This is a genomic window from Ruegeria sp. BF7, assembly GCF_056538605.1.
The window spans coordinates 1-57,671 of the sequence record NZ_JBQFTM010000017.1; the positions used below are offsets into that span (position 1 = coordinate 1).

Genomic DNA, 57,671 nt, shown 5'->3' on the forward strand with positions numbered 1-57,671 from the left:
GCCTCCTGCGCCGCCTTCAGCGCTCCAACCTGCACACCCGTCGCATTCTTCGCCGCCAACTGCAAAACAGCTCCATACATCATCGGGGCCGCCAGAAAGAAATCCCGTAAGGTCACATGTGACATCTCGCTGACCCGCGCACCCCGGTTCTCTCGCAGATCGACATAGCCCTGACCCGCCAATTGACGCAAAACCTCGCGTAATGGTGTGCGCGATAGCTCAAACTCCTCTGAGAGTTTCGACTCGTCCAAGTCCGCGCCCGGGCGCAGCTCAAGCGTCATGATGGCCGTTTTCAGGTAGTCGAAAAGCTCCGTCTTTTTGCGCTTGGACGCATCCTTCATTCCAATCTCCATCGTTGCTTCTGAACCAGTCAGGTCAAGATGACGCTGTTATTCAAGTTGAGCAACCATATTGCGCAAATTGTGCTACAACAAAATACACATTGTGTACAAGAAAAAATTGTGCTGTATGCATGAAATGTTCTTGAAGGGGAGAGTCTGGTGGCCACACAATCGGAAGAGGCCGTGATCGATTGCCGCAACTTGTGGAAGATTTTTGGTTGCCGCGCTGATGAGGCGATGAAATCCGTTCAGGAACAAGGGCTTGGAAAGCTGGACGTTCGCGATCGCTTTGACTGCATCGTCGGAGTTCAGGACGCGAGTTTCACCGTCGGACGTGGTGAAATCTTCTGCATCATGGGGTTGTCGGGCTCGGGTAAATCGACCCTGATTCGCCATGTGAATCGGCTGATAGAACCCACATCGGGCCAATTGTTCATTGAAGGACAGGATGTCAACAAGCTGTCCGCGCGGGATCTGCGAGAAGTGAGAGCCGAGAAGATCGGCATGGTGTTCCAGAACATGGCGCTGATGCCTCATCGCACCGTGCTGGACAATGTTTCCTTCAGTCAGGAAGTTCGTGGCCACGACCTGAAAGAGCGTCGCGAAAACGCGATGCGCGCGATTGACGCGGTGGACTTGAATGGCTGGGATCAAAAATACCCTGATGAACTCTCTGGCGGGATGCAGCAGCGCGTAGGTCTGGCCCGGGCGATTGCAGCCGACCCCTCGATCCTGCTGATGGACGAGCCGTTCTCGGCCCTCGACCCTCTGATCCGCCGTCAGTTGCAGGACAAGTTCATGTCCCTGTCCGCGGAGATGAAGAAGACCACGCTGTTCATCACCCACGATCTGGACGAAGCGATCCGCATCGGGGACCGCATTGCCATCATGAAAGATGGTGCGCTTGTACAGGTCGGTACGCCCGAGGATATCGTCACCAATCCCGTCGACGATTATGTGGCCGACTTTGTGGCCGGCATCTCGAAGCTCGAACTGATTTCCGCTGGCAAGATCATGGAGCCGGTGGAAGCGTTCGAACAACGGCGCGGACCAGTTGATCCCGAGGCTTGGCCCGAAGCCCATCCGGACCATTCCCTTGACGACCTAGTCAACCTGTCCATTTCGACCCAACACCCGGTTGTGGTCAAGGCGGACGGCAAAGCGGTTGGGATCGTCACCAAGAACGCCCTGCTGCGTGGCATTCAGGGTGATGTCGACGACCCGGCAACAATGAAGCACTGAGAGGGCATCATGGCAGAGAAAGAATTCAGTATACTCGATCCCTTCTCGTCAGTGGATCTTGGTATCGCCGAAAGCGCGGATGGCGTCAAAGGTTGGGCCATCGCCAACAGGGGTATCATTCAGCCCATCAAAAACGTTTTCAACGAAATGATTGTCAGCATCGACACGGCTTTGAACGCGGTTCCGCCGCTGATCATGCTGATTATCATCACGCTGATCGCATGGCAGGCGGCAGGGCGGCGCACGGCCATTCTTGTTGCGACCGCGATGACCGTGCTGGGCTTTTTGTCACCCAATGCGTGGGGTCTGGCAATGACCACGCTGGCAATCGTCGTGTCAGCGGTAATCCTGTGTTTCTTCATCGGTCTTCCGTTGGGCATTCTTGCCGGAAAGAACGACCGTTTCGAAGCGGCCATTCGCCCCATTCTGGACACCATGCAAACCATCCCGGCCTTTGTGTATCTGGTACCGGTGGTCATGTTGATCGGCATCGGCAATGTCTCGGGCGTGGTGGTGACAATCATCTTTGCCTTGCCGCCCCTGATCCGTCTGACCTCGTTGGGCATCCGGGGCGTGAACCCGTCGGTGGTTGAAGCCGCCCGGGCTTTTGGCGCCAATCCGCGACAAGTTCTGTTCAAGGTCGAGTTGCCCTTGGCCACCCCGACCATTTTGGCAGGGGTGAACCAGACCATCATGCTGTCGCTGTCAATGGTTGTGATCGCTTCGATGATTTCGGTCAAAGGACTTGGCAACGAAGTGCTGCGGGCCATGGGCAGGCTGGATGCCGGCAAGGCTCTGGTTGGTGGTCTTGGGATCGTGATTCTGGCCATTGTTCTGGACCGGATCACGCAAGGCATGGGCCAGTCGGGTCGCGAGCGCGGCCATCGCCATTGGTATGAAGGCGGCCCCGTCGGCGCAGTCATGCGCCTGATCAAAAAACCACAACCCGAAGAAACACCTGAACCACAAAAAACGCACTAATCAACAGTGAGGATCCTAAAAATGGTCATCAAGTCCACGTTGGCTGCTTTTGCCGCCGCAAACATCCTGAGCACGGCTGCCTTTGCCGACGGTCACCTGCCCGGCGAAGGCGTCACCGTGCGTCCGATCATTCAGCCGATCACCGAAGAGCTATTCCAGCACCGAATCCTGTTCAAGGCTCTGACTGATCTGGGCTACGATGTTGCGGAACCGGAAGAGGTTCAGGCGCAAACGCTGCACCTGGCCCTGGGAACTGGCGACGCGGATTTCACCGCGGTCCATTGGAACGGTCTGCATGACACGTTTTTCAAGGAATCCGGTGGCGATGAGGTTCTTGAAAAGGTTGGCACCCTGATCGATGGCGCATTGCAGGGCTATCTGGTCAACAAATCCGCCTACGACGCTGGTGTGCAAAACCTTGGCGATCTGGCCGACCCCGAAAAAGCTGCGCTGTTCGATGCCGACGGTGACGGCAAGGCCGATCTGGCAGGCTGTGTTCCCGGTTGGGGTTGTGAACGCGTGATTGAGCATCAACTCGACGAGTTCGGGCTGCGAGACACGGTTAACCATAACCAGGGTGAGTATAACGCGATTATCGCCGACACGATTGCACGCAACGAAGGCGGCGAAAACGTGCTGTATTATACCTGGACCCCATATTGGGTGTCGGGCGTTCTGATCCCGGGCGAAAACGTCGAGTTTCTGGCCGTGCCTTATTCTTCACTGCCAGATGGCGCGAAAGCCGAGACCACCTTTGATGGCAAGGACCTAGGTTTTGCCGTCGACAGCATCCGTGTTGTGGCGACCGATGACTTCCTGGAGGCCAACCCTGCAGCCGCGAAGCTGTTCGAGGTTGCCAAAATTGACATCAACGATATTTCGGCGCAGAACAAGATGATCGCGGACGGCGAAGACAGCTCGGATGACATCGACCGCCATGTTGATGAGTGGATCGCGGCAAACAAAGCTGTGTATGACGGCTGGCTGAAGGCTGCCCGCGGCGCTGCGCACTAACCTCAGGGAATATCCCTGCTATCGAAACTGCGCGGTTCGTTCCGCGCAGTTTGCTTTTGAACCGATGACCACCATGTCCAATCCACAGCACTTTGTTTTTCTGCTCATCGAAGAGTTTTCGCACCTGGCGTTTTCCTGTGCGATTGAACCTCTTCGCATAGCAAACCTTGTGCAGGGTGAAGAGCTGTACAAATGGTCGATTTTGTCCGAAGACGGGGAATTCGTCACCTGTTCGAACGGCACTAAAACGGTTGTGGATGGCGGATTAACAAGTATTCCAAAATGTGATCGTTTGTTCGTTTTGTCAGGCATAAACATGCAGGCACATGCGTCGCGTTCACTGCTGGCCGCACTTAGACGCGAGCGTGCCGGGGGCACTCGGATCGGAGCGTTGTGTTCCGGAGCCTGGCTACTGGCAGAGGCAGGCTTTCTGGACGGCACTGATGCGGCTATTCACTGGGAGTACCACGACAGCTTCATGGAGGCCTTTCCTGAGGTCAATCTTGTGCGCAGTGTGTTTACCGTCGATAGCAAATTCATAACTGCATCCGGCGGCACGGCCACCGCGGACCTGATGCTATATCTGATTGAGAAGGATCACGGCCATGATCTGTCCGTCGCAGTGTCTGACCAGATGGTCTATAACGCCGTTCGCAATGCCACGGCAGAACAGCGTGTTTCGATCCAGTCTCGAAATGGAATGCGAAACGCCCATTTGGCCAAAGCGATCCAGATTATGGAAAAGTCGATCGAGGCACCGGTTTCGCCGTCTAAGATAGCGACGGAAATTGGGATATCGACGCGTCAGCTGGAACGTTTGTTTGGAAAGTACCTCAATGCGTCCCCCAAAAAGTACTTTATGGAGATGCGACTAGACCGAGCGCGTAAGCTGCTATTGCAAACAGAAGCCTCGGTTACGGAAGTTGCATTTGCCTGCGGCTTCGAAAACCCTGGCCATTTCGCGCGGGTGTACCGCGCCCATTTTGGGATTACCCCACATTTACAGAAGAACAAGATCGGATGAATTGCGATCTTATAGATAAAACAGCCAGCTAGCAGAGTTGCCGGGTACAAATCGACTACTCCGGCTTCTTATTGCCACAGGCCGCATCGCGTGGGTTTCTAACCCGAAAGCGCCGCGGACACGCATTTTCCACCCTATACATCCGGTTGTTCTCTCGGTAAGAGCTGCGCTTCGATTATGATCCGTGTGTTGGACGCTCTGAGGGTGACAGCATCACCCAAGAAAGCCGAGCCATGAAACAGACTCTCGCAGATGCGCTGAAGCGCAAAGGATATGACACACTGACCCCTGTCCAAGAGGCCGTGACTGCGCCAGAGCTGCAGGGCCGGGACATGTTGGTATCGGCGCAGACCGGATCGGGGAAAACCATCGGGTTCGGTCTGGCCATTGCGCCGACCATTCTGGGCGATGCGCAGATCTTCGATACCGCGGATGCGCCTTTGGCACTGGTCATCGCGCCGACGCGAGAGCTTGCCATGCAGGTCAAACGCGAATTGGGATGGCTTTACTTCGATGCGGAAGCTTTCATTGCCTCATGCGTTGGCGGCATGGACATGCGGGATGAACGCCGGGCGCTGGCCCGGGGGGCGCATATCGTTGTCGCAACGCCGGGGCGGTTGCGCGATCATATCATGCGCGACTCAATCGATCTGACCGCCGTGCGTGCGGTGGTTCTGGACGAGGCCGACGAAATGCTCGATCTCGGGTTCCGCGAGGATCTGGAGTTCATTCTCGAGCAAACGCCGACCGACCGCCAAACGCTGTTGTTCTCAGCCACGGTTCCCCGCGCCATTGTCAGCCTTGCCGCCGGGTATCAACGCGATGCCGAGCGGGTCAGCACTGTCAGTGAACGGACGCAGCACGCTGATATCGAATACCGCGCGATGTGCGTGGCCCCTCGTGATGGTGAAAACGCGATCATCAACGTGTTGCGGTTTTATGAAGCGCCAAACGCCATCGTGTTTTGCAACACGCGCGCCATGGTCAGCCGGCTGACGGCCCGACTGTCGAACCGCGGTTTCTCTGTCGTGGCGCTGTCCGGGGAGTTGACGCAAAGCGAACGATCCAACGCCCTGCAAGCCATGCGTGACGGGCGTGCCCGCGTCTGTGTGGCAACCGACGTTGCCGCCCGCGGGATTGACCTGCCAAACCTGGATCTGGTGGTCCATGCCGAGCTGCCAAATAGTCATGAAACCCTTCTTCACCGCTCGGGCCGAACAGGGCGCGCCGGGCGCAAAGGGGTCAGCGCTTTGATCGTTCCCCCTGCTTCGTTCAAAAAGGCTCAGCGTCTGCTGAAATTCGCCAAACTGACGGCCGAATGGGGGGCTGCCCCTTCTGCCGACGAGGTCAACGCGCAGGACTTGCAGCGGATGTTCGGTTCGGACGATTGGCTGACGGAAATAACTGAGACCGAACGCCCATCCGTTGATGAACTGGTGGCAAGGTTCTCGCCAGAACAACTCGCCGCGGCCTATGTCCGTCAATACCAGCGGCAGCATTCCGCACCAGAAGAGTTGAGCGACGTCAAGGACGCCAGTCCAAAGCCAAACGCGCCCTTTGGCCCGAGCGTCTGGTTCTCACTGTCGGAAGGGCGCAATGACAATGCGTCTCCGCGTTATCTGCTCCCCATGATTTGCAAGGCGGGGAACATTACCAAATCTGATGTCGGCGCGATCCGTATTGCTGACGATGTGACCTATGTCGAAATTCGCGAAAGCAGCGTTCCCGGGTTGTTGGACGCGATCGGACCCGAGATGAAGATCGAGGGCACAAAAGACATCGTGCAGCTGGATACGGCACCCGATTTCTCAAGCTCTGCCAAGGCAGGCCCCAAACGGGGCGCAAAAGGCAAAAGAGGTCCGGAGAAGACCTGGCAAAAACAGCCTCGCCTTACCGAACCGAAGCCTGCGAAGGCGCGAAAAAAGACGGAACCCAAGCCTTCTGACAAGGTGAAAGCTGAACCCAAGCCCAAACGCGACAACCTCAGCGGCCCTGGCAAAAAACCGAGCCGCCGCCCGAAAGGCCCGCCGCCACCCAAAGGTAAGCCAAGCAGCAAGAAAAACCGTGCTCGCGCGGCCGCCGCCAAAGGTGGTAATGCTATGCCAAGGCGCCCGAAATAGGCGAAACGTTTGCCAAAGTTCAATGGAGCATGCTTTGCTACACTGTTTTCGGAAAGCTGCTTGAAAAGAGAAATATTTCCAATCCGGCGGCTGATCTGGTCAATGCCACTATGCCGAGGATGGTCAGTGTTTTCTTCACAGGCAGATGCGACGCTTCCTCCGTAAGAATGAACTCAAGCTTCCGTGAGGCTGCCCTCTCATCGTTGCAAGTAGCGACTGCCGTGCAACAGGTATCTCATTCGCCATCGTCCCCATTTATTTGAGAATGTTGGCGAAGAGCCCTTTTCGGGCGTTGGTGGCATTTCTTTTTGGTTCGCACGGCAAGATGCAAGTTAGTAAGTGTTGACCAATTTTCGAGTTTGAACAACCAACAGGTCGGAAAAAACTTGGCTTGTCGGGGACGGTCAACTGTCGCGATTATTCAACATTGCCCAAGGCGTTACCTGAGCCTATCCAACTGAACTGGTCCACCACTATGTTTAGGAAACGGAGGACCGATTATGGCAAACACGCTACCGCGCTAATCAGCTATTTCCTTAATCAATCGTGTCTCAAGCAATTGGCCATTCCGGTACAGAACTGGGTACGCAACAGACGCGATGTGACTGTTGAATTCACGAAACGCTCGTAACGTTTCCAGATGAATATCGCTGGTCTCAAAGCTTTCCGTTGTCCCGTGTTGCAACCGGCGTAGATGTCGTTTCCGGCTCTCGCGCTCCACCCGCTTTATTTCGGTTTTCTCTAAGCTGAGAAGCCGCGCGCTTTCCAGATCGTCTGAGATAAGTACGTTCGATGCCAGCTTCATATTAGCCAGAATACCCTCGTGCATCTGAACCAGTTCCGACCAGCCTTCCTGCGAGAAACTCGAGCCCTTGGCACGTAGTTCACTTGCCAACACGGTTAGGCGCTTTGCCACAACGTCACCCGCCGTTTCAAGCCGGATCGCAAGTTCCATAAGATCGCGCGCGGTTTTTGCATCCTGTTTTTCATAAAGTTCCGCCGGCATTGCGGCAACGAATGTCCGAATACCTGACAGGCACTGGTTTACGTCTTCGTCAATGGCCCGAACAGACCGGATCTGTTCTTTGTCTCCGCTGCGGTACAGTTCAAGGACGGGGCGGAACATGGTCTCGACAAGATCGCTCATCCGCAGCAGTTCTCGTTTGAGGCTTGGTATGGCCTGACTGGGAATCGCGGTACTTTCCATGTCCAACGCACTAACCGGTCTTGTGGGTTGAGCACGCGGTTCTTTCTTCTGATTTGGCAAGAGCGTTTCTAACAGTTTCTGCAAACGGCCACAAAACGGAAGAGCCAGAACCAGAAGTGACAGATTGAAGGCAAGATGGGTGTTAACGAGCATCTGGCCCCCTTGCGGGTTGCCCAAAAACCCGGTGCGTAAGGCCAGGTTTGCAGCAAACAGGGTAATCAAAGCCCAACTGCCCCGCAGCGCGAGATTGGCATAGGGTATCCGCCTGGCCGTCGCAGGCATCCCACGTGTCAACCAGACCGGAATGAAAGCCGAACCGAAATTCGCGCCAAAAACTAGCGACATGCCCGCGGCAAACGGGATCGCGCCAATCTGTACAAGCGTCACGCACATAAGAATGGCCGCTACCGATGAGTGCATCACAAATGCCAATGCTCCGCCGACGAGGAAGGCGGTGACATAGTCCCGGGCCAGATAATCGGCCACGGCAGGCAGAAACGCGCTATCGCGGATAGGATCCATCGCCTCTCGCAGGAACCTAAGTGAGATCAAGATAAAGGCAACACCCATCAGGATACGCCCCAGCTGTCGGGCTTTTTTAGCTTCGGTCTTGACGAACAGATAGCCGCCGACGGCGAGCAGCAACGGAACAAGCCAGTCCAGTTTGAACGAAAGGATCTGAATGATTAGAGCCGAGCCCAGATCGCCACCCAGCACAATGGCCAGCCCAACCGGAAAGCTAAGCATTCCGCTTGCGGCAAATCCCGAGCTTAACAGGGCTACCGCAGCCGAGCTTTGCAGCACCATTGCCATCACCACGCCCACCAGCGAAGCTTGCAAGTAACTGCGTTGCTGCGTCATCACCCGCTGGAACGACGCGCCATAGCTGCGTTCGATCCCGGTACGCACCATGCGCACCGCATAAAGCAGCAGCATGATTGCCCCGGCCAGACTGATCAGAAAGGTGACAATTGCCATACTTCACTCCGTCTGCAAACTCGGCTCAGGTCATCGCAGTTTTCATTCGAGACCCTGTAAATAGTGTTTCTTCCGACACGGCATAGCGCGCGGGCGTTCCAGTCGATTCTTTAGTGCTGCTTTCATTTAGGCACTGATCCGTATGGCTGCCGCTTTTTCGTTTAATCCTACAATGTGCGGCGGATGTGGCTCAGCGGGTCAAATCTCGTCTTCGATTGCAGCAACAACGATGTCGATCGCCCGGTCCAACTCCGCTTGGGAAATTATCAGCGGCGGCGACAGGGTCAGTACGCATCCCTGGCTGATCTTGTAGCTTAGCCCCGCCTCAAGGCAGGCATAATAGATCCGTTCCGCGCGGGCGTTTCCCGGCGCCTTCGTGGTGCGGTCTTCGACGATCTCGATCCCGAACATAAGGCCACGGCCCCGGATATCTCCGACGATGGGAACATTCTGCAGTGCGTCAATAAGGCGGGTCATTGCGTGTTTGCCCAACTTTGCTGCGCGTTCGACCAATCCCTCATCCTCGATGATCTGCAGCGTGGTCAAGGCGGCGCGGGCGGTAACGGGGTTCTTTTCGTGAGTGTAATGCCCGATGGCAAAATCCCCGCACACATCCAGGTTCTTGCGTGCAATGCAGGCGGCGATGGGCAGGATACCTCCGCCCAATGATTTTCCGATGGTGACAATGTCGGGAACGATCTCGTCATGCTCGAACGAGAACAACTGCCCGGTCTTGCCCAGCCCGGTCGGAATCTCGTCCAGGATCAGCAACGCGCCATGGCGGTCGCAGATTTCGCGCACTCGTTTCCAGAAATCCGGAGGCGGCACTATAGGGACGGCACGCATCGCTTCGGCCACCACGGCGCAGATGTCGCCTTCGCGTTCCAATACATAGTCGATCATGTTGGCACAGGCCTCGGCGCTGGCCTCAAGCGTTGTGTGCCCATAGGGGCAACGGGTAGGGTGGAATGGGGCCACGTGCTCGGTTCCCGGCAATAGTGGACCTGCGATGTGGCTGCGGAACGTGGCCTCTCCACCAATGCTTGCCGCGCCAAAACCTGCGCCATGGAATGCGTCCCAGAAGCTGAGCGTTTTGAACCGGCCTGTTGCGGCACGGGCGATTTTCAGGGCCACTTCATTGGCGTCCGAGCCGCCAGTGGTGAACAACACCTTGCCCAGATCACCTGGGGTAATGGCAACCAGCTTTTCGGCCAGTTCCACCGCCGGGTCATTGGTGAAGCGGCGTGGGGCAAAGGGCAGGTCGTCCAGCTGATCCTTGATCGCCTGCACCAATCGAGGATGGCCATAACCGATGTGATGCACCGAATTGCCATGGAAATCCATGTATCGGCGGCCATCGAGGTCCTCGATCCAGATGCCTTTTGCCTGGGCAATCGTGCTGACGCAGGGGCTGGACAAGGATTGATGCAGAAAAACATCCGCGTCACGCTTTAGCAAAGGTGATGATTTGGGCCCAATGGACATCTTCAGCCATGCTTTGCGGGCTTCCGAAGTATTTGATTCCCCTTCGGTGTGGACAATCTGTGGCATTTCCGCTCCTCGCTGTCGCTTTGGAAAAGATGCGGACCCAGAAAGGTCCGCAAGTTCCAGGGAGAAATTTTGAGACCCCTTCCGAGAACGGAAAGGGTAGGAGTGTCAGCCTGGCCATGGCAGGGAGTATGTTTTGACGTTTGTGAAGAATTTCATCGCTTCGATGACACCTTCCTTAACGCCGTTGCCGCTGTCCTTGATGCCGCCAAAGGGGGACATTTCGATCCGGTACCCCGGTTGTTCCCAGATATTGCAGGTGCCGACGTCGAGCCCGTTGATGTAGGCAATCGCCCGGTTCAGATCATTGGTACATACACCCGAGGACAGGCCAAATTCGGTCGAGTTCGAGATTGCCATCACCTCTGCGTCATCGTCCGGCACGCGCACGATGGGGACGATGGGGCCAAAGGTCTCTTCCATCACCAATTCGCTGTCATGGGGAACCTTGTCGACCACGATGGGCGGCAGCAGCGCGCCCTGACGACCGGGGTGATAGAGGATTTCCGCGCCTTCTTCCTCGGCCATGTAGACGCGTTTCTCGAACAGCTCTGCCGCCTTGTCGTGGATCACACAGCCCAGTTCGGTTTCAGGGTCCTGCGGGTCGCCGAACTTGATCTTCTTGGCCTTCTCCAGCACCAGCGGCACGAACTTGTCCGCCACGCTTTCCTGCACCAAAATGCGCTTGACCGCGGTGCAACGCTGGCCGGAATTGCCGGTGGCACCTGCAACTGCAATCGTGGCGGCTTTGTCCAGATCAGCGTCGCTGAGGTCGTTGAGGACGATCAGAGGATCATTTCCACCAAGTTCCAGCGCCTGGCGTTTGTAGACGCCTTTTTCGGCAATCATCTTGCCCACAGGCACGCCGCCGGTGAAAGTGATGATGTCGATATTTTCGTTAGTGATCATCTCATCCCCGATGTCAGCGGGCCAGCCGGTGACAACCTGGAACATCTCGGGCGGTAAACCCGCCTCATACAGAATATCCGCCAGCGTCAGACAGGTCAGCGGGGTCAGTTCCGTCGGCTTGCAGACCATGCAATTGTTGGTAGCAATCGACGGCGCGATCTTGTGGCTGACCATATTCAGGGGATGGTTGAATGGCGTGATCGCACTGATCGCCTTCACCGGCTCACGCGTGGTGAAGATTTTGCGGGCCTTGCCATTATGGGTCAGGTCGCACGAAAAAATCTCACCATCATCTTTCAGCGCCTCCGCTGCCGCGAATTGATACACATCCTGCGCCCGCTTGGTTTCGTAGATCGCATGCTGGTGGCAGATGCCCAGTTCAAGCGTCAGCCATTTGGCCAGATATTCACGCTTTTCGCCGATCAGTTCCCCCGCGCGCTGCAGAATCTGGCTGCGTTCATACCGGGTGAGTTTCGGCTTGTAGTTTGCCGCAATCTCGAAGGCTTTGCGCGCGTGCTCGGCGGTGCCGGCCGGGACATGACCCACCACCTCGTTGGTGTAGGGGTAGAGTACCGGAACCGTTTCGTCGGTAAAGACAATCTCACCGCCGATCCGCATCCCTTCGTTTCGTGTTTCGATGTTCGACATGGTCTGATCTTTCATGACTTACTGTGCCGCCGCTGTGGTTGCGTAGAAAAAGGCGTCGAAGTTGCGCAAAACCGGTTGGTTCGGAAGGTCGATGACGCGGTTCACGATGAACGGAACCTCTTGTTCGGTCAAACCGCCATGGCTGCGAAGTGGTTCCTTAAGGGCCGCCAGATCATGACGGTGCTCGGACGTGCCAATGCAGATGTTCTCGCCCGAAACCATCACGATGTCGCCAATCCGGTCGCCCGGCAGCTCGAACTGCTCGATGGCTTCGGCCTTGGTCAGCACGTGGGTTATACCCTCGGTCGCCCTGAGTTTGGCAATGATGTCATCCTGATCTGCGCCTTCGGGAAGATAGGCAGTCGCGAAAGATCCCAAAGCGCCGTGATGCACGACGTAAGGATCGGTAATGGGCAGGATGACCCGCGCGGCGTCCTTGCCCAGCCATTCGTCCATCAGATCCTGTGCATAGACAACGGCGGGTGATCCGTCAGGCAAGTGTTTTGGCTTCATGCCGTGATCGGCGGTCACCACGATAGCTGCACCCAGCGCGTCCAGTTCGCCCAGATAGCGATCGAACATCGCGTAGAAATCCAGCGCGCCTTGCTGTTCGGGCGCGAATTTGTGCTGAATATAGTCGGTAGTCGACAAATACATCACGTCGGGCTTGAACTCTTTCAACAGCTTGACGCCCGCAGCAAAGACAAACTCAGACAGTTCGGCCGAATAGACCTCGGGCACGCACATGCCCAGCCATTTGCTTGCATTGTCAATACCGTGCTCGGCCATCGTCGTCTCGCCCGAGCGTTCCGAAGAAAAGGCGACGGCCCGACCTTCGTCGAATTTCAACCCCGCACCAAGCAAGGCGCGGAGTTTGTCCTTGGCGGTGACCATGGCAATGCGGAACCCTGCATCGTAGAATTGCGAGAAAATGGTCGGCGCGCGCAGAAAACGCACGTCATTCATCATCACCTCTTCTCCGCTGTCTGGGTCAATCAAGTAGTTGCCGCAAATACCATGCACGATGGGAGGGCGCCCGGTCGCGATTGACAGATTATTCGGATTGGTAAAGGACGGGATCACGGAATGAGCCAGCCGGTCCGTGCCTTCTTCTCTCATCCTCTTGAGATTGGGCATCAGCCCCTTGGCTATTGCGACTTCCAGATATTCTGGTTCGCACCCATCCAGGCAGATCGCGATTGCGGGCACTTTCGGCGTCGGATAGACGCGCTCGTTGGCTACGACAGGGGTTTGGATAGTCATCTCGATACGTTCCTTGATAGTTATGCGGCCAGTTTGGCGCGTTCTTCCAATGCCCGGAGGGGCGGTGCGGCGTTTTTCACACCCATCTCCTCCAATGATTCTTTTGCAGCTGTCACAACTTTGCGCATGACCTCTTCATTCATTTGGCCAATACATCCGACTCGGAAGCTGTCAACGACCGTCAGTTTTCCCGGATAAATGATGAAACCCTTTGATTTCATAAGGTTATAAAATTGATCGAACACGAAGTTTTCGTCCGCCGGACAGAAAAAAGTGACGATGATTGGGCTGAGCCAGCGACTGTCGAGTAAGGTCTCAAAGCCCAACTCGCGCATTCCCGCGACCATGACATCACGGTTGCGGGTATATCGCTCGCCGCGGCCAGGAACGCCCCCTTCGGCGGTATGCGCCCTAAGTGCCTCGATGAACGCCGCAACTACATGGGTGGGAGGGGTGAACCGCCACTGACCGGTCTTGTTCATATGTGCCCATTGCGCATGCACGTCCAGGCTCAACGAATGGCTGTTGCCCTCAGCGGCCTCAAGCTCGGATTTTCGGGCAACTATGAAACCAAATCCGGGCACGCCTTCGATACATTTGTTGGCCGAGGACACCATTGCCTCATACCTGATCTCGCTTGGTTTCAACTCGATCGCACCGAAAGCAGACATCGAATCAACCAGAAGCTTGCGCCCGGCGGCATAGGTGGCCTCGGAAATCTCTTCGACGGGATTCAGAATGCCCGAACTGGTTTCACAGTGTATCGCAACCACGTGCGTGATATCGGAATCCTTGGCAAGAATGCGGGCAACTTCGTCGCCGCGGGGCGGCAGATAATCGCCCTTGTCCAAAACCACATGTGCGCGGTTCAGATACTCCAGGGTCTTCGCGGAGCGTTGACCGTAGGCACCATTTGCTAGTACCAGCGCCTTACCATCGCGCGGAATGAATGATGCAAGCATCGCTTCGACTGAAAACGAACCACTGCCCTGCATTGGGACGCAGTCGAAGTCATCAGCGCCCTTGCCAAGCAACGCCAGCAGACTGGACCGGACCTCGCGCGTCATGGCGCGAAAGTCATCATCCCAACTGCCCCAATCCTTTAACATAGCTGCCTTCACGGCATAGGACGTCGTCAATGGACCGGGCGTCAGAAGGTAAGGTTCACCGAGGCGCGGTTGTTCGATTTTGGGGTTGGAAGGCGTCATAACCAGGCTCCAGAAAGGTATTTTTAAGAACACAATTGCAGCAAACGTTTCTATATGTGAAATTGCAAATATCAATCTTATTATAAGCACAGCCTATGAGCTGGCATTGGAGGACCGCTATGCGACACAGCCAGCTCAAAGCCTTTCATTTTGTAGCCAAGCATGGTGGGTTTTCGCGTGCGGCAGAGGCTCTTTTTCTGACGCAGCCGGCAATTTCGGAGCAGGTGCGCAAGTTGGAGCTGGACCACGATCTGTTGTTGTTCCAGCGCGAACGCAAACGTGTAACCCTAACCCCCGACGGTGAGCAGCTTTATCGATTTACGAAGCAATACTTCGAGATCGAAAGTCAGATCGAAGATTACCTTTCTGAGACCAAGGCTTTGATCGATGGAGAGTTACGAATCATCGCCGACTCAGCGCACCACCTGACCGCGTTTCTGGGTCCCTTTCAGAAGAAAAATCCGAATGTCACGATCAGCGTGCGCTCGGGGAATAGTGAGGAGATTCTGGAAGAACTCAGGGCTTACAACGCGGAAATTGGCGTAGTGGGCAGCCTGTCTCCAGGCAAGGATTTGGATGTCTTGAGCCTTGGTTCCACCGAGATCGTGGCCTTTGCCGCACAGGGTGTTCTTTTGGCGTCGAAACCCACTCTGTCCCTGGAAGAGCTGTCAAATCTGCCGCTTATTTTCCGTGAAACAGGTTCGAAAACGCGCCAGAAACTGGAAGACGAGGCTAAAAAACACGGGATTACGTTGAAACCGGCGATTGTGGCAGAAGGACGTGAGGCGATACGGGAACTTGTGGCCTCGGGCGCAGGTATAGGCTTCGTCTCGCAGGCGGAGTACGGTCATGATGACCGCCTCCGACAGATCAAGCTTAAAGGCATCAACCTGCAGATGGGTGAGAGCATCATATCGCTGTCGCAGAGGCGAGAAGTGAAGATCATCCGCGCCTTCACAGAGTTTGCGCAGCGTACCTTGGAAGAAAACCCCGCCAACGCCTGATTGGCGGGGCAGGGTACCAAGAATGGCAGCTAGCGACTGCGCCAGGCCTGGGTGCGTTTCAGAATTCCCTTGGACGCTGTCAGGTGAATGATCCGGGCGAGAGCATTTGTATAAAAGATCATCATCCCCATCGCCGCAGCCGGTGCGATGTCCCCGGCATCATCCATGTTCAACACCGCGATGGACGCAAGCGTGGTCTTGGGCGAGTAGAGGAATACCACAGCCGATACTGTCGTCATTGCGTTCACGAACAGGTAAATGGATATGTCCAGAACCGCAGGCAGACATACAGGCACCGTAACCCGCGCAAAAAGTTTCATCGTCGGCTGTTTTAGCGAGGCCGAGACGGACTCAAATTCGCGGTCCATTTGTTTGAGTGCGGTCACCGCCGTCAGGTGCGAAACTGTGTAAAAGTGCGTCACCGTACAGATCACCAATATCGCCATAGTGCCGTAGATGCCGTTCAGCGGGTTCGAGGGGTTGTTGAAGAAGAAGATGTAGGACAGCCCCAGCACCATTCCCGGAATTGCCATTGGCAGCATCGCGAACATCTGAAAGACCGACCTGCCAGTGCGGAACCCTTTCGATTTTTCCACGAGGTAAGCGCCGAAGAACACAACAGTGGTTCCGATCATTGCGGTCAGCAGGGCTAACCGGATCGAATTGAAATATGATCCCCATCCGCCGCCATCCATCTTGTCGAACTGATAGTTTCGCAGGCTAAGGCTTAAATCGTAGGGCCAGAATTTGATCAGCGCCGCGAACTGGCACACGGCCAGAAGGCCGACGATGAATACCCCAATAAGGCTGCAATAGACGAGGAATAGGCGGTCAGCTTTCGGGTTAGGGGTTGCTTGATACGGCACTGACCGCGCCGACAACAGTGCCACTTGTTTGGACTGGACCATGCGGTCGATGGCAAAGGCGAGGATTGCCGGGATCACCAGAACCACGGATACAACAGCGCCCATCTCAAAGTTTTGCTGGCCGATCACCTGTTTGTAGATATCCACCGCAAGCACGTTGAACTGCCCGCCGATGACTTTGGGCAGGCCAAAATCGGTAATTACCAGATTGAACACCACGAAGGCGGCTGAAATCAGGCCATAGCGGGCACCCGGAACCGTGACCGTCCAGAACGTGCGCCATGGTGTTGACCGCAGACTTGCCGCAGCCTCATAAAGCCGCGCATCCGAGATTGCCAGCGCTGTTGAAATAATCAGGAAGGCGTGTGGGAAGGTGAAAAAGACTGATCCGATCACGATGCCGATTGGGCCGTATATACTTGCGCCAAACAGCAATTCCTTGATCATGCCCTGATTGCCGAACAGGTATACCAACGCAATACCTGGTAACAGTGAAGGGACCAAAATCGGCGCCATCGCGATCAGGCGAAAGACGCCCTTGAACCGCATACAACTGCGATTGAGCGCATAGGCGAACCAAAAGGCCAGCGTCACCGTCACAATAGTGCTGACAATGGAAATCCAAAGCGAGTTTTTGATCGAATTGAAAAGCGCAGGTGTCGAGAAGTAGTTTACAAAGTTATCCAGACCCCGCGATTGAACTGGCCGCAACTGAACCCGGCGGAAGGTGTTGGAATCAAGCTCGACCCAGTCAGTGCCGTCATGTAGCTTTGATCCGACCAGAAAGCGTCCGGTGTCGCTTGCATTACGGATCTGGTACATGACCGGGCTGCGGAAGCTGAAATCCGGAAACAGACCCGTCACCGGCAAACGCCCGTCCGAGCCAGTCACAAGATCGGTGTCTGCAAACGTCTCGGTCTGACGGTTCAGAGCATCTCCAGACAGGATCGTCCCGTCATAAACGCCCGCCTCATCGCTGACCTGGAATTCGTATTGCGACAATTCCACCCGATAGGTGGAAAATGACTTGGACAGCATTGTGTAAAGCGGCAACGCCAGGGTCACGATCAGATAAAGAACGATGACCATCATGCTGCCGCGCATGAGGATGTCATCGCGGCTGAGCTTGGGCTTGATGTTGGCGCCAGGTGGCATGGTATCGCTGTTGGTAAAGATCGAGCTCATGCCTCGGTCTCCGGAACATCAAAGGCCATCAGGCGGTTTTCAGGAAGCTCAATCACCATACTGCGTCCCTCTTCCAGTTCAAGACGACGCACAGCATTGATCGAGAAATCGGCAATCAGTTCCGATGATCCGAACCGCTCGTTGCTTAGACGGCAGCGCCAGAATGAGCCCAGAAACTCCATCTCATCAAGTGTGACTTCGATGCAGTTTCGGTTGCCACCTGTATCCAGATACCCAGCTTCATGGGGTATCACATCTTCTGGCCTGATTGCCGCCACAACCGGCGTTCCGTCGTTGAATTGATGGCCTAGGCAGGCAAAAGTTTTTTCGCCCACGCTCAGCCGCCCGCCCTTTGTCACTTGAGACTGAACCTGGTTCATTTCACCAATAAAATCAGCCACAAACAGGTTGGACGGTTCCCTGTAGATTTCTGTGGGAGGACCTACCTGCTCAATAACCCCGTGATTCATGACCACGATGCGATCAGCCATGGCCAGCGCCTCTTCCTGATCATGGGTCACCATCACGGTGGTCACGCCCAGCTTGCGCTGCAATTCCTTGATTTCGTGCCGCAAATGGACGCGCACCTTGGCATCCAGCGCCGACAGGGGTTCGTCCAGCAGCAACAAGCCGGGCTTAGACGCGATCGCGCGCGCAAGTGCAATCCTTTGCTGTTGCCCGCCCGACAGCTGCGCCGGGTATTTCTTTCCCTGATCGGGAAGTCCGACCAGATGCAACAATTCGTTTACACGGATCGCAATTTCAGACTTGCTGCGACCCGAGTTTTCCAGACCAAAGGCGATGTTCTTTTCAATTGTGAGGTTGGGAAACAGCGCATAGGACTGAAACACAATCCCGAAATCACGTTCGGACGGGGGCAGGTTGGACACGTCCTTGCCATCCTGCATGACCGTGCCTTTGGTTTGCAGGTCCAAGCCTGCAATGGCCCGCAGCAGAGTAGTTTTTCCGCAACCCGACGGACCCAGAAAGCAGACAAACTCACCTTCGTTGATTTCCAGCGATATGTCCTTGAGTGCGAGAAAGCTGCCGAAGGCTTTCCACAAATTTTGGATACTGAGATACAGTTCACCGGGTGGCGTTTTCTGAAGCACGGGAGAGGCCCTCATATCTGCACCTCGGGCACGGCCTTACCTGGCCGGTCTGAACCGGGTGAGTAGGTTGTATTTGGGGGAACAAGACTGTGGTGCGCAGGAGGAGTGCAAACGCCCCTCCTGCCAATAGGATTACTTCGCTTCCGACTTTCCGTCATAGCGAGACTGCCATTCCTTCAGGATTGCCGCGCGATTGTTGGCGGCAAACTCAAAATCATTGTCAATCATTGCATCCAGAAGGCCCTCTGGGAAGTGTTCGACCGGTTTTGCGACGCCGGGATAGGCCACAACCGCATAACCGCTGTTGTACATCTCGTTGGCTTCTTTGGTGACCGAGAAATCAACCAGTTTCTGAGCGGCTTCCAGATTTGCCGTACCGGCAACAATTGCGGTTGCCTCCATGTCCCAGCCTACGCCTTCAGACGGAACAATGATTTCAAGCGGGGCGCCGTCCGCCTTTGATTTAGCACCGCGGAAGGCAAACGAGATACCGATCGGGATTTCGCCAGCAGCCGCCAGTTTGCAGGGCTTCGAACCCGAATGGGTATATCGCGCGATGTTTTCGTGCAGCGCATCCATGTATTCCCAGCCGCCGTCTTCACCAAACATCTGCAGCCAGCTCGAAACATCAAGGAAACCAGTGCCTGATGAATTTGGATTCGGCATGATGACCTGATCCTTGTACATTGGATCGGTGAGATCCTTCCAAGATGTCGGAGGTGTCAGCCCGGCCTTTTCAGCCTCGACCGTGTTGTAGCAGACGGATGCAACCCAGGCATCCATGCCTACCCAAGCCGGCGGGTTGTCATTGTCAACAAATTTTAGATCCAGGCTATCGACCCCGACCGGAGCGTAGGGCTCCAGCATGCCTTCAGATTTCAGTAACAGCAGTGACGTGGCCGCTAGCCCCCAGACAACGTCCGCTTGCGGGTTATCCCGCTCAGCCAGCAGCTTTGCGGTGATGATGCCGGTCGAGTCACGAACCCAGTTGATCTTGATATCAGGATTGCTTTCGTTGAATGTCTCAGCATACCGGGCCAGATCTTCTGCCTCAACGGCAGTGTAAACTGTCAATTCCGTTTCTGATGCCGCTACTGTCGCGGTCAGTGTGCCGATGGCCAGAGCGGTAAGAAGTGATGTTGTGTGTTTCATTGTTGTCCTCTGTCGGAAATTTTTAAAGGGTTCGCCATTCTCATGCGGCGTTGTCATTCAGATTAGTGCCGACAGTTTGACAGATATTATCTTCAAGAAAAATCGATTATACCTTCAACGTCATAAGCCAGTCCTATGGATAAAGCTTCTGCTCAACGCTAAGTGTTGCGATCAGTTTTGGGTTCGCAGCAGGATTCTAGACGTTTGAAATAAGGGTCTTGCTTGATTTGGCATCACCCGTTCTTATCTACTCCGGCACGCACAATTGTCTGCGCAAAGGTCGGATCGGCATTTCATATGCGTTGATTTAGCATCTTACGGGTCAAGTGAAGGAACATTGGTGTGTTTTCGTGTGTAACATGCTCAACCCAACCTGCCGTGAGCATGGCCGAACACACGTGGAATGTACCCCACTTGTTGCATAGCGCGCGCCAGTTTCGGGGTATCGTGCCGTTGTGGGGTGCCATTTTGAACCACCAGAAAATCGAAAGAAAATTGTTCGCAATACAACGAAGTCCGGTTGGATCCGCAGGGAACGGTGACGTTAAAGTGGGCGACCATGCTGACGGCGCTTTACTGAAAACGTCGCCGCTTGAGTGGTTGCACCACCCGTCCGACACCACTCTGAACCAGAAGGTCGCAGCCGGTAGCCTGTTGGAATTCGGCCTTCGCCAAACCACATGACGCCAAAAATCGACGCAAAACAACGAAACTTTCCCTGAGCGCGCACACCGTACTCAATGGCGCGATTGTCCTCACGTAACGTACAAAACCATAGGCCAAGCAACAAGAAGCACCATTTTCAACGATGGGCTGAAACTATACGATCTATGTCCTACTCGCTTTCGGTGTGATTGGCGCCGAGAATTCCCAGCGCGTTGTCAGGCTCATAGAAAAATCAGAAATTGGTTCTGACGGTTCTCGTTCTTTTAAGTGCCAGTATTAGCTACCATTGCGATAACGTCTTAGGGTCGGGACTCATAACCAGTAAATGACAAGGGCCGCCAGCGCGAATGCGGACAGGAAAACCTTTGGGCTTTGAGATATGCTGCTTCGATCATGACCGTCTTCTCTTCACCACGACCAGCGGTCCAGCATCTCGGCGAAAATGCCTTTGCCTCTCTACCGTTTCCAACGATTGCAGAGCGTCTTGCGCGGATCGTATTCCATGGGCGCATCGCGCCATTGTAAGCCACGGCGATTGATGAAGATAATCCCACTCAGGACACGCCGGTCATCCGCCCGAGGTTTGCCACGGGACTTCGGAAAGAAGGGGGCCAGACGAACAGTTTGCTCGTCACTCAGCCAGAAAAGGTCAGACATGTTCACCGCTTGTTTTGGGCACGGTGAATCACGCAGTACGCCAGAAATAAAAGGGTGCTGAGCCTAATGGGCTGCTCGACTGGTCCCGCTGAGACTGCTTGGAATTTGTCTGGCAGCACCTTTGGGTCAACAATTTACACTTATAGCGATTTGGGGCGATTTCGAGTATACTAAGCTATTGGTATACGGAGATTCATGTTTTGACATATACCAAGTTTATATCGTTTTGTTCTAGTCTTGCACCAATTCTATTTGTTGCGACATTGTCGGGTGCTCAGAACGCTGCAGGCCCTTGCAGCGATCTTAGGCCTGTATCCAACGCGCTGGGTTATAAAGTTCGAGAAGCCAATACGCGCTGTGAAGGACTATATGAATCTACCGTACGTGCTATCGGCCTCGAACTCGTCGGAGTGATGTTAAATCGGTCCTTTGATTTTTCAACCGATACAGTACAGATCGTTGGACCGGAAACGGCGAGCTTACCGCCACACATGAATAGGCAGATAAGGGTTCGCGCCGTCGCTCTTCCACTCAAGACCTATTACCAGATGGATGGGGTCCTTGATGGCAGCTCGCGATTGCACTGGCCAATCGGGGACGTTGTAAAAGCAGCGGGTTTGAAACCGAGAAACCTCGGTCTTTACGGATGGGTCGAAACTGGGGGAGAAAAAACTTTCGTTCCTGTTCAGATCGTTGCCAGCGATTCGCATAACACGACGTCCGACGTGATCACGCTCATGTTTCGTGTGTCAATGAATGCAGAGGAAATCTACTGGCGTAGGAACGAAGGTGGCGTTGAGACAGAGTGGCTAAGCGTCATCGATAGTCCCGTCAGTTCTGGCAAAACTGTCTTTGTTAGCCTTCCCAACGGGCCACCGTCCGAAATTCGTATAGATGTCGCGGCAAAGAGAGAAAACAGCGACAAATGGGCAAGAATTCAGTTCAACGTTCTGCGGGTCAACCAATGAAAGCCTCGGAACGACGCCGGATCGTCCAACAACGGGAAGCCGAGTTAAGCGCAGCTACAGCCGCTGTTTTGTCAAACCCAGATGCGAATATAGCGGCCGAGTTGAGACGAATACGCGAATATGATCGATTGTTGGCTTCTGACACAGAAGGACCCGGGCGCGAGCGTTTATTAGCCGTCGTGATTGGCATTCTTTGCGTTACTATCGTCGGTCTTGGGCAAGTTATTCGAATGCCTGTTAGTCGCCTCAAACTGTTTGTGGAAAGTGAAAGTACCAAATTCGAGGTCTCAAGTGACTGGTCATGGAACGCCTCGATCGGTGAAATCGACCGTCTGCGCTTGGTTGGGTTCGAAAGCGTCGAGCTTCCGACCGCAATTTCTGCAGGGGATTTGGAAGAGCAACCAGAGAGCATTGGACTGAAAGGTGGGCAGCTAACGTTTGAGGCACTCATGGTTGGTGAGGGCGGTCGCGTTACAATAGACACTGACACTGTCTCAACTGATCTATTCGCAGAGGCTGCTGCTGTGAGCGGGCAACTGACTATGAACAGCGCGACAAGTGTGGACGTTGGTTCAAGCTATGTTGCGGCAGACCCTCAGTTGGACGGGCCAATTTCCAGCATTCCTGACATCCCTGAGATTGTTACGTTTGCCGCTGAACCAAGTTTGGCTGTGCCTGTTCACATTCGCATTGAGGGTGGAAGTAGAAGCGGAATTGATAACGTTCAAATTTCGGAACTGTCTTTTGCGCGGAAAATTTCGTCTAGCCCCGGAAATTTCGAGTTTGAGTCCACGATAGTCTCTGGTCATCTGTCGTTTCCACAAGCGCGAAAAGAAGTCGTCCTCCACCGCGGTGATCACATTGAAATACGCGAGGCCACCGAAGCACGACTGGTCAGCATCTCGTTGGACGAGCGATTGATGATCACCTTCGAGGGCAAGGCAAAAGTCATCAGGATGGTTCAGGCTGGAGAGCCCATCGACCTCCGGCCGACCGTATTGGAGTATATCTTTTACAATAACAGAATGACGTTTTTGTGGAGTGCCCTTGGGATCGTTTGGGGCTTTGCCTGGAGTATTCGCAGAACCGTATTCGGATGAGGAGGGGAAGACGATGCTAAGACCTGTTCTGTCATTGTTGGTCAGTGCTTTTTGCGCGTTTGTTTTTGTCTTTGGGGACAACGAAGCGAAAGCGCAGCAATTCTCTGGTGAATCTTTCGCCCGTGACTTCAGAAGTCTCGTGGTGAAAGTCAAAACCACATGGGAGTCCGGTCTGCAACAAGACGGGTTTGGCTTTGTCGTAGGTCACAATTCAACAGGCGCGTACATCGTCACGGCTAACCACGTTGTTCGAGGTAGGGGACCAGGCGAAGTCGCGAAATCGGTCGAGGTCACTTGGTTTCACCGTCGGGGTGAGCAATTCCCCGCAACGCTGATCGGGACGGCTGACGCAAAGCGCGACATTGCGGTGCTGCGGACGGAACTACCAGTAGGTGTGACCATCTCGCCAGACTTACTGATCAGCCCGGCCGCGCCGATTCAGCGAGGAACAAAGGTTTGGTTCATTGGCAGGGCAGGAGAATGGTACGTTCCGTTCCAGTCAGGGATTGTAAACAGTGTCGATCTGGACGATCAAATCCTGATCGATGGACTGAATGTTCAGGTAGGTACATCTGGTGCACCGCTCACGACGGCTGAGGGTGTGGCAGGGATCATAATTGAGGACGCCGGTGGTGTTACTAGGGCAACGTCAATCGGGTTCATCGCCCGCGCATTTCAGGCCTGGGCCCATCCCTGGGATATCAAAACAATCACCCCCACCGACGATCCCCCACCGACGCCAGAGCCTGAACCTGCGCCCGCACCTGCAGGCGCACGCTCGGAGTGGTTTGTTTTTCTCGGCTCGTTCCCTCACAGCGGTCTGAGCGATGCGCGAAAGCTCAAAAACCGGGCAGAGCAGTTTTTCCCCGGTGAGGCTATCATCATTGATACGGATTTGTACTCGAACCTGACCAACGGTCTGTATTCGGTCGTAATCGGCGCAGGCAGCCGTAGTGAAGCTCAAGAGATTAGAAAGCAAGCTCAACGTCTGGTGAGTGATGCGTATTTTAAGCAGGCTGGAGCCTATAGCGGTCCGTAATGCTGGGACCGAAAGTGTTCGCCTGATGAACTAAGGGAATGGAGGAAACAACATTGCATTCTCCGCGTCGTAATTTCTGTGTATCGTTTTTGCTCTCTTGTGTTGCATTCCTGTCTGCGCGAGCTGTCAAGGCTCTGGAGATCGTGTCCAGGTCTGACTGGCGTGCGAAGGACCCCGCTGGTCAGATGAAGCGCCACAATCCAATGCGAATTACCATTCATCATAGTGCGACAAAGCGGCGGCCAAGTGTCCCGCTCGATCAGAAACTGAGATCCTTGCAGGCGTTCTCGCAAAGCGAAGGTTTGTTGGCAGACGGAAGGCAAAAAAAACCTTGGGCCGATGTGCCTTACCACTTTTACATCGATGCGAATGGCGTCGTCGCTGAGGGTCGGCCGGTTGCCTTTGCCGGGGATACAAACACCAACTACGATCCAACGGGCCATATCGGAATTGCGGTGGAAGGAAACTTCGAGAACGAAGTGCCATCGACATCTCAGTTAGACGCCCTTGTCGAACTAATTCAACTACTTCTCGATGAATACGATTTGGAACCCGACGCCATTGATCATCACGGTTCGTTTGCAGCTACTGCGTGTCCTGGCCGCAATCTTGCAACCTACTTACCAGAATTAAAATCACGTGTGTCGGGTTATAATGGAAAACCTGAACGCGGATTAAAACTCCCGAAACCCGAGAAAAGACCAACTTCGCAAGACAGTCGGTAACCGTGACGATACTGTCGGCACTGCCAACTTGTTTACGCGTTCTGAACTGGTTCCGCGTCAGGCATGAACTTCCAACCGCATAGCTCAGGATGAGCAATCTGTCGAACACGAACAAACGCTGGTGCATCTATCTTGTGCGGCTGTGGCAATTGCATTGAGCATCTCAGTTGAACTCATTTTTTGGTCAACTTGTCCGAATTTCAGGGGGCGCAAAGCTTCGTCGCCAAGGTCTGGATTGGGCTGTGAGCAGCCGATCATGGCCACCGCGGAGAACGGCGATACTGAACCCAAATCACCGGATGCTGCGACAAGCACGAGACGCAGTGAAGCTCAGTAAGCGCGCATTGCGTATCTGCTGAGTATTGACCGGGTCGTTTGAGAGCTAGATGAGGCATCATCAAGAGAAGAGTTCCGATTCAGCCATCCCAATTATGTCAGTTCTGAGGGGCTTGAACTAACCCAACACCAATAGAGTCTGCGTCAGAGGCAACCAACGACGATTTGACTGCTAACGGTACCAGGAACGAGGATTGAACCATCTTCGCGCAGCTTCTGGGTCCACAAAGCGGCTGAACCGGCGACGTGTGGCGTTGCCACACTGGTGCCACTCATAGCCGTCCAACCGCCACCAACTTCAGCAGAAAGAACAACTACGCCTGACGCTGCCACCTGAGCCCGGCCATTCGAGAACGGGGCGACATCCCAATTATTACCCACTAACCCCGCGGCACCAAACGAGAATAACTCAGCGGCAGGCAATCCTGCGTCCAACACAAAACCCGGGCGACTGCCTTCATTTCCTGTCGCGACAACCATGGCTAAGTTGGGGGACTGAGATTCCAAGAAAGCGCGCAGCGTCGCGATACCTTTGATAATGTCCGCCTGTTGCCGCATCGCCGCCGTGGCAGCAAGTGCAGGATCATCGTCCTTGGCAATCAAACGATTGGTATTTCCGGCGAGATCGTAACCAAGTGGCATAGACACTTTGCTGACCTTTTGCTCCATAAGGCAGCGTCCAGCGCGGGGCGGTCTTCGAAGGTGCCGATGGCAGGTTCCATACCGTGACTGGCGACCAGATTTGCTTTCTCGGTGTCTCCGACCAAAGCCCGCATTCCTGACGCACTCCTTTGCCCGAGAATGCGAAGTGTCTCCATTCTGGTGCTGCCCGTACCACCGGTGATGAGAATGCTCATTCCGCTACCGCTGCCCAGATCGCCAGTTCGTTGCCGTTGGGATCGATAAAATGGAACCGCCTCCCACCGGGGAATGAATAGATGTCTCGAATGATGGTGGCGCCGGCCTCTTTGACTTTGGCCAAAGATGCTTTGAGATCATTGGAAAAGAGTATCACCAAGACGCCTGGTTTTTGCACTGGCGTCTTGTCCTCGCCATTAAAGCCCCCGTCAATGCCTGCACCGCTAAAGCTCAGATAGTTTGGACCCCATTCCTGAAAGTCCCAACCAAAGACTGAAGCATAAAATTGCTTTGTGGCTGACGGGTCCGTGAGTGGAAATTCGATGTAGTTGATTGTGTTGTGTCCATGCGCCATCAGGCCAACCTCTTTTACCTTGTTGGCAGGACAATAACATTTTCCTATTGTGAAGAGATCAGAAATATCGGGATTGCCCTTCCAAATATGGAAATATGATGGCCAGCTACGACGCGATTGCTATCTTTGCTCAAGTTGCAAAGTCTCTCAGCTTCACTGAAGCCGCTAGGGTATTGGGAATGTCGTTGTCATCGGTGAGCCGCAAAGTATCCGAGCTGGAGGCTGATTTGAACACCCGCCTGATCGACCGGAACAAGCGTCAAATCCGCCTAACCGAGGCGGGCCAGACTTATCTTGAACTCTGCCGCAAGGGGCTCGAAACGATCAGCTATGCCAATCGGGTAATGACCGACAGGCATAGCGACACGGCTGGAACGGTCACAATCACGGTGCCGCCGAATTTAGTGGAGGTGCTGTTTCTGGAGGCCGTCGAAATCTTCCAACTGCACTATCCAAACGCGCGGCTGCGCATTCTAGTATCGGAACGATTGCTCGATTTTGTCGATGATGGAGTGGACCTTTCTTTTCGCGTTGCTCCACCAGAAGAGCCTGACCTGGTAGTCAAGACATTGCTTAGATACCGACACCGGTTGCTCGCCTCGCCAGGTTACGTTGCCGCTAATCCGTCACTTCGCCAGGCAACGGATCTGCAAGATCACAAAATCATAGGTTTCGGGTTCCACTCATCCCGCGATGTGAACTGGATGCTTTCCAGGCGGGGGCAGGTTGAAAACATCCGCTTTGAACCCGACCTTTCCATAAATGACTACGCCGCTATCAGGGCGGCGGTTCTGGCGGGCCACGGCATCGGCGAATTGCCGGAGCCGCTGTGCCAAGAGGAGTTGCTGACGGGGCAATTTATCGAAGTGCTTCCGGAGTGGTCTTTTCCAGAAATCAAACTCTTCGCTGTTCATGCAGGAAATGCGTCTTTGTCGAAACTTGCACGGCTGTTTCTAGATACAGTGATTGTAAGCCTGAAGAGATGAGTTGAGTACAACACGTTACTCAACTGCACTTTCTTCTCCGAAAACGCTGAACGAACACAAGCCGGTTCGACTTCTGCGAACGGCTTACCCGCAACTCGAAAACTGCAAAGTCGAGTTGTGAATGTCCGTTTTGGGCTGCGACCTGTCGAATGCCACTGCATCATGTTGGTGGAACGGCATTTGTGGCTCAGGGCTCTTAAGACCGCTTAGTGGACGTCGCAGAGAAAGTCGGCTGCGAGCCCAAACTGACCCCTTAGCGGCGCAAGACACCCGGTCGTTTTACGTTTCAGTAGTCGGCAAAAGCCTATGTCGAGAGACGCCGCGTTATCTGAATCGGGAACAAGATATGAAATCGCAATCTACATTGTCCTTGACCGAAAATGGACAGTTCGAATTGTGGGTCAACGAAGCGGGCCGAGACAAGTTTCTTGAACTTCTCCAATCGCTTGACCGAGATGACGAGCACTTTCACATAGCGCCAGAAGGTTATGATGGGGACTGCGCTGTTTCAGAAATCCCTTATCGCAATACAGACCTTGTTCTTTCTTGGGGAAAGGCGTTGTTTCGCCCAGATGAATGGGATCGACAGTATTTTCCACATGTAATGGGGAAAGAAACCTGAATAACTGTTTCGCCTGAAGAGCTTTCATAAACCATTGCAAATAGGGGGCCGCAGCGCCGAGAGTTCGCTCTGAGCCCTATGCGCCGTGCCTGAGGTGATTGCAAGTTTGGCAACCCAAAATGCCCTCAGCCTGAAGATACATCTAAGCCGTCGAGTCGGTGACGATAGAACGCGCAACTAACTGTCGCCTCAAGGTGACTGGATGGTTGCGTTCGGATTCGAGTTTTTGTTCAAGATATTTAGTATAACAGGTCATGCAAAAACAAATGGACCAGTAAAGCAATCCAACAAACAAAAACAACTCCCAAACAACGCCATTCCAAACTACTTCGGTCCTGATTGCCTCCAATATTCCGAGTGGGTCAAAGAAACCCATCGCCGCAACAAGTGTCGTGTCCCGAAACACCCCAACAGCGGCTAGAACCATCCATGGCGACAGCGCCCTGAGTACTTCGGGAAGAACGACTAACCAGATAGTCTTCCTTTGGCTAAATCCCAAAGCACTCGCCACCTCCCATTGCCCTTCAGGGATTGCTATCAGCCGCTCGTGGATTGCCCCCGCTATCCGAGCGCCAGTGTGAAATGCAATCACGGCTACTCCTCGAAGTATCTGGTCAACGTAAGCTCCAGGGGGCAGGAGGAGGTTGGTCAATAGAAAAACCCCAAACAGCAATACAATGAGCGGAACGCCTCGAGCAAACGCGATGATAGACGCGAAAGCGGCTCTACAGGGTCGAATGAGAAACCGTCGTCCCAATGCCAGTGCGATACCGGTCGGGATTGCTAGAGTGATCCCAGAAACCGCGAGAATGAATGTGAGCAACAGGCCACCAAACTGGCGAGAATCAACAACTTCAATCCCGAGGCCGCCACAAATGAGGTAGTAAGCTATGACAGGATACAGGGCGGAAAAATATAGCATCTGACGTGGCAATGACTTGAAAACAAACGGAGCGAGCGCTGCGAACAGCAGGACCAGTGCTGTGATTGGCCGCCAGTAAAGCTCGGATGGATAGAAGCCGAACAGAATTGCGCCAACTCTTCCCTTGAGAACCCCCCAACATGCACCATGCGCCTCCGGACCATGGGCAACCTCGACAATCTCTTTACATTCGGCAAGAGACTCTGCGTTCCAGACACCATTGAGTCCCGCCCAAACAAAAAAATTCCACAATAGGGTCACTATGAGAGCGATTAGACTTAGCGACAGCAAACTGTTGGTTACACCGTCAAACAAGTTTTGTCGTAGCCAATAGCGAACGAAGGTGATTGAAAGAAATTTTTTAGATGGTGATTTTTGCGCAGCAGTGATGCTTGTCCTGTTGGGTTTGTAAATCATGACGGAACATTCTCCGCAAAAGGCGATGTCCGCAAGGTTCGTTTTGTCAGCTCACCTGCAATTTGACATCTGGTTCTGAATGTCCGGAATGCGCGACAAAGCAGACCTTCAACATGGATTGGGAGCTCGCTCACTTGCCTGCGAAAGAGCACCCCAAAGATTTCTTTTGAACGCGCTTTGCAGCGTGCGCTGTGATCCGCTGAAAGCCTTTTCGTCATTGCCGGTTGGAAAACAACTCAGCCGGAAGCGAGCTTACCTATGTGGATTCCTTGAACCATCTAATCGAAAGCCTGACCAAGATGCGTAGAGCACAGACGGTTTTTTACACCTCTGTCAAGTTGACCATGCGTCCAGGTTTCGCTGAACGAATTGATCGATGGAAGTTGGCACCGAGCCGGTCAATTTGAGCACGTTATTGGTGACGCGATCCTCCGATCCGCCCGCGATTGCACCGTCCATAGTGGCCAGCGTTTTTGCATACTCTTCGGGTAGCCCGTGCTTCTGATGACGTTCCGCCAGTTCGTCGACGGTTAGGCGATGGTGGATAATCCGCCGTCGCAATTGACTACTTAGCGTCTTAGCAACCACATCATAGGAAATCGCTTCGGGACCGGTAAGTATATAGTCTTTGTATTTTATAGCCGGAGTGACCAGCAAAGCCGTTGCGCAGGCTGCAATATCGCCCGCATCGATAAAGCCAACTCGACCGTCACCTGTCGCTGTGTAAATGGTAGACTCTTCGCGAATGTGATCGCGGTGTTGAAGTTCCGAGAAGTTCTGCATGAACCATGTTGGCCTCAAAACTGCCCATTCTGGTGCGTTGGAGCGCAGCCAGGCGTGCACTGCTCCCATCATGGGTCCGCCTTCATCCAGCGACGAAGCACTCAGCAACACAAAGCGCGTGACGCCTGAAGCTAGTGCTGCCTCCAGCCCCGCCTGCATTGCTCCCAATGAATCCACAGTGTCCGTGGGTGCTACGAGATAAACGGTACCGACACCTTCGAAAGCATCGTCGAACGTCGAAGGGTCTTTCCAATCGAAGCGTACCTCATCTTTGTTTTGAGGATTGCGCGTTCCGGCGCGAGGGGAGAGCTCCATTGCGCGCAGCTGCTTGACAACGCGGCTGCCAGTCTTTCCTGTGCCGCCGGTGACAAGAATGGGCTTAGTCATCGATAAAGTCCTCCAGCTTCGATTTCAGAGTTTCGATCCCTCCAACGGCATTCAGCAGAACCAGAGGGTTCCAGTAGTCGCGGTATCGCACGATGCGTCCGTTCCTGACCTCAATGACCGAGAGGTAATTCTGGTCATAGCGCCCGGCCTCGCCTTTACCTTTGCAAGAGAACTCCAAAACGTAGGTTTCACCGTCTTTGCAAACGTGAGTGATTGCAGGGCTCATGGACTCAAAGCTGATGAGGCTGCCAGCCTTCGGTAGATAGGCCGCCATTATGTCTCGCCCTTGTAGCTTTCGCACAGATCCTTCTGGTGAAAACGGGAACTCGAACACAATCTCTTCGTCACACATGTCCAGGAAGTTCTCGTCAGCGTCTGCGACGATTGCATCCCCGAGGGCATTGCGCAGCATCGCTCCAAAGCTTGGTATCGTGTTTGTCTCAGACATGTTCTCTCCTAACCTTGTGTTGATCCCGTATTGGAAGGGTTTCGATGTGAGTGGTGACTGGGGTCATGACTCTTTTCCAAGCTGCATGATGAGAACACCTGCAATTGACAGCATTGCACCTGTGATGCGGAAGAAATCTGCGGGTCTAGAGTCGTTCCCCAATAGACCGTTCTGATCGAGGATAAGCGCCATCGTCATTTGTCCGGCGACAACAGCTGCAATAAAAGCGGCAGCCCCAAAGCGTGGGATCAGAACCATGGTCGCCATCACGTAAACGACACCGATCACGCCTCCGACCCACGCCCAGGGAGGAGCCGCATAAAGAGAAGATAAGCTTGGCAATGTCGGGCGAAGACAGGCAATACCGACAACCAGACAAACGAATGATATTCCAAACGACAACAGAGTTGCCCAAAGGGGGTGGCCGGCAGCACGGCTAAGCTCAGCATTCATTCCGGCATGAATGGGTATCAAGGCGCCGCAAAGCAGAGGCGCAAACCACAGAAGAGCGATTTTCGGATCCATCTTCGCGTCCTTTCTGCAAATGCCACAAACGGGTTGCAGTATCGCTCGGATTGCTTCAATCTGCGACGGAACGATACCGTTTCGTCCTATATAAGGGAGAATCACGATGGAACGCAAGTGTTCCGACGTAAAAAATGTTGATCGCCCACGTCGGAAGCCCGCCGGGGCCGCCGTTTTGCAAGACACGGTAACGGAAGCCATCCAACGCGCCTTGTTCGAGGAGTGGGCGGAAACGGGGTATTCCGCTCTTCGTATGGAGCGCATCGCGGCCCGCGCAGGTGTCGGGAAGGCGGCGCTCTATCGACGGAGCAAATCCAAGTTTGATCTTGTGACCGAAGCGGTGAAATCAACGGCGACGCGCATCACCCCAATTCCGGACACCGGGTCCTTTGAGGGTGACGTCGCCATGCTGTTACGCCGGATGGCTGCAACTCTGCGGCATCCACTTGTGCGCCGCATTCTGCCAGACCTGCATGCAGAGCACGCACGTTCTGATGAGCTTGCCGAGTTGCTTGAGAGTGTGACGCGTGATCGAAGGGCCCAAGCCATGATCATGCTGGACAGGGCATTTGAGCGCGGTGAGCTTTCCCAAGACACGGATCGGCAGATGGTTCTCGATATGCTTATCGCGCCGCTCTACTGGCACGTCATTGTCCAGCACCGTTCAACCGCTCCGTCTGATTTAAAAAGGTTCGCAGGTATCGTTCTTGGCGTTTCGAAGTGAACACCCGAATTGGATTGAGCGCTACTCAGCACTCCAAGCAAAATCATTTGTGTATTATGGAACCAAGTTTTGGTGGGCGATCGCATAATTGAGCGCTTCCAGATCCTCAGCCAATTGGCTGAATGAGATTGGCCCGCCAAGGCAAACCCTGACCGCTTCTTCAGGTGAGCCTGTCACGGTAAAGGCGTTGCTTGGCATAATCCCCACTTGTCGATTGGCCATGACGCTCATCACATCTGCACGAGTGGAACCTTGGGGCAGTTTCAGCCAGATATTGAATGCCTCATTGCTGCTGTTGAAGCTCTGATTGCGCATGATCTCAGCAGCAAGATTTTGTCGGCGCTTCGCTTCAACTCGAATGAATTTTTGAACGGCTGTCGCGGTTCCATCCTCTATCCATCGGCACATCAGTGCCGTCGTGATAGGCGAAGCCATCACATTTGATGCTTGCAGCACCCGTGAGAAGTGGCCTTTCGTTACACCCGACGGGGCCACGGTGAGTGCCAGCCTCAAACCTGCGCCCAGGCATTTGGAAAGACCGGCGATGTACCATCCCAATTCTGGTATATGTTGCGAAATTGGTGGAGGTGCATCTGAGGACACAAATCGATTGGCGTCATCTTCGACCAATGGCAAACTGTGTTTCTGCAAAATGGACGCGATTTGCTCACGTCGACCTTTTGGTATCGTAAGTGTGAGGGGGTTTTGCAGGGTCGGGTTCAGGTACAGCGCCGAGGGTGCATGTTCCTGAATGGACGCATCCAGCTCTTCCGGGAGTATTCCGCTGTCATCTGATCTCACTCCTACAAGCCGGATGCCGAACTGGCCCGCGATTGCACGAATGCCCGGGTAGGTCACGCATTCGCACAGCACTGTCTGTCCGGGTTTGGTGAGCAATGTCAGGATCGAAAGAAGGCTGGAATGTGCTCCAGGCGTGATAGCCAATTGATCCGCCGCCACGTCTATACCATTGATACTCATCCATCGGGCAGCAGTTTCCCGGTCCTGTCGGCTGCCAATGACGGATTGGTAGCGGAGTAGGGGGACAAGGTTCGCCGCAACATGCGCAAGACCCTTTTCCATTCGAGCCACCAGAGCTGGATCATCTGGCTCTGGTGGCATGTTCATATTCGGGTCTTCTTCAAGCGCACGTCGGGGATCCGCTTGTTCTGTTGTCTTTTCTGGTTGCCGGACAAACGAACCGCGACCGACAAACGTGTCGATATACCCTCGCTTTGCCGCCTCTGAATAACCGCGCGAAACGGTTGTAAAATCCAAACCGACAGTTTTTGCGACACTGCGCTGGGGCGGAAGCCTGTCGCCTGCTTCAAGAACGCCTGTCTCGACATCGTGCCTGATCGCCTCAGCGATCCGAATATAGAGCGGTTTCCCGTTGTCGCTGAGATTCGGTGTCCAGGTCTTCAAAGATGCATTCCAATCATTGCAGCAGATTGATGCAGACACCTTCGCACAAAAATCAGATATATTTCAACGAAATATCGATTGCGGAGCATTATTGATTGCATAATGATTGCATTTTGATTGAGCATGGGTTATCTGGAGCGCCAATGAAGGAGATCAAAGATGTCCGAACTTACATGCGACGGCCACGGTGACAGCGAAGATCGTCCGATCAAGCCTGCGATCATCAATGGTATGAAGTTGAAGTGCCCCAAGTGCGGGGAAGGCAAGCTGCTGCACAGCTACATCAAAGTGAATGATGAATGTTCGAGTTGCGGCTTGGATTTGAGTTATCAGCGGGCAGATGATGGGCCGGCATATCTTACGATCCTGATCATCGGTCATATCATGGGGTTCGCACTGCACATAGCTTGGGTGACATGGCGGCCGGAACCGTGGGTGCTGGCACTCAGCATGTCGGTGATCGCAGTCGCCGGCGCCCTGGCTCTTCTGCCGGTAATGAAGGGTTTGATTGTTGGCTATCAATGGGCCAAGCGCATGCATGGGTTTTAAGAAAGTTGGGCACCATCTGGTGCAGCAACCCAATGCATTGAAATGGCCGCTCCAGGTGGGAGCGGCCATTCCCTTTGTCGAGTTAATTCAAGTTGTTTGAAATGGTACTTTAGGCTGCCAGCGCGACCGAGTCCTTTCCTGCGTGGACTCTTAGTGGGCAGGTGCTGTCCGTCACCGCTCTCCAGATTGCCTGAACGACATCTTCTGCAAGAGTGAATTCCTTCCCCTCAGCGTTCATGAATGCACCCATAATATGCTCGACGAATGGTTTGTAGTCTTCGGGCGTGTCATTTGATTCAGCCATCAGCGCCATCGCGTTCTTGCCGAAATTCGTTGTTGGCGCCTGACCGGGCAGAACGATATGGGCGCGAATACCCAAAGCGGCCAATTCAAGCGCCAGACATTCGGTGAAGGCGTTTACCGCGGCTTTACTGGCTGTATAGACCGGAGCCAGCGGCAACGGTTTGAGAGTGACGCTGGACGAAACGTTGACAATCGCGCCAGAGCCTTTGGCACGCAATTGTGGCAGTACGGCACGAATCATTTCTATAGTGCCGAACGTATTGGTCTCAAATATCCGGCGCAGGTTTTCTTGGGATGTTCCTTCGAAGGGGGATAGCCAGCCAACACCTGCATTGTTCACCAGGGCGTCGATGGGGCCGGCAGCTTTCACGGCCTTTTCAATACTTTCGCTGTCCGAAATATCCAGTCGCAGGATTCTCAAACGATCCGAGGTCGGCAAAAGTGTTTCGTCAGGTTTGCGCATTGTAGCAATAACGGACCATCCCTGTTCGAGGAAGTAGCGCGCGGTTTCAAGTCCAAAACCCGAAGAACATCCTGTGATCATTACAGTATTCATGGCAGCATCTCCTTTTCGCCAATGGTACTAAGGTAGACAGCCAGATCAGTACTTTATATAATCCAAAATCCAAAAAAGGTTACATTTAGTCCAAAATGGCAGATCCGTTCTCCGAAATCATCTCCCTCCTTCAGCCAAAGGCGTCGTACTCAAAACTTGTGCATGCGTCTGGACCGTTCCGGGTGCCCCGGGACGATGTGAATGAAGCTTTTTACTGCTCACTTCTTACAGGTCGAGCTTGCTTGGAAGTCGAGGGAAAAGAGCCTTTAGTATTGAATGCCGGAGATTTTGCCCTGATCCCCGCGGTCAAGTCATTCACCTTCTCCAGTTTGGACCCACTTCCGGCGACTGACCTACTGAGCCGTCCGGTGGAGGGTGAAGACGGAGTCTTCAAGCTTGGACCGCCCGACGCCGAACCAGTGGTTCAGCTACTCATTGGACACTGTACCTTTGCCAGCCCGGATGCAGAGCTTCTGGTCGCACTATTGCCAGACCTGATTTTTGCGCGAGGTGAGGGACGACTGGCGACTCTCACAGAACTTGTCCGAGATGAAGCACGCGCGAACAGGCCGGCGCGAGATGTGATCGTCGAGAACTTGTTGCAAGTCTTACTGATTGAAGCCTTTCGTTCTGTCGCTGAACCGGGGCCGACGGCAAACCTTTTATGCGGTCTAGCGGATTTGCGAATTGGTCCCAGCTTGCGCGCAATGCATTCGGCACCGGCTCACGGTTGGACCGTTCAAGCGCTTGCGAAGGAAGCAGGGTTGTCTCGCTCCGCATATTTCACCCGGTTTGAAAAACTAATGGGGCATCCCCCGATGACTTACTTGCAGAATTGGCGAATGACGCTGGCAAAGCATATGCTCCGCACGGGCGAACTCAGCATTGCAGAAATCTCCGCCGAAACGGGATATGGGTCTTCCAGTGCGTTCAGTACTGCATTTTCCCGTCGCGTTGGGTGTCCTCCCGCTCGCTATTCAAAAACCTCTGCAGAGTAGCTTTTCTTACCGCTCCTGAGAGTGATGCAGGCAGCGCCTCGTGTCGCGACCTGCCTATTGGTTTGACTCAATCCTTGGCGCGATACGCATCCGGTATCACAAACACTTCGTCTGCGCGGCCGTATCCACCGTCTTTCACCTCTTCGATCAGGACCATCGTGGTCGGGCGCACAATCTCTCCAAAGAAGCTGACCATCAGGACTGTTGTTTTATGGATAAGGTCCTCTTTTTGATCTTCTGTCAGCGACGCCTGCGGTAGTTTGTAGTTGGCAAATGGCATTGGATTATCCTTTCAGGGAGGTTTCAGATGACGCCGCCATTGGCGCGAAGTGTTTGACCACTGATCCAACGGCCATCAGGCCCGGCCAGAAGTGAAACAACGGCAGCGATATCATCGGGCGTTCCAAGTCGACCAAACGGATGCGTTTTCTTGATGTTTTCGATCATCGCTTCGGGTTTTCCTGTGATGAATAGGTCAGTCTCAACCGGCCCCGGCGCGACGGCATTCACGGTGATGCCGCGCGGGCCCAATTCTTTGGCCAGCACATGAGTCATTGCTTCCACCGCGGCTTTTGTCGCTGCGTAGATACCGTATTCCGGTTGATAGAGACCAACTACGCTGGAGGAAAGGCTGACAATCGCGCCACCTTCGTTCATGCGGTTGGCTGCCTCTCGCATACCACGAAACACACCCCCAATATTGATGGCGCAATGCGCTTCCAAGTCGGCATCAGATGTGGATCCAATCGCATCGATGCGCATAATGCCCGCGTTGTTAACCAGAACATCGACAGAGCCGAATTCTTGTTCTGCAACATCGAACAACCGCGGCATGCAGGAAGTTTCGGAAATGTCACCTTGGACAGCGATTGCTTGGCCGCCCGTGTGTTTGATTGTGTCTACGACCTGGGTCGCACCGGTTTCATCGCTTGCGAAATTGATGACGATTGCATGGCCATCTTGAGCCAAGCGGAGTGCGATCGATGCGCCAATCCCCTTGCTGGAACCGGTCACAATTGCGGTTTTCTGTCTATGTGTCATGTCAATCTCCTTTCTGTTCCCAGCGAAGATAGACGTGAAGATTGACCAGATAATCAGTCTTGATTGGAAATGACAGTTCGATAAAAGCGAACAATGATTGACAGACTTGATACCATGCGCCTGTTTGTTCGCGTGCTGGAACGCAGGAGCTTCACAAGGGCAGCAGCCGATCTCAGTGTTCCCCGGTCCACCGCAAGTGAAGCTATCCAGCGGTTGGAACGCGACTTGGGGAGCCGATTGCTGGATCGCACAACCCGCCATGTGGCGCCAACGCCGGATGGGCAGGCGTACTACGAAAGATGTGCATCTATTTTGGCAGACCTTGAAGATGCCGAGGGCGCTTTGCGCGGGCACGAACCTTCCGGCCTGTTGCGCGTAGACGCTCCTGGTACTCTGACACGGGTTTTCTTGTTACCGCACCTCGCCGACTTCCTGACCAGGCACCCGAAGATCACGCTTCAACTCGGACAGACCGAGCGACTGGTTGATCTGGTCCGCGAAGGAGTCGACTGCGTTATCCGTGCAGGAAACCCCGATGACAGCGGCATGATCATGCGGCACCTCGCAGATCTCCCGGAAATCACCTGTGCCAGTCCTGGCTATCTAGAGAAATTCGGCGTTCCCGAGTCGGTGGGCGATCTGGTAGGTCACCAGATGGTTGGCTTCCTGTCTTCGCGCACTGGATCCGCAATGCCACTGGAGTTCAAAGTCGAAGAGCGGTTTGAAGAAATTTCGTTGCCGGTATTGGTGACCGCAAATGACGCCGACACTGTACACCATTTGACCCGAGAGGGGTTTGGGATTGCGCAAGCACCTAAGTATCGATTTTTGGAAGACTTGGAAGATGGGCGACTCGTCGAAGTCTTGCCGAATGCACCACCGGCGCCGACTCCGTTGGCCGCCTATTATCCGCAAAACCGGCAACTCTCACCGCGTGTCCGAGCATTTCTGGATTGGATCATTGGCATTTTCGACGAAGCCGCACTTTGACCTAGGTTTCAGACTCCTTGATTTGACAATGGCTGCGGGCGCGATGGCCGAGAGGACGACTTTCGGGCATAGATCACAGCGAGTGGCAACACGATGCCCGCCCTTCAGGCGTCCGAACAAAATCCCGATCTTGTTGCGGCGTTCGTAGCGGCGCTTGTCGTACCGGACAGGCTTGTCGCGTGATTTTCGGCCTGAAGTGCAGGGCTTTTTTCCCTTGTCTATAAGGGCTTCACGGAACCTGCCCGCATTATAACCACGATCACCCAATTACCATTCAGCCGATGGCAAGTCGTTCACCAAAGCCCTGGCCCCAGCACAATCGCCAACTTGGCCGGCAGAGATGAAGAACCGAATTGGGCGACCAACACCGTCGGTAATGGCGTGAAGCTTTGTGTTCATTCCACCCTTGGTCCTACCGATCAGACTGCCACACCCCACCTTTTAAAGCGCAGGCTTGAGGCAGTGCGGTGTGCATTGAGGTATGTTGCGTCAATCATGATCGTCTAGTGATCCGTATCTTCAGCAGCCAGTCCTTCCATGATACGAGCGAACACACCCATGTTGCTCCACCGTTTCCATCGGATGTACAGCGTCTTTGGCGACCCATATTCGCGAGATGCATCGGACACCGCAACCCATTGCGGTTTATAAAGATAATCCCGCTCAAAGCACGCTGGTCGTTAACCCTTGGCTTGCATGGCTCTTCGGAAAGTAAGGCTGAAGACGCCCCATTTGTTCGTCAGTCAGACAGAATAGATGGCTCAGTGCACACCCCTGAAATCCAAGGGCGTGATCCACGCAGTCGAGATCACGGCAACCAATTTAGTGGGTCCAGAACCCAACTAAACTATAGCTATTCAGACAGAAGTCTTTTTAGCGTTCATGCTTATTGTCTCTTGGTTTTAAAGAAGGGCTACCGGCCGCTTTGGCGATCAATTCCACAAATAATTTCGCGACAGATACACAAGTTTGGTTTTCTTGCACCGCTAACCAGTATCAGTGAGATATTCTCACAGGGCTTGCGAATGACCGGTTTGGTGAGTCTGAGCAGCAGGGATTGATTTGGCTGTGAAGGCTCGGAAAGGGCCGCTTGCGGACAAAAACGATGAGCAGATGAACTAGCAGATTATATTTTCTCTTGAAGGAAATTAGCGTTCCGATTGTTGACAGTTAACGCTTCAATGATCAGGATCAGACCCATGAGAGCATCCACATCCACCCAGTCCGCAACCCAAGCGATCAATCAACGTAAGGCGAACACTATTACGTCAATTGCTGTCGATGCGATAGAAGAAATGATCGTATCAGGAGAGCTGGTTGCGGGCGACAGGATCAACGAAAGTACATTGGCCGAGCGACTGGGAATTAGTCGTGGACCTATTCGCGAAGCTTGCAGAAGTCTCGAACAGGCCGGGCTTTTGACCAGCAAGGTTAACCGGGGCATGTATGTGCGTGAGGTATCTCTGGATGAAGCGCGAGATTTGTATGAGCTTCGAGGAGCCATTGCCGGGCTTGCGGGGGAGTTGATCGTAAAGCGTGCAGATGATGCCCAAATTGCCGATTTAAGTGCTCTTGTGGACAGGATGCAGATGGCTGCGGATAAGAGCGACACAGCGGGTTACTACAAACTGAACTTGCAGTTTCACGACGCGCTGGTCCTGGCGGCCCGAAACAGCGCGCTCGAGGACACTTATCGAAAAATTGTTAATCAACTTCACTTGCTGCGAAGACGCGGGCTTGTCCAGGAAGGGAACCTTCAGGTTTCAAATTCCGAGCATAAAGAAATTGTCGACGCGCTTAAGAAACGAGATGCCGCTGCAGCAAATAATGCGCTACGCGAACACGTTTCCAACGGCCTCACCCGTCTGATTGCATCTCTTTAAAGCCGTCTGAAAACGGGGAGCGGACTTCTTAAATTGACAACTGTTGACAGTTTACAGTTTGTAATGATACCCATCGAAGTCAACGGCCGTAACCGGCTGGGCGAAAATCTATGGGAGGAAACCATGAAAACACTTTCGCGTATCGCTGCTGGTGCGATGATCGTGGCGGCGCTGGCCACATCGTCGGCTGCAGAAGAATACCCGTCGCAGCCTATCGAGGTTGTAACCCACGCGTCTGCTGGCGGCGGCACCGACACAACCGCACGCACAATGCTGATCCGTGCGCGTAAGGAACTTGGTGTGGATGCCTTTGTTCAGATCAAGAAGGGGGGTGGAGGCGCCGTGGCCATGAGCTATGCCTCGGGTAAACCGGCCGACGGTCACACCCTGATGGCAATTACCCCCACGCATCTGATCACGATGGCCCGAGGTCGCGCGCCAATTGGAATTGATGATGTCAAAGGGATTGCCCGGTCGACAGATGACCCGATTATTGTCGTCGTGAACAAAACCTCTGGAATAGAAAACCTTGAGCAGTTGATCGAAGCGTCCAAAACTTCTCCGATCAAATGGGGCGGCACGCAGGCAGGCGGAATAGACCACATCGCGGCAATGACATTTGCCAACAAGTCCGGAGCCAAAGTGGCCTACGTCCCCTTTGATGGTGGCGGTGCCATGATTACGAACCTGATGGGAAAGAACATTCAGGCCGCTGGCTTGAACTATGGTGAGGCCGTGGATGGGATCGAATCCGGTGACTTCGTGCCGCTGGCCATCATGGCGAAAGAACGATTGGGTGTGCTTCCTGATACGCCAACTATGGCAGAGCTGGGCATCGACGGCGTGAATTTTTCGACCGTACGTGGCGTGATTGTAATGGCAGACACCCCCGTGGATCGGGCGGCGATGCTTGAAGAGAAGCTGATCAAAGGCATGGAGCACGGCACGTATCAGGCATACCTGGAAGGCATTGGCCTTGATGCAAGTTCGGTTGCAGGCTCCGAGGTCTGGGACGCTCAGATCCGCGAAATGTACGACAACATCTACGCGACCCTCGAAGAGCTGGGCTTGCGTAAGTAAGGCCGCCTTCTGACCGTCCGCCGCAATGGTGGGCGGTCACTCGTTCCATCGGAAGGGAACCTCATGAAACTCTCTCGCGACCTCGTCGCAGGCGGGCTGATCCTTGTCCTGTCGGCAATCCTTTGGTGGGTCACGACCACCTTTGACTCGGACCCACTTGGCATGGCGCAGGGCATGCCAGCCACGCACATGCCCCGCCTGATCCTTGGCGTGATCGCTGTGCTTACCGTCATCATGATCCTGCAAAACACTACACGTGGTGGAGACGCCTTGGGTGGAATGCCCCCTTGGCAAATGCCTGCAACCGCAGCGGTGCTTGGGCTCGCCGCCATTCTGTTTCCAGTTCTTGGCGTGCCGCTGGTGTTCTTCTGCATTTGTCTGATTTTGCCGGTGATGTGGGGTGCACAGAACTACGGTGCCATCGTCGCTTTTGCCTTTGGTGTGCCGGTCGCAATCTACGTCCTTTTCAAAATGCTGCTCGGCCTGCGGTTGCCCATGGGTCCACTTGCGGCGCTTGGGCTTTGAAGGGAGAAAAACATGGACGTTCTTGGCGGACTTCTTGAAATCATTCAGCCCACGACCTTGCTGCTGATTATGGTGGGGACAATCGTAGGCGTTCTGGTCGGTGCTCTTCCGGGCTTGTCCAGCTCTATGGCCGTTGCGTTGTTGCTGCCATTCACCATCTATCTGGAGCCGATCCCTGCAATCGCAATGCTTGCAGCGCTGTATTGCGCCGGCACGTTTGGCGGCAGTATCACAGCGATCCTCATCAATGCTCCGGGTGCGCCACCTGCGGCAGCGACCGCATTTGACGGGTATCCGTTGGCCAAGAAGGGCGAGGCAGGCAAAGCCCTCGGCATGGCTGCGGTTGCAAGTGTCGCGGGTGGCATTTTCTCTCTGATCGTTTTGATCCTGGCTGCCCCCGCACTGGCAACGATTGCTTATCGGTTCGGTCCGCCTGAGTACTTTGCCCTTACGGTATTTGGTTTGTCGATGCTGGCGTCGATCAGCGGCAAATCCGCGGTCAAAAACTTGATCGGCGGCGCCTTCGGCGTTTTGCTGGCAACTGTTGGCGTCGACCTGACGACTGGCGTCGAGCGGTTCACCTTCGGTGTGCCCCAGCTTTACGAAGGCATCAGCTTCATTCCCGTGTTGATCGGCCTTTTTGCCATGGCGGAACTGTTGGATCAGGCCGGGCAAAAAGACACGCCGCTGGAACGGTTTAGCATGTCAGCGCTGAAACTTCCGACAATCGACGACTTCAAGCGCGTTTGGAAGACCATCCTGCGCAGCTCCGGTCTGGGCACTTTCGTGGGCATCCTGCCGGCCGAAGGTTCGACGGTTGCTGCGATGATGGGCTACAACGAAGCCAAGCGCTGGTCGAAGAACAAGGACAATTTCGGCAAGGGCGAGATCGAAGGTGTTGCCGGGCCCGAAGCCGCGAACAATGCTGCAACCGGTGGGGCAATGGTTCCAACTCTAGCGCTTGGGATTCCCGGATCAGCCACGGCTGCCGTCATTCTGGGCGGCTTGCAGATCCATGGCCTGCGTCCGGGTCCATACCTGTTCGAAAACCAACCGAACCTGCTGTATGCGATCTTCTTCGCAATGCTGATTGCGAACTTTGTCTTCCTTGGTTTCGGACTGATTGGCGCCAAGTATTTCTCGCGCATTTCGCTGATCCCGCGTCAGTTCCTCTGGCCAACCGTGTTCTGCTTGTGTGTTGTCGGTGCGTATGGTGTCGGACAGTCAATGAGTGATGTCTATATCATGCTGGTTGCCGGTCTCGTCGGGTATTTTTTAAACCGTGCCGGGTTCTCGCCCGCTCCGATCATCATGGGTCTCGTGTTGGGTCATTTGGTCGAGAACTCTCTTGCCCAGTCCATGATCCTGTTTGACCAGGACATGAGCCAGTTCCTGACGCGTCCGATTGCGCTGTTCTTCTTTGTTCTGGCTATCCTCAGCATCGCGTCTTCACCACTTAGCAACTGGCTAAAGGGCCGTCGTCGTGCGGATGCCCCTGTTTACAAAGACTTGAACGAGTGATCCTAGGCGATCTCGGCATAACTCGGGCCTTTGTACTAGTCCTGTTGCCCGCCGCGCTCGGGGGCAGCCTTTGGGAGGCCTTTGGCCTTCCACTTGGCTGGCTGATGGGTGCGGCGGTGGCGACCGGTAGCTTTGCCATGTGCAATGTCGAGATCACCGTACCCAAGCCGCTTTACAGTGTCTCGCTGGCGGCTTTGGGAGCAGGGGTCGGACTGTCCATTACACCGGATGTTGCTGCTGCACTGCTGGTCTGGGCACCCTTGATGCTTCTCGCGTCGTTTTTAGGCGTCGCGGCCGCCGTGGTTATGACACCTGTTCTGGCACACTTCGGGCGGATGGATCGCGGCACCGCGTTTTTCTCGCTCCTGCCCGGTGGCGTGATCGAAATGGCCAATGTGGGCGCAACCCATCGTGCCGACCGGACCATTGTTGCCTCAATGCATGCGGTACGTGTTGCAATGGTCGTAGGTCTTTTACCCTTGGCGCTGTACGCGGTTTTCCCGACGTCAGAAGAGATATCAACAGACGCAGCGGCACTGAGCTTGCCTCCTCTGGCTCTTGTCCTGCTTGTCGGGGTGGCGGGTGGATGGACCGCCACCCAACTGGGGCTGCCCGCGGCGTGGTTGCTTGGCGCACTGATTGCGGTCGGGTTGCTGTCGTCCTTCGGCTTTTCAAGCGGGCGGATGCCTGCACCCCTTATGGCCGTCGTGCAGGTTCTTGTCGGCATTTCGCTGGGCGCGAGATTTCGGCGGGATCGACTCTCTTCCATCCCGAGGGCGCTTGCCGCGGGTGTGCCCGTTCTTCTTGTGATCATGGTGGGGATGGCAATTGCCCCCGTATTTGCGAGTTTGATTACGCCCCTTAGCCTGCCAACTCTCGTCCTCTGTTTCTCGATTGGCGGGATGGCAGAAATGGTTCTGACCTCGAAGGTTCTAGGTCAGAATGTTGCCCTCGTCGCGGCGTTTCAGGCGGTTCGTGCTGTCTTGGTCAACGCCAGCGCCGGAGTTGTCTGGCGCATTTTACTCTCGAAATCAGATTCTCCCCATACCCCGAAAGGATAACAACCATGTCAGCTGTTCAGAATGCATTCGCCGAAATGCCCCAGGATACCAACATCACGGCCGAAGCCGCAGAATTCGTGGAAACAGTCCGTTTTGAAGACATCCCCGACGAGGCATTGCGTATCGGAACACGCTGTATTGTGGACGGCATTGGCCTTTATGTTGCCGGGTCTGAAGAACACACGATCGACATACTTGTAGACGAGGCACTGGATTATGGTGGGCGTGAAGATGCACTGCTGCTCGGACGCAACGCCAAGGTCCCTGCACCGATGGCGGCGCGTGTGTTGGGAACGGCGGGCCACGCCCATGACTGGGACGACACTCAGGTTAGCATTGATCCAGCCCATATTTATGGGCTGCTGACACATCCAACCATTCCGCCGCTGACAGCCGCTATTGTCATGTCGCAAAAGCAGGGCAACGTGTCGGGCAAGGACTTCATGTTGGCGTTTCTGACCGGCTTTGAGGTGGAGTGTAAAATCTCGGAATGGATGCTGCCCCAACACTATATGCAGGGTATGCATTCCAGCGGCACAGTCGGGCATTTCGGAGCATACGCGGCAGCTGCGAAGCTCTTGGGTCTGGAAGGAGATGCTCTCCGCCACGGTTTCGGAATAGCTGCCAGCTTCGCTGCTGGCATTCGTTGCAACTTCGGAACCATGACCAAACCCTTGCATGTGGGTCGCGCCGCCGAGAACGGGATCACCGCAGCGCTCTTGGCTGCGCGTGGCTACACAGCCGATCCACAAGCGCTGGATGGCCCATGGGGGTTCATGGCTGTTCAGGGTGGCGGTGCCAGCCCGGAGAAAATCTCGCAAGGATTTGGCAGAACCTGGACCATCGTCGAGCCCGGCGTTTCGATCAAACCCTATCCGTGTGGCGTGCTTACTCACCCAACGATTGATTTGATGTTGCGACTTGTCACCGACGCAGACATCAAATCCGGGGATATCGACACGGTGACGGTCTACGCAGGCACCAATATTCTCAAGCCCATCCGCTATCCAATTGCGTCAAATCACCTGCAGGCGAAATTTTCTCTGCCTGCGGCACTGTCGATGATCGCGCTGGCCCGCAAAGCCGGCAAAGTCGAGTTCTCGGACGCATTTGTCGGATCAGAACCGATGCAAAAAATGCAACGCCGGGTGCGGACTGAACTAGATTCCGAGATCGAGGCGCAAGGGTTCGACAAGATGCGGTCTCGTATCACGATCCGCTTGAAAGACGGTCGTGAAATAGCAGGTTGGGCCGACGAACGCTATCGCGGCGGACCGGAGAACCCGTTGACCGACACTGAAGTCGAAGCAAAGGCGCGGTCGTGCTGCGCGGGTGTCCTCACCAAAGATGAACAAGATCGTCTGCTGCGCGCGGCCTGGGGCGTTCTCGAACTTGATCGGCCCGGAGAGGCCCTCGCAGCGGCGATGACACCTAACGCTTGATCAAGCACAAACAACTCTTCTGTTTTAGACGGCAAAGAAAATGAAAAGTATCTTATCCACAGCGACCGCATTCATCATCTTGTTCTCAAGTTCAGCATATGCTGAAGATCTTCGATTTAAGCTCTTTAATGACAGCAGCGAGGATCTTGTGGAATTCAATGTATCGCCCGCCTCTTCGAATAGCTGGGAAGGAAATCTACTAAGAGGAGGATACCTCGCACCCGGCTACGAAGTGGATGTCTTCATTGAAGACGGCCTAACCACATGTGTTTATGACATTCGGGGTATCTTTTCAGATCAGTCTGCATCTGAAGACTACAACTTGGACCTATGTTCTATTGGGGAATACACCTTTTCAGACTGAGGACCTGAATTTGATTTGCCGGTCCCTCCTTCGGCGTCGAAAGTAGGTAGGAACGCGAAATGAGGAATTTGACCAGCGTTTTTTATTGATAGTCACTAGAAGGCGCTTGGAAATAACTTCACAGATTTCATTTGTGGGGTGCACTAGAGAACTAGATCGTAGTTCAATTAGACTCCAATCTGGTCGTGATTTCGGAAAGTCGCGACCACGATTGGAGTGCTATCGGAAGCGCAAGCGCCGCTTCCGCGAATTCCCAAGTGTAGCTGACAATCGAAAAGATCTTACCCGGTGAGGACTCCAGATACTGGGTTGCGAACCAAAGGTTGAACAGGACCAGAGCAATCAACTGGATGAAGATCGTTCCATACAAAACGGCCTCCGTATCCGAAAGCTTTACTTCGAACTTGCGTAGTCGTTTGAGGTGAACCAGCATCGGACGGTGACTGCGTTCTTCCAAGATGCTGACTTGCCGTTCCATTTGATGGTTAAGGGCCCGGTTCCACTCCCAGAACGTAGTATGGAATATTGCGTATACGCTTATCATGCCAACGAGCACGCCACATGCGGACAAGGCCAGTACCGGCGAAAAATAGAAGAGCAGGACTGCAGAAACAGCAAATTGAACGGTGCCTGCGATCGCAGAGGGCAGGACATCCTCGAGAAAATCCGCCAGCTCGCGTCCCATTCCAATTCGGGCATTGAGCGACGAAACAGGAAGGGTCGAAAACCGGGAGGCCAGCGCCTTGCCTAATTCAACGCGGATTGTTCCATAAACCCGCGTGTCATAGATACGACGGATTACACCGATCATAGTTAGAAAAACTAGTAACACCCCAAGATGTACTAAGGGTTCAGTTCTGCCTTCCAGCAGCCCATCGATTGCGAAACCAATGTATAGCGGGATCAAAACAGTAAACACGGTCTCGGAAAGAATCAGACACCATGTAACCGCGACACGCCAACGAAAAACGCTGAGTAACGTGCCAATCGTCAGTTTTTGGTCTTTCAGCATCTGATGCTATTGGTCGTAGTGAATACGAACGCGAACGTCGCCCGGCCAGACAGATGCGGCTTTGAAATCAGGTTCGTCTTCGGGGTTCGGCGCCCCGGTCGATCCGACACCTTCGAGAAACTGCGTTTCAGTCATGTTCAGGTCTTCGTCCCTGTTCTCGTCATGAAACAACAAAACAGCATAAGGACCCGCATTCAGATCAGCAAAACTGTGGCTTACGCTGCCTTTGCGCGAAGGAATCTGTGCATAGTCAACAGCGCCCCAGACATCCAACGTCTCAAACGTACGAGCCTTGTCAAACACTAGAATTACGATGTTCCCATTGGCGTTTCGGATGCCTTCAACAGTTACATTCAGGCTCTCGGCCGCGGCCGGCAGCGCCATTGCAATAGTTGCAACCAAAGTGTGAATGATTTTTCCACTCATGAGTTCGTCCTTTCCAGTTTCGGATGCCGTGGAATGGGCTTGAAGACTGCCAAGGCGTCTTCAGAAATTGCGATCAACACCGGCACCAGCAGCAGCATCAAAGCTGTGCCAAAGAGTTCGCCGAAAGCCAGCGAGATCGCAGCGGGGATCAGATACTGCGCCTGTTCCGAGGTTTCAGTGAGCAGCGGCAGCAGGCCTATTACGGTTGTCGCGGTTGTCAGAAAGATGGCCTTGAAACGGCCCACTCCCGCAGTTTGCAAAGCCGAATCTACAGGTTGGCCCTCATCCCTTGCCTGATTGTAGCGAGTGATCATGACGAGGCTGTCATTCACGATCACACCGGTCAGGGCCAACATCCCAAAGAATGAAAACAGCGACAACGAAACACCCATAATCAGATGTCCAATGGCGGCAGCAATAAAACCAAACGGGACGATGGCCAGAATGACAAAGGGTTGCCAGTAGCTTTTGAGCGGCACAGCCATCAACACATAGATCAGAACCGCTGCAAGCAGCAGCGCGCGCCTCAACCCGTCGCTGATGTCCGACATTTCCTCCAGTTCTCCTGCCGGCAGGACCGCTACGCTAGGGTATTTTGCGCGGAGTTCCGGAACCAGCTGATAAAAGACCGCCTGCCGGATTTCCTCCGGCGCGACGAGATCGCGGTCGATGGAGGCGGCGACAAGGTTCATGCGCTTGCCATCGCGGCGGTTGATGATGCCCGATGTGTAAGTGCCTTCGATTTCAGCGACTGTCTCCAACGGCACCCAGGCACCTGACGTGCTGCGCAATCGAGTTTGCATCAAGTCCGTCAATGTATCGCGGTTTTCCTGCGCGTTCTGCACAACGACCCGAACTTCAGACCCATCGCGCCTGACCTTAGTTACCTCTGCCCCACCGAATCCAAATCCAATCTGACGGGCGAGGCTTTCGGCGTTGAAGCCAAGATGCCGAGCATCAGAACGCAAGCGCAGCCTGAGTTCCGGTTGCCCTCCAACAAGACCGTCGCGGACGTTTGCAACGCCTTCGATGTTTGACAGAAAGTCTTTCATCTCGTCGCTCGCTTGCCGCAAAAGGTCTTCGTCTTTCGAGGCCAACCGGATGCTGAACCCTCCGGCAAGGCTCTCCGAACCGGTAAATTCTAGTTCGGTCGCGCCTTCTACCGCGCCCACACGGTCGCGCCATTCTCGCACCACGCTCAGGATCGGAACATTCGGGCGATCGATAACTGGGATCATCTCGGCATATATCTGCGCACTGCCTGCACTGTTGATTATGGTGAATACCGTTTGAACAGGTGGCGTTGTCATATCTGCGCTGTCGGCAAGTTCGGTATTTAGATCGTTCAGGATTCTTTCCATTCGATCCACATTGGCGCGGGTCAACGCGAATGGTGCGCGGGCATCCATCTCGAGGTTTACGGTAATGATCTGACCGGGGACTTCAGGGAAAAACACAGTTCTGATCTTGCCCTTGTACATCAAGCCAAGACCCAGCATTGCGGCGGAAATGAACAGGATCAGCACGGCGTAGCGATGGCGCAATGCGACCAAAAGCACGGGTTGATAAAGGTGATCTCGAACCCAGTTCAAACCGCCTTGCGCGCCGTCCTGCACGCGGCCCCAAAGGCGAGTTATCAGGTAGCGCCGTTTCTGCCCCATCGGAATGTAAGCCAAATGCGCAGGCAGAATAAACTTGCTTTCAATGAGCGAAAAAACGAGGGCCAGAATCACGATGCCCGAAAAGCCAGCCAGCACTTTGCCCAGTGGATTGTCGATCAACAGCATCGGGAAAAAAGCAGCGATTGTGGTCAAAACACCGAATACGGTGGCAACCGCTACGCGGTGCACACCGCGCTCAGTATCCGTGATCGGATCTTTCCCTTTGCGACGCTCTTCGAACACGCTCTCGCCCACTACGACAGCGTCGTCAACGAGGATACCCAAAGCAATGATCAGACCAAATGTGGTGACATCGTTCAGCGAATAATCCACCCATTTTGATCCTGAGACTGCGATCGCTCCCATGACCGAGATCGGAATGCCCATCGCCACCCAGAAAGCAAGGCGCACGTTCAGGAACACTGACAGCATTAGGGTCACAAGGATCAAGCCCTGCACACCGTTTGATCGCAACAAGGCAAGCCTGTCCGAGATATAACCTGCGCTGTCGCCCCAGACTTCTATGTGGACTTGCGAAGGTAGCTGACGGCTGAACTCATCCACGGTGCTACGCACAACTTCACTGATCTTCAGAAGGTTTTCTTTCTGCCCAACCAAAACCTCCATTCCGACGGTCGGCATGCCGTTCAGGCGAAACAGATACTCGCCGTCTTCAAAAGCGTCCTCGATATTTGAGATATCGCGTAGCGGCACAAAAGAGCCATCGTCGCGTTGAATTGTGGGAAGATCACCATATTCCGGCGCGTACCTTGCCCTGTCATCAGCCCGCAGGAATATTGTCCCGCCTTCAGTTCGCAAACGACCGGCCTGGAAGGTCAGTGAGTTTTCCCTAATGGCGCGTGTCACATCTGAAACCGTCAGTCCGTAGTGGCGCAGTTCCGCCGGATCGATTTCGATGCGTAACTCTCGCGGGATCAGTCCCCAGATCTGCAACCGCGACAATTCCGGTTGCGCCAGCAACTCTTCCTTCAGACGTTGCGCCAGGCTCTGCAGCGTGGCTGCGTCGGTTTCACCGTACAGGTTGAGGTAGAGCGCTGGGAAATCAAATTCCGAAGCTTCGATTACGGGTCGGCGCGCAGTGTCGGGGAGATCAGTCAGCCCATCAATACGAATACGCACCCGATCAAGAATGTCTTGCAGATCCTCACCACCGGCTCGGCGCACTGATACGAAGCTGAGGTCGTTTTCGGATTGCGAAGTGACACTGCGCACTCCGTCCAATCCTTCAAGGGCTTGTTCTACTTTCTGCGTGACAAGCTCATCCACTTGTTCGGCCGTAGCGTCCGGGAATTCAATCGAGATTGTAACGCTTTCGGGCGGAATACGAGGGAACCCTTCGATGCGTATGCCCAGCAGGGTCTGAACACCGAGGAACAGAATTAGCGCCATCATTAGATTGGCGGCGACGGGGTTGCGAATGAACCAAGAGGTTAGGGCATACATTTGTCAGCCCTCATCCGGCAGCGGTGTTACCCGCTGACCCGGCAAGAACGAAGCCAACGGTGTCTTGGCAATCCGCCAAAGTCCCGGTTCTTCCGGAGCGGAGATTGTGACGAGGCCTTCGTCGCGGAACATAATATTGGGGCTAATCCGTTGTAGGTGATCATCCTCACCCACCAGCCAGATGTGCCCTGTTCTGGTCACGGTGCTTTCAGGTAAGGTTAGCGCATTCTCAATCGTGCGCCCCGGCAGTCGAACCTTCAGAAAGTCACCAGCAAGGATCCGTTCATCAGGTGCGGTGACATCTAAAAACACGCGTACTTGTCGCGTGTTTTTGTCTAAGAACCCGCCGCCGTGGCGTACCAAAGCTTGGCCTAAGTGCCCCCCGGAACGATCAAACAAATCAGCCGTTGTGCCAGAGATCGGATGATCCAGAAGAACCCAGTCAGACTGGCTATACTCAGCAACCAACTCGAAATGCTGGTTGTCGGAAAGGTGAAGGAGTGCCTCACCTGGAGAGACCGTCTGTCCAAGGCTGGCCAAGCGAAGGGTGACAAAACCTGAAAACGGAGCAATGACATTAGTTTCTGCCAATTCAGTTTGTGCAGCATTCAATCGAGCCTTGGCTGTCGCAACAGATCTTTTTGCAATACGTAGCTGAGGCAAGTTGAGCGCCAAGTCGTTGGGAGGACTCGCGCCATCTCGTTCAAACTGGCGCCGCGCAACAGTGACATTATTCTGCGCGCGAAGCAGGGCTAGTTCTGCTTCTTCAAGTTCCATTTTGGAGGCTGCAACAGCGCTCTGATAGGGTGCGTCTTCGATTGAAAACAACAGTTCCCCGCGCTTGACCTCTGAACCAGCCAACGCTGCGTCGTGAACTTTGACAATGCGTCCGGACACGGCTGACCGCAACTCGGCATCCCATCTTGGGCGAACTTCAGCAAAGGCTGAAATTTGGGCCTCTACTTCTTGTTGTTTCGCCGTGATGACAGAGACCACTGGTGGAGGCGGAGGAGACTTGGACACGTGAACGTCGATTGTGTCCTCAGTGCCGAAAAGCAGGACAACAACCGCAACAAGAAGCGCCAGCGAAACTCCAATCCAAAGCCAACGGTAAGCTGGTTTTCTTCGATTTTCGTTTGAATAGTTATTCATGACTCCGAGACTTCCTGAACAATCGAATCCGCATCAACTTGCGATACTTACCTGAATGCCATATAATATGAACGTACGTTCGTTCAATACAGAAAATTGAAGATGACAGAAACTGATAAACATCCGCGCACTTCACGTGAAAGGGCTACGGCCCAACGACGCAATCAAATACTGGAAGCCGCAGTAATGTGCTTTCTCGAACACGGATATCATCAGACTGGTGTGCGAGATATCGCGGAACGCGCAGGGGTGAGCCTCGGAAACTTGTACAATCACTTTCGCAGCAAACACGATGTGCTTGTAGAAATCGCAATGTTGGAACGAAGTGATTTGGAACAATTCCTCGACGTTCTGGCCTTAGGATTACCTGCACCGAAGGTATTGAAGAAATTTGTCAGGGCTTACGCAAAATATCTGGCCGCACCTGAGAATGTCATACTGACGCTCGAAATTGCGATTGAAGCCATTCGCCAGCCAGACATTGCAAAATTGTTTTTGGAAAACCGGGCAACGCTGACCAAGGCGCTCGAGGCAGTTATTCGCCGTGGGATTGGCGAAGCTGACTTGCGAGCCGTTTCAGATCCTCTTCAGGCTTCGCAGTTGGTGATCGAGCTCTTGGAAGGTAGTGCTTACCGAAGCGCTCTGTCGGGGGCGCCCATGTCTGAGATAATAGGAGGCGTGGAAGAATTTATTCAAAATGCATTGCTGGCGCGCAGATGATGCATCTTTGCATTTCAATGAATTTGGTTGTTCCGGCCTGCGCACACGAGAAGCATTGAGCACGGAGAAACACGACCGCCTAGTGAGGCATTTGTTTAATATGGCTCACCAGATTTTCTCATGCTGAGTATATCAGAAAAAGTGAATCCCGGTTCCGAAGTTTGGATCGGTGATGAAGAATTAGCGTTTCTTTCTGTTTCTTTTTCTTTCTTGGACATCATTTTAGCGACTTATCTTCCCATCGCAAAAGCACATAAGATCAAGTCGCAAAATAGGAGTCTCATCTTTAATGGTTTTGTACAAATAACCCAACAAAACTTCCAATACGGGTAATCATGATTATGTTAAATACAAGCCGTAACTAAACCACAGGTTTGGAGTTTTGTTTGCCAACATGGCTCTCACATCCAGCAATGCCTTTCGCACAGCTTTTTCAACCGTCTTGGCCGATCATCTTGATCGCAGCCAGAAGACGGGAAATCTCCTGTTCGGTGTTGTAGTGGCAGAACGAGATACGGATACAATCTGCCAGGCCGAGTGGCGCAAGAACGTTACCAGAGTAATGGTCGGCCTTACGCGTGTGGGTGCGAATACCTTGTTGGTTCAGAGATTCAACCACGTCTTCGGAAGGCGTACCCTCAACCACGATAGACACAAGCCCCTCGCGCGCGGGATTGTCGGCCCCACCCAGAATGGTAACGTGGTCCATGTCGCGTAGGCCCGGCAGGTTGCCGGTGCCGTTGATGGCAGTGTTGGTTAGATAGGTCTCATAGGCGTGGATGGCACGGCTTGCGGCCTCGACCCGTTTACGGGTGTCGGTCTCGTCCGAGACCTCACCCCCCAACCAGTCAAAATAGGATACCACGTCCGAAACAGTTGCATAGGACCCGGTGTCGCGGGTGCCAAACTCCCATCCGGTAGCGGGGGCATCGATCAGCATGTCATGTGGCGCAGAGCTGAGCCGGTCCGAGATCCACGCGATACCATAACCGTGGCGCGAAAACACCTTATAGGGTGAGATCACGTAGCCGTCGACGTCATAAGCGTCCAAATCCACCTGCCCGTGCGCCGCGTGCTGGATGCCGTCGACGATGATCATGCAATCCGGCGCCACCGCCCGGATTGCGTGCGAAATTGCGGCAACATCCATACCCATCCCGGTCACAGGCGAGGCGTGCAGGATCGTTGCCACCGCCACATCCGGGGCCAGCAGTGCAGTGTAGTCCTCGGCCGTGACCAGGCCGGTTTCGGTGTCATGGGGTACGTTCACATAGTCCAATCCGGCAATCCCAGCCCAGCGGCGCGCGGCGCTGCGGGTGGCAGGGTGCTCGATAGACGACCCGATCACCTTGGTCCCTTTTGGTGCGGCCAGACAGGCGGTGCGGATCAGGCGAAACAGCAATTCAGTGCCGCTTTCACCTGCAAAGAACTGACCGGTTGAGGCATTCATAAACACTGCCAGATCGCCTTTGGCCTTGTTGATCACTTGCTGGGTGCCCTGCCCCGCCGGATTGATGCGGCCCGGGTTGTCTGGGATCGCAGCGTAGAATGCCGAGGTCTCGGCCACTGATTTCAGCGTCAGCGCGCCGCCGGCGTTTTCGAAGAAGATGCGCTCGCCCTGAAACGGGCAGCTTTCAACATGGGCAAACCGGTCGCGGATGGCGTCGATCAGGGCGGGATTGTTCTGGATCATGGGTCGGTCCTGTGAGGTTGCATGGCTCGCGGCGCAGGGTCTTCGACGATCATCGTCACTGGCAGGCGGGTTGCAATCTTGTGCATTGCCGACATCGGATAGTCTGCCACCGTCATCTCGCTCATTGGTCGCCCGTCGGCAAAAGGGTGCCGCTAGGGCAACCAATGCACCATTGGCGTTCTTGTTTTGATATAGTCAGTGGAAGAATTGAGGGTGAACCGAAGCAGTCGGCACTTCTTTAGCCGCAACTGCGCGTTTCATGAGTCTTTAGATCAAGTGGCAGAGGTTTCGCGCAATGAGCTTAGAAGAACGGCCCTGCGCGGGTGGCTCATACGCCTCAGGAGTGTTCTATGTTTAAAGATTTCTGTCAGGCAACCGTATTAACAACCGTGTTGCTGACCGGTTCCGTAGCAGAGGCGGACGAAAATGTGATGGTCGTGTTTGATGGCTCGAATTCCATGTGGGGCCAGATCGACGGCACGGCGAAAATCGAAATTGCGCGGGACGTCATGGAAAACCTGTTGGGGGAATGGGTCGAAAACCGCAATGTCGGGCTGATGGCTTATGGTCACCGCCGCCGGGGTGATTGCGGCGATATCGAGGTTCTTGTCGAGCCCGGCCAGCAGGCGCGCAGTGTTATTCTGGACCAGATCAATGCAATTTCACCGATTGGCAAAACCCCTCTGACCGACGCGGTCGAGATCGCAGCTAAGGCGCTGTCCTACACCGATAAGCCGGCAACCGTGGTGTTGATTTCCGACGGATTGGAAAGCTGTGAGCGCGATCCTTGCGCGCTGGCGCAGGCGCTGGAACAAGGGGGCGTAGGGTTCACTGCGCATGTCGTGGGGTTTGGTCTGGGCGCGGATGAGGACGCAAGCTCGTTGGCCTGTATCGCAGAAAACACCGGCGGTCAGTATATCACCGCCAAAAACTCCCAAGAGCTGGGCGCCGCTCTTAGCGCCGTTGGGACCGTCGTGGCACAGGCAGACCCCGAGCCCGAACCCGAGCCTGCGCTGCAGGATGTCGTTGTAAAAACATCAGAGACCGCTGTGGGCGGGTCGGATCTGCAGGTCAGTTGGACGCCGACGGTTGAAGAGAGCGATTATATCAACGTTGTCCCCGTTGGCTCCGACCCCGGTGTTTTTGGCAGCTACGTGCGAATTGGTGACGCCAAAGAAGTTAAAATCACTGTCCCCGGGGGTGAGGGTTTGTACGAGGTCCGGTATTTGCACAACCAAACCAAAGAGGTATTAGGACAGGCCACGCTTGAGGTGACCAAGCCCGAGGTTGAGTTGACTGCGGCTGGGACGGTGCTGACAGGTGCGAAATTCAAGGTTGCGTGGTCACCGGCAATCAACCGGCGGGACTATGTGGCGATAGTGCCAGTGGGGTCCGACCCCGGTACGTTCGGCAATTATCAGTCGGTCGGCGGCGCGACCGAAAAGTCCCTGAATGCCCCGGCCGATCCGGGCCTCTACGAGCTGCGCTATATCCTGAACGTCGACAAGCGCACGGTGGCGTCGCAGCAGATCGAAGTAACCGATCCCAAAGTTGTTTTGCAGATCCCCGAGACCGCTTTGACCGGGTCCGTGTTCGAGGTTGCCTGGGATGGCACGGTCAGCGCGCAGGACTATATCAACATCGTTCCGCACGGGACGGACGAAGGCAAGTTCGGCAATTACATCACCGTTGGGGATGCCTCGAAAGGCAAGTTGAAGGCGCCAGCGGAACCCGGCATTTACGAAGTGCGTTACGTTTTGCGCGAAAGCAGCAAAACGCTTGCACGCAAAGCGATGGAAATTACCGCCCCAGAGGTCTCGGTTTCGGGTCCTGGTCAGGTTGTGACTGGATCAAAGTTCGAGGTGTCCTGGACCGGTCGGGTCAACGCTCAGGATTATGCCGCCATCGTTCCCGCAGGGTCGGATGACGGGGTCTTCGGTAATTACGCCGTGGTGCGGGACGGCGATACCGCTGTGCTGACCGCTCCGGCAGAGCCTGGCCTGTATGAGCTGCGCTATATCTTGCGCGAGGGCTCGAAAACGCTTGCGACCGCTACGATCGAGGTCATTTCTCCGCAAGTTACAATCGACGCGCCGGAGACGGTTATCGCGGGATCGAAATTCAAAGTCGCCTGGACGGGCACCGCAAATACCCAAGACTATATCAACATCGTTCCGGCAGGCACTGAAGAGGGTAATTACGGCAACTACATCGTAATCCGTGACAACAACATCGGCGACATTCAGGCCCCGGCGGAACCGGGGTTGTATGAAATCCGCTATGTATTGCGTGAAGGCTCCAAAACCATCGCAACGGTCAAGGTTGAGGTGACCGAGCCCGCGGTGACCATCCAGACGGTGAACGAGGTGCGCGCGGGCGATAATTTGCGGGTATCCTGGACCGAGACGGTCAGCACGAATGACTACATCAATCTGGTGCCGATGGGCGCGCCGGATGGTGAGTATGGCGTGTATGCGCAGGTACGCGCGCAGTCCGAACTAGATCTGAAAGCACCGGCCGAAACCGGTCTGTACGAGGTTCGCTATCAACTGCGCGAAGGCAACCGGGTGCTGGCCCGGCAGGCGGTCGAGGTTTTGGCCGCGGACGCGGCGCTTGATACCGGCGCATCGCTTGAGGCGCCCGACATTGCCCCCGCGGGCAGCAGCATTTCGGTCGGTTGGCATTCTGACAGTCAAAGCGCCGACCAGCGCATAACGCTGGCGCGCAGCGAACAGGCTATTTTCACTTGGATCTCGGCTCAAAAGATCAACGGCGATCCCCCAATCGAGATCACCTTGCCGAAGGAGCCCGGTGTTTATGAAATTCGGCTGCTGGACCTTTCAAACAAGGCGGTGCTGTCCCGAAAGGTGATCAAGGCAGAATGACGTCAGGCACGTTGCCTAGCCACCGCTCAATTGCGACGAGTAATAATAAGCAATCGCCTGGGTCCGGTTCTTCACCGACAGTTTCTCGTAGATATTGGACAGGTGAAACTTGACCGTGTTGGTCGAGATTTGCAGTTCTTTCGACAGGTCCCGGTTCGACATGCCCTTTGCCAGCGCCTCGAGAATGGAGCGTTCTTTACGGGACAGACTTTGGATCGGGTCCTGCTGCATTTTGCGGACGTCAATGAACGGGAACACCATTTTTCCCGCTGCCACTTCAGCGCAAGTATCCAGCAGGCCCTCTACCTCGCCGGATCGCGCGGCAAAGCCTGCTGCACCGGCCTGCATCGCCAATCGCGGGGTTTCGCCAGTCGTTTCCCCATAGACGACAAACCGTGGGGCATGAGCCTGTTCGCGCAATACTTCGATCAGTTTCGCAGCCCCCAGAACCGGAAGGTTCCAGTCCAAAACGCCGACCTGAACAGGCACCCGCATCACAGTTCCCAAAAACCCTTCGGCTGTGGCCGAGGTCGCGACCAGCGAGAATCGCGGGTCCCGTTCAAAGATTTCGGACATGGCAGACAGGACCAATGGATTGCT

Annotated in this window: 50 protein-coding genes and 2 pseudogenes (1 of these 52 running past the window's edge); 24 read left to right on the plus strand and 28 right to left on the minus strand. The window is 54.4% G+C overall.

What is annotated here, in order from left to right; all coding sequences use genetic code 11:
* Positions 1 to 341 (minus strand): GntR family transcriptional regulator (locus ACR0IK_RS21100; RefSeq protein ID WP_480643120.1); only part of this gene is annotated, 341 nt, incomplete at its 3' end.
* Positions 342 to 500: 159 nt separating this feature from the next.
* On the opposite strand from ACR0IK_RS21100, the gene ACR0IK_RS21105 reads away from it, so the two are divergent.
* The 5 genes from ACR0IK_RS21105 (at position 501) to ACR0IK_RS21125 (ending at position 6,722) form a co-directional block, all read left to right on the plus strand.
* A complete protein-coding gene (locus ACR0IK_RS21105; RefSeq protein WP_480597131.1) occupies positions 501 to 1,583 on the plus strand; it encodes a quaternary amine ABC transporter ATP-binding protein in 1,083 nt (360 codons plus the stop codon).
* Between the two features lie 9 nt (positions 1,584 to 1,592).
* Complete coding sequence (locus tag ACR0IK_RS21110) at positions 1,593 to 2,564, plus strand: ABC transporter permease (RefSeq protein WP_480597129.1); 972 nt, start codon at positions 1,593 to 1,595, stop codon at positions 2,562 to 2,564.
* 21 nt (positions 2,565 to 2,585) lie between these two features.
* Positions 2,586 to 3,578, plus strand: coding sequence for a glycine betaine/L-proline ABC transporter substrate-binding protein ProX (gene proX / locus ACR0IK_RS21115; protein WP_480643121.1), 993 nt, complete (start codon positions 2,586 to 2,588; stop codon positions 3,576 to 3,578).
* A 73-nt stretch (positions 3,579 to 3,651) separates the two neighbouring features.
* Entirely contained in the window at positions 3,652 to 4,602 is a 951-nt protein-coding gene (locus tag ACR0IK_RS21120) for a GlxA family transcriptional regulator (protein ID WP_480597125.1), read from the plus strand.
* Positions 4,603 to 4,835: 233 nt separating this feature from the next.
* Complete coding sequence (locus ACR0IK_RS21125) at positions 4,836 to 6,722, plus strand: DEAD/DEAH box helicase (protein WP_480643123.1); 1,887 nt, start codon at positions 4,836 to 4,838, stop codon at positions 6,720 to 6,722.
* A 520-nt stretch (positions 6,723 to 7,242) separates the two neighbouring features.
* On the opposite strand, the gene ACR0IK_RS21130 is transcribed toward ACR0IK_RS21125, so the two are convergent.
* The 5 genes from ACR0IK_RS21130 to ACR0IK_RS21150 all read right to left on the minus strand — a co-directional run bounded on the left by ACR0IK_RS21130 (position 7,243) and on the right by ACR0IK_RS21150 (position 14,483).
* Positions 7,243 to 8,907: a Na/Pi cotransporter family protein gene (locus ACR0IK_RS21130; RefSeq protein ID WP_480643124.1), complete on the minus strand. Its 1,665-nt coding sequence runs from the start codon at positions 8,905 to 8,907 to the stop codon at positions 7,243 to 7,245.
* 198 nt (positions 8,908 to 9,105) lie between these two features.
* Complete coding sequence (pbfA, locus tag ACR0IK_RS21135; protein ID WP_480643125.1) at positions 9,106 to 10,458, minus strand: (R)-1-hydroxy-2-aminoethylphosphonate ammonia-lyase; 1,353 nt, start codon at positions 10,456 to 10,458, stop codon at positions 9,106 to 9,108.
* Positions 10,459 to 10,563: 105 nt separating this feature from the next.
* The gene (gene phnY, locus ACR0IK_RS21140) at positions 10,564 to 12,027 is read right to left on the minus strand and encodes a phosphonoacetaldehyde dehydrogenase (protein ID WP_480643127.1); all 1,464 of its coding nucleotides are present in this window, start codon (positions 12,025 to 12,027) and stop codon (positions 10,564 to 10,566) included.
* A 3-nt stretch (positions 12,028 to 12,030) separates the two neighbouring features.
* Positions 12,031 to 13,275 (minus strand): phosphonoacetate hydrolase, encoded by a 1,245-nt coding sequence (gene phnA, locus ACR0IK_RS21145; protein ID WP_480643129.1) that lies wholly within the window; start codon positions 13,273 to 13,275, stop codon positions 12,031 to 12,033.
* Positions 13,276 to 13,295: 20 nt separating this feature from the next.
* Positions 13,296 to 14,483 (minus strand): 2-aminoethylphosphonate--pyruvate transaminase, encoded by a 1,188-nt coding sequence (locus tag ACR0IK_RS21150; protein WP_480643130.1) that lies wholly within the window; start codon positions 14,481 to 14,483, stop codon positions 13,296 to 13,298.
* A gap of 119 nt (positions 14,484 to 14,602) precedes the next feature.
* On the opposite strand from ACR0IK_RS21150, the gene ACR0IK_RS21155 reads away from it, so the two are divergent.
* On the plus strand, positions 14,603 to 15,487 hold the full coding sequence (locus ACR0IK_RS21155) for a LysR substrate-binding domain-containing protein (protein ID WP_480643131.1): 885 nt from the start codon (positions 14,603 to 14,605) through the stop codon (positions 15,485 to 15,487).
* 29 nt (positions 15,488 to 15,516) lie between these two features.
* Here the strand turns inward: ACR0IK_RS21155 and ACR0IK_RS21160 are convergent, their stop codons facing one another.
* From ACR0IK_RS21160 to ACR0IK_RS21175, 4 genes and pseudogenes are all read right to left on the minus strand, one after another.
* Complete coding sequence (locus tag ACR0IK_RS21160) at positions 15,517 to 17,538, minus strand: putative 2-aminoethylphosphonate ABC transporter permease subunit (protein ID WP_480643133.1); 2,022 nt, start codon at positions 17,536 to 17,538, stop codon at positions 15,517 to 15,519.
* Positions 17,535 to 18,665, minus strand: a complete 1,131-nt coding sequence (locus ACR0IK_RS21165; protein ID WP_480643134.1) for a putative 2-aminoethylphosphonate ABC transporter ATP-binding protein — start codon at positions 18,663 to 18,665, stop codon at positions 17,535 to 17,537. The genes ACR0IK_RS21160 and ACR0IK_RS21165 overlap by 4 nt, the downstream gene beginning before the upstream one ends.
* Before the next feature lie 117 nt (positions 18,666 to 18,782).
* Positions 18,783 to 19,802, minus strand: coding sequence for a putative 2-aminoethylphosphonate ABC transporter substrate-binding protein (locus ACR0IK_RS21170; protein ID WP_480643135.1), 1,020 nt, complete (start codon positions 19,800 to 19,802; stop codon positions 18,783 to 18,785).
* A gap of 1,028 nt (positions 19,803 to 20,830) precedes the next feature.
* A pseudogene (locus tag ACR0IK_RS21175) lies at positions 20,831 to 21,125 on the minus strand (transposase); the annotation flags it as partial.
* Between the two features lie 200 nt (positions 21,126 to 21,325).
* Between ACR0IK_RS21175 and ACR0IK_RS21180 the strand changes: the two are divergent.
* The 4 genes from ACR0IK_RS21180 to ACR0IK_RS21195 are packed head-to-tail and all read left to right on the plus strand — an operon-like array spanning position 21,326 to position 24,957.
* A complete protein-coding gene (locus ACR0IK_RS21180; protein ID WP_480643136.1) occupies positions 21,326 to 22,093 on the plus strand; it encodes a hypothetical protein in 768 nt (255 codons plus the stop codon).
* Entirely contained in the window at positions 22,090 to 23,193 is a 1,104-nt protein-coding gene (locus ACR0IK_RS21185; protein WP_480643137.1) for a hypothetical protein, read from the plus strand. The genes ACR0IK_RS21180 and ACR0IK_RS21185 overlap by 4 nt, the downstream gene beginning before the upstream one ends.
* Positions 23,141 to 24,232 (plus strand): S1 family peptidase, encoded by a 1,092-nt coding sequence (locus ACR0IK_RS21190; protein WP_480643139.1) that lies wholly within the window; start codon positions 23,141 to 23,143, stop codon positions 24,230 to 24,232. The genes ACR0IK_RS21185 and ACR0IK_RS21190 overlap by 53 nt, the downstream gene beginning before the upstream one ends.
* 38 nt (positions 24,233 to 24,270) lie before the next feature.
* Entirely contained in the window at positions 24,271 to 24,957 is a 687-nt protein-coding gene (locus ACR0IK_RS21195) for a peptidoglycan recognition protein family protein (protein ID WP_480643140.1), read from the plus strand.
* Between the two features lie 480 nt (positions 24,958 to 25,437).
* Here the strand turns inward: ACR0IK_RS21195 and ACR0IK_RS21200 are convergent, their stop codons facing one another.
* Positions 25,438 to 25,962: a S8 family serine peptidase gene (locus ACR0IK_RS21200; protein ID WP_480643142.1), complete on the minus strand. Its 525-nt coding sequence runs from the start codon at positions 25,960 to 25,962 to the stop codon at positions 25,438 to 25,440.
* 184 nt (positions 25,963 to 26,146) lie between these two features.
* Positions 26,147 to 26,506 (minus strand): VOC family protein, encoded by a 360-nt coding sequence (locus tag ACR0IK_RS21205; protein WP_480595723.1) that lies wholly within the window; start codon positions 26,504 to 26,506, stop codon positions 26,147 to 26,149.
* Positions 26,507 to 26,604: 98 nt separating this feature from the next.
* Between ACR0IK_RS21205 and ACR0IK_RS21210 the strand changes: the two genes are divergently transcribed.
* Both ACR0IK_RS21210 and ACR0IK_RS21215 read left to right on the plus strand, forming a co-directional pair.
* Positions 26,605 to 27,492, plus strand: coding sequence for a LysR family transcriptional regulator (locus ACR0IK_RS21210; RefSeq protein ID WP_480643143.1), 888 nt, complete (start codon positions 26,605 to 26,607; stop codon positions 27,490 to 27,492).
* A 346-nt stretch (positions 27,493 to 27,838) separates the two neighbouring features.
* On the plus strand, positions 27,839 to 28,114 hold the full coding sequence (locus ACR0IK_RS21215) for a hypothetical protein (protein WP_480643145.1): 276 nt from the start codon (positions 27,839 to 27,841) through the stop codon (positions 28,112 to 28,114).
* A 142-nt stretch (positions 28,115 to 28,256) separates the two neighbouring features.
* Here ACR0IK_RS21215 and ACR0IK_RS21220 read toward each other — a convergent pair whose 3' ends face one another.
* The 4 genes from ACR0IK_RS21220 to ACR0IK_RS21235 all read right to left on the minus strand — a co-directional run bounded on the left by ACR0IK_RS21220 (position 28,257) and on the right by ACR0IK_RS21235 (position 31,596).
* Positions 28,257 to 29,453 (minus strand): ABC transporter permease subunit, encoded by a 1,197-nt coding sequence (locus tag ACR0IK_RS21220; protein ID WP_480643146.1) that lies wholly within the window; start codon positions 29,451 to 29,453, stop codon positions 28,257 to 28,259.
* A gap of 333 nt (positions 29,454 to 29,786) precedes the next feature.
* Entirely contained in the window at positions 29,787 to 30,623 is an 837-nt protein-coding gene (locus ACR0IK_RS21225; RefSeq protein ID WP_480643147.1) for an ergot alkaloid biosynthesis protein, read from the minus strand.
* Entirely contained in the window at positions 30,616 to 31,071 is a 456-nt protein-coding gene (locus ACR0IK_RS21230; protein WP_480643148.1) for a nuclear transport factor 2 family protein, read from the minus strand. The genes ACR0IK_RS21225 and ACR0IK_RS21230 overlap by 8 nt, the downstream gene beginning before the upstream one ends.
* Before the next feature lie 63 nt (positions 31,072 to 31,134).
* The gene (locus tag ACR0IK_RS21235) at positions 31,135 to 31,596 is read right to left on the minus strand and encodes a DMT family transporter (protein ID WP_480643149.1); all 462 of its coding nucleotides are present in this window, start codon (positions 31,594 to 31,596) and stop codon (positions 31,135 to 31,137) included.
* Between the two features lie 106 nt (positions 31,597 to 31,702).
* On the opposite strand from ACR0IK_RS21235, the gene ACR0IK_RS21240 reads away from it, so the two are divergent.
* Positions 31,703 to 32,320: a TetR/AcrR family transcriptional regulator gene (locus ACR0IK_RS21240; RefSeq protein ID WP_480643150.1), complete on the plus strand. Its 618-nt coding sequence runs from the start codon at positions 31,703 to 31,705 to the stop codon at positions 32,318 to 32,320.
* A 54-nt stretch (positions 32,321 to 32,374) separates the two neighbouring features.
* Here ACR0IK_RS21240 and ACR0IK_RS21245 read toward each other — a convergent pair whose 3' ends face one another.
* The gene (locus tag ACR0IK_RS21245; RefSeq protein ID WP_480643151.1) at positions 32,375 to 33,745 is read right to left on the minus strand and encodes an aminotransferase-like domain-containing protein; all 1,371 of its coding nucleotides are present in this window, start codon (positions 33,743 to 33,745) and stop codon (positions 32,375 to 32,377) included.
* 159 nt (positions 33,746 to 33,904) lie between these two features.
* Between ACR0IK_RS21245 and ACR0IK_RS21250 the strand changes: the two genes are divergently transcribed.
* The gene (locus ACR0IK_RS21250; RefSeq protein ID WP_480595743.1) at positions 33,905 to 34,294 is read left to right on the plus strand and encodes a DUF983 domain-containing protein; all 390 of its coding nucleotides are present in this window, start codon (positions 33,905 to 33,907) and stop codon (positions 34,292 to 34,294) included.
* A gap of 109 nt (positions 34,295 to 34,403) precedes the next feature.
* Here ACR0IK_RS21250 and ACR0IK_RS21255 read toward each other — a convergent pair whose 3' ends face one another.
* Positions 34,404 to 35,153, minus strand: coding sequence for an SDR family oxidoreductase (locus tag ACR0IK_RS21255; RefSeq protein WP_480643152.1), 750 nt, complete (start codon positions 35,151 to 35,153; stop codon positions 34,404 to 34,406).
* Between the two features lie 95 nt (positions 35,154 to 35,248).
* On the opposite strand from ACR0IK_RS21255, the gene ACR0IK_RS21260 reads away from it, so the two are divergent.
* A complete protein-coding gene (locus ACR0IK_RS21260; RefSeq protein ID WP_480643153.1) occupies positions 35,249 to 36,151 on the plus strand; it encodes an AraC family transcriptional regulator in 903 nt (300 codons plus the stop codon).
* Between the two features lie 67 nt (positions 36,152 to 36,218).
* Here the strand turns inward: ACR0IK_RS21260 and ACR0IK_RS21265 are convergent, their stop codons facing one another.
* On the minus strand, positions 36,219 to 36,431 hold the full coding sequence (locus ACR0IK_RS21265) for a tautomerase family protein (RefSeq protein WP_480643154.1): 213 nt from the start codon (positions 36,429 to 36,431) through the stop codon (positions 36,219 to 36,221).
* Between the two features lie 23 nt (positions 36,432 to 36,454).
* Complete coding sequence (locus ACR0IK_RS21270; protein WP_480643155.1) at positions 36,455 to 37,192, minus strand: SDR family oxidoreductase; 738 nt, start codon at positions 37,190 to 37,192, stop codon at positions 36,455 to 36,457.
* A 93-nt stretch (positions 37,193 to 37,285) separates the two neighbouring features.
* Between ACR0IK_RS21270 and ACR0IK_RS21275 the strand changes: the two genes are divergently transcribed.
* Positions 37,286 to 38,182, plus strand: a complete 897-nt coding sequence (locus tag ACR0IK_RS21275) for a LysR family transcriptional regulator (RefSeq protein ID WP_480595756.1) — start codon at positions 37,286 to 37,288, stop codon at positions 38,180 to 38,182.
* Positions 38,183 to 38,206: 24 nt separating this feature from the next.
* Here the strand turns inward: ACR0IK_RS21275 and ACR0IK_RS21280 are convergent.
* A pseudogene (locus tag ACR0IK_RS21280) lies at positions 38,207 to 38,947 on the minus strand (IS5 family transposase); the annotation flags it as partial.
* Positions 38,948 to 39,381: 434 nt separating this feature from the next.
* Here ACR0IK_RS21280 and ACR0IK_RS21285 point away from each other — a divergent pair.
* The 6 genes from ACR0IK_RS21285 (at position 39,382) to ACR0IK_RS21310 (ending at position 45,694) form a co-directional block, all read left to right on the plus strand.
* Positions 39,382 to 40,065 carry an FCD domain-containing protein gene (locus ACR0IK_RS21285; RefSeq protein WP_480643157.1) on the plus strand — a complete coding sequence of 228 codons (684 nt, stop codon included), beginning with the start codon at positions 39,382 to 39,384 and terminating at the stop codon, positions 40,063 to 40,065.
* A gap of 123 nt (positions 40,066 to 40,188) precedes the next feature.
* Entirely contained in the window at positions 40,189 to 41,145 is a 957-nt protein-coding gene (locus ACR0IK_RS21290; protein WP_480643158.1) for a Bug family tripartite tricarboxylate transporter substrate binding protein, read from the plus strand.
* 63 nt (positions 41,146 to 41,208) lie between these two features.
* On the plus strand, positions 41,209 to 41,670 hold the full coding sequence (locus ACR0IK_RS21295; protein WP_480643160.1) for a tripartite tricarboxylate transporter TctB family protein: 462 nt from the start codon (positions 41,209 to 41,211) through the stop codon (positions 41,668 to 41,670).
* A 12-nt stretch (positions 41,671 to 41,682) separates the two neighbouring features.
* Positions 41,683 to 43,191 carry a tripartite tricarboxylate transporter permease gene (locus tag ACR0IK_RS21300; RefSeq protein WP_480643161.1) on the plus strand — a complete coding sequence of 503 codons (1,509 nt, stop codon included), beginning with the start codon at positions 41,683 to 41,685 and terminating at the stop codon, positions 43,189 to 43,191.
* A complete protein-coding gene (locus ACR0IK_RS21305; RefSeq protein ID WP_480643163.1) occupies positions 43,188 to 44,252 on the plus strand; it encodes an AbrB family transcriptional regulator in 1,065 nt (354 codons plus the stop codon). Before ACR0IK_RS21300 ends, ACR0IK_RS21305 begins: the two co-directional genes overlap by 4 nt.
* Before the next feature lie 5 nt (positions 44,253 to 44,257).
* Positions 44,258 to 45,694 (plus strand): MmgE/PrpD family protein, encoded by a 1,437-nt coding sequence (locus ACR0IK_RS21310; protein WP_480595774.1) that lies wholly within the window; start codon positions 44,258 to 44,260, stop codon positions 45,692 to 45,694.
* A gap of 527 nt (positions 45,695 to 46,221) precedes the next feature.
* On the opposite strand, the gene ACR0IK_RS21315 is transcribed toward ACR0IK_RS21310, so the two are convergent.
* Genes ACR0IK_RS21315 through ACR0IK_RS21330 form a run of 4 tightly spaced genes read right to left on the minus strand, consistent with a single transcriptional unit; the run spans position 46,222 to position 51,773 of the window.
* Positions 46,222 to 47,070, minus strand: coding sequence for an ABC transporter six-transmembrane domain-containing protein (locus ACR0IK_RS21315; RefSeq protein ID WP_480643164.1), 849 nt, complete (start codon positions 47,068 to 47,070; stop codon positions 46,222 to 46,224).
* Positions 47,071 to 47,076: 6 nt separating this feature from the next.
* Positions 47,077 to 47,496 (minus strand): DUF2141 domain-containing protein, encoded by a 420-nt coding sequence (locus tag ACR0IK_RS21320; RefSeq protein WP_480643165.1) that lies wholly within the window; start codon positions 47,494 to 47,496, stop codon positions 47,077 to 47,079.
* On the minus strand, positions 47,493 to 50,621 hold the full coding sequence (locus ACR0IK_RS21325) for an efflux RND transporter permease subunit (protein ID WP_480643167.1): 3,129 nt from the start codon (positions 50,619 to 50,621) through the stop codon (positions 47,493 to 47,495). Before ACR0IK_RS21325 ends, ACR0IK_RS21320 begins: the two co-directional genes overlap by 4 nt.
* A 3-nt stretch (positions 50,622 to 50,624) precedes the next feature.
* On the minus strand, positions 50,625 to 51,773 hold the full coding sequence (locus ACR0IK_RS21330) for an efflux RND transporter periplasmic adaptor subunit (protein ID WP_480595782.1): 1,149 nt from the start codon (positions 51,771 to 51,773) through the stop codon (positions 50,625 to 50,627).
* 102 nt (positions 51,774 to 51,875) lie between these two features.
* Between ACR0IK_RS21330 and ACR0IK_RS21335 the strand changes: the two genes are divergently transcribed.
* Complete coding sequence (locus ACR0IK_RS21335; RefSeq protein ID WP_480595784.1) at positions 51,876 to 52,493, plus strand: TetR/AcrR family transcriptional regulator; 618 nt, start codon at positions 51,876 to 51,878, stop codon at positions 52,491 to 52,493.
* Positions 52,494 to 52,926: 433 nt separating this feature from the next.
* On the opposite strand, the gene ACR0IK_RS21340 is transcribed toward ACR0IK_RS21335, so the two are convergent.
* On the minus strand, positions 52,927 to 54,186 hold the full coding sequence (locus ACR0IK_RS21340) for an aminotransferase class V-fold PLP-dependent enzyme (protein ID WP_480595786.1): 1,260 nt from the start codon (positions 54,184 to 54,186) through the stop codon (positions 52,927 to 52,929).
* A complete protein-coding gene (locus ACR0IK_RS21345; protein WP_480595788.1) occupies positions 54,183 to 54,311 on the minus strand; it encodes a hypothetical protein in 129 nt (42 codons plus the stop codon). The genes ACR0IK_RS21340 and ACR0IK_RS21345 overlap by 4 nt, the downstream gene beginning before the upstream one ends.
* A 225-nt stretch (positions 54,312 to 54,536) precedes the next feature.
* Between ACR0IK_RS21345 and ACR0IK_RS21350 the strand changes: the two genes are divergently transcribed.
* A complete protein-coding gene (locus ACR0IK_RS21350) occupies positions 54,537 to 57,071 on the plus strand; it encodes a vWA domain-containing protein (protein WP_480643169.1) in 2,535 nt (844 codons plus the stop codon).
* Between the two features lie 15 nt (positions 57,072 to 57,086).
* Here ACR0IK_RS21350 and ACR0IK_RS21355 read toward each other — a convergent pair whose 3' ends face one another.
* Positions 57,087 to 57,671, minus strand: the 3' portion of a protein-coding gene (locus ACR0IK_RS21355; RefSeq protein ID WP_480643171.1) for a response regulator transcription factor. It continues 45 nt past the right edge of the window; only the last 585 of its 630 coding nucleotides appear in the window; the start codon falls outside the window, past its right edge — the gene reads right to left on this strand; its stop codon occupies positions 57,087 to 57,089.

Coding starts and splice junctions, on each gene's coding strand:
- ACR0IK_RS21110 (WP_480597129.1), top strand. CDS start 1,593: ATGGCAGAGAAAGAATTCAGTATACTCGATCCCTTCTCGTCAGTGGAT.
- proX (WP_480643121.1), top strand. CDS start 2,586: ATGGTCATCAAGTCCACGTTGGCTGCTTTTGCCGCCGCAAACATCCTG.
- ACR0IK_RS21120 (WP_480597125.1), top strand. CDS start 3,652: ATGTCCAATCCACAGCACTTTGTTTTTCTGCTCATCGAAGAGTTTTCG.
- ACR0IK_RS21125 (WP_480643123.1), top strand. CDS start 4,836: ATGAAACAGACTCTCGCAGATGCGCTGAAGCGCAAAGGATATGACACA.
- ACR0IK_RS21130 (WP_480643124.1), bottom strand. CDS start 8,907: ATGGCAATTGTCACCTTTCTGATCAGTCTGGCCGGGGCAATCATGCTG.
- pbfA (WP_480643125.1), bottom strand. CDS start 10,458: ATGCCACAGATTGTCCACACCGAAGGGGAATCAAATACTTCGGAAGCC.
- phnY (WP_480643127.1), bottom strand. CDS start 12,027: ATGAAAGATCAGACCATGTCGAACATCGAAACACGAAACGAAGGGATG.
- phnA (WP_480643129.1), bottom strand. CDS start 13,275: ATGACTATCCAAACCCCTGTCGTAGCCAACGAGCGCGTCTATCCGACG.
- ACR0IK_RS21150 (WP_480643130.1), bottom strand. CDS start 14,483: ATGACGCCTTCCAACCCCAAAATCGAACAACCGCGCCTCGGTGAACCT.
- ACR0IK_RS21155 (WP_480643131.1), top strand. CDS start 14,603: ATGCGACACAGCCAGCTCAAAGCCTTTCATTTTGTAGCCAAGCATGGT.
- ACR0IK_RS21160 (WP_480643133.1), bottom strand. CDS start 17,538: ATGAGCTCGATCTTTACCAACAGCGATACCATGCCACCTGGCGCCAAC.
- ACR0IK_RS21165 (WP_480643134.1), bottom strand. CDS start 18,665: ATGAGGGCCTCTCCCGTGCTTCAGAAAACGCCACCCGGTGAACTGTAT.
- ACR0IK_RS21170 (WP_480643135.1), bottom strand. CDS start 19,802: ATGAAACACACAACATCACTTCTTACCGCTCTGGCCATCGGCACACTG.
- ACR0IK_RS21185 (WP_480643137.1), top strand. CDS start 22,090: ATGAAAGCCTCGGAACGACGCCGGATCGTCCAACAACGGGAAGCCGAG.
- ACR0IK_RS21195 (WP_480643140.1), top strand. CDS start 24,271: ATGGAGGAAACAACATTGCATTCTCCGCGTCGTAATTTCTGTGTATCG.
- ACR0IK_RS21200 (WP_480643142.1), bottom strand. CDS start 25,962: ATGGAGCAAAAGGTCAGCAAAGTGTCTATGCCACTTGGTTACGATCTC.
- ACR0IK_RS21205 (WP_480595723.1), bottom strand. CDS start 26,506: ATGGCGCATGGACACAACACAATCAACTACATCGAATTTCCACTCACG.
- ACR0IK_RS21210 (WP_480643143.1), top strand. CDS start 26,605: ATGGCCAGCTACGACGCGATTGCTATCTTTGCTCAAGTTGCAAAGTCT.
- ACR0IK_RS21215 (WP_480643145.1), top strand. CDS start 27,839: ATGAAATCGCAATCTACATTGTCCTTGACCGAAAATGGACAGTTCGAA.
- ACR0IK_RS21220 (WP_480643146.1), bottom strand. CDS start 29,453: ATGATTTACAAACCCAACAGGACAAGCATCACTGCTGCGCAAAAATCA.
- ACR0IK_RS21225 (WP_480643147.1), bottom strand. CDS start 30,623: ATGACTAAGCCCATTCTTGTCACCGGCGGCACAGGAAAGACTGGCAGC.
- ACR0IK_RS21230 (WP_480643148.1), bottom strand. CDS start 31,071: ATGTCTGAGACAAACACGATACCAAGCTTTGGAGCGATGCTGCGCAAT.
- ACR0IK_RS21235 (WP_480643149.1), bottom strand. CDS start 31,596: ATGGATCCGAAAATCGCTCTTCTGTGGTTTGCGCCTCTGCTTTGCGGC.
- ACR0IK_RS21240 (WP_480643150.1), top strand. CDS start 31,703: ATGGAACGCAAGTGTTCCGACGTAAAAAATGTTGATCGCCCACGTCGG.
- ACR0IK_RS21250 (WP_480595743.1), top strand. CDS start 33,905: ATGTCCGAACTTACATGCGACGGCCACGGTGACAGCGAAGATCGTCCG.
- ACR0IK_RS21255 (WP_480643152.1), bottom strand. CDS start 35,153: ATGAATACTGTAATGATCACAGGATGTTCTTCGGGTTTTGGACTTGAA.
- ACR0IK_RS21260 (WP_480643153.1), top strand. CDS start 35,249: ATGGCAGATCCGTTCTCCGAAATCATCTCCCTCCTTCAGCCAAAGGCG.
- ACR0IK_RS21265 (WP_480643154.1), bottom strand. CDS start 36,431: ATGCCATTTGCCAACTACAAACTACCGCAGGCGTCGCTGACAGAAGAT.
- ACR0IK_RS21270 (WP_480643155.1), bottom strand. CDS start 37,192: ATGACACATAGACAGAAAACCGCAATTGTGACCGGTTCCAGCAAGGGG.
- ACR0IK_RS21275 (WP_480595756.1), top strand. CDS start 37,286: ATGATTGACAGACTTGATACCATGCGCCTGTTTGTTCGCGTGCTGGAA.
- ACR0IK_RS21285 (WP_480643157.1), top strand. CDS start 39,382: ATGAGAGCATCCACATCCACCCAGTCCGCAACCCAAGCGATCAATCAA.
- ACR0IK_RS21290 (WP_480643158.1), top strand. CDS start 40,189: ATGAAAACACTTTCGCGTATCGCTGCTGGTGCGATGATCGTGGCGGCG.
- ACR0IK_RS21295 (WP_480643160.1), top strand. CDS start 41,209: ATGAAACTCTCTCGCGACCTCGTCGCAGGCGGGCTGATCCTTGTCCTG.
- ACR0IK_RS21300 (WP_480643161.1), top strand. CDS start 41,683: ATGGACGTTCTTGGCGGACTTCTTGAAATCATTCAGCCCACGACCTTG.
- ACR0IK_RS21310 (WP_480595774.1), top strand. CDS start 44,258: ATGTCAGCTGTTCAGAATGCATTCGCCGAAATGCCCCAGGATACCAAC.
- ACR0IK_RS21315 (WP_480643164.1), bottom strand. CDS start 47,070: ATGCTGAAAGACCAAAAACTGACGATTGGCACGTTACTCAGCGTTTTT.
- ACR0IK_RS21320 (WP_480643165.1), bottom strand. CDS start 47,496: ATGAGTGGAAAAATCATTCACACTTTGGTTGCAACTATTGCAATGGCG.
- ACR0IK_RS21325 (WP_480643167.1), bottom strand. CDS start 50,621: ATGTATGCCCTAACCTCTTGGTTCATTCGCAACCCCGTCGCCGCCAAT.
- ACR0IK_RS21330 (WP_480595782.1), bottom strand. CDS start 51,773: ATGAATAACTATTCAAACGAAAATCGAAGAAAACCAGCTTACCGTTGG.
- ACR0IK_RS21335 (WP_480595784.1), top strand. CDS start 51,876: ATGACAGAAACTGATAAACATCCGCGCACTTCACGTGAAAGGGCTACG.
- ACR0IK_RS21340 (WP_480595786.1), bottom strand. CDS start 54,186: ATGATCCAGAACAATCCCGCCCTGATCGACGCCATCCGCGACCGGTTT.
- ACR0IK_RS21345 (WP_480595788.1), bottom strand. CDS start 54,311: ATGAGCGAGATGACGGTGGCAGACTATCCGATGTCGGCAATGCACAAG.
- ACR0IK_RS21350 (WP_480643169.1), top strand. CDS start 54,537: ATGTTTAAAGATTTCTGTCAGGCAACCGTATTAACAACCGTGTTGCTG.